The sequence below is a fragment of the Hathewaya histolytica genome (assembly GCF_901482605.1).
Lineage (GTDB): Bacteria > Bacillota > Clostridia > Clostridiales > Clostridiaceae > Hathewaya > Hathewaya histolytica.
This window is the reverse complement of the sequence record NZ_LR590481.1, coordinates 1,439,992-1,495,855: the sequence shown is the minus strand read 5'-3', so window position 1 is coordinate 1,495,855 and position 55,864 is coordinate 1,439,992. Positions and strand designations below refer to the sequence as shown.

Sequence of the window (55,864 nt, the reverse complement as noted above, 5' to 3'; positions counted from 1 at the left end):
AAAATCATGCAAAAAAAAAGTGCAATTAATGAACTTGAAAAAATAATTGCCATAGACTTTCACAATAAATCATTATTAAGAACGGCTTTAACACATAGTTCCTACGCAAACCAGAGAAAGAATATATCTTATAATGAACGATTGGAATATCTAGGAGATGCAGTTTTAGAATTAATTATATCTGAGTATTTATATATAAACTGTAAAGATAAATTAGAGGGAGAGCTTACAAAGATAAGGGCTACTATTGTCTGCGAAAGTTCTTTACATGAAATAGCTCAAAAGTGGGATTTAGGAAAATTTATTATTATGAGTAAAGGTGAGGAACAAACTGGTGGAAGGACGAGAAACTCTATTTTAGCGGATTGTGTAGAAGCTATTATTGCAGCCGTATATTTAGATAAAGGTTTAAAGTTCACAAGAAAGTTTATACTAGATAATTTTATGGCTACAATAGAAAGAGCTATAAAAAACCAAATTATACTAGATTATAAAACAAAGCTTCAAGAATTACTTCAAAAAAATGGAGAGGTCAGTATTTCGTATAATTTAACATCCTGTGAGGGACCACCTCATAGACCAATATTTCATGTGGAAGTAGTCATAAATGGTAAGTCTTCTGGAAAAGGCAGTGGATATAGTAAAAAAGAAGCAGAACAAAATGCAGCAAAGGAAGTTATTTTAGAGATGGAGAAACTATATGAGTAGAAACCATTATATTATACCTATATTTGTTCCGCATATAGGATGTCCTCATAACTGTGTGTTTTGTAATCAAAACACAATCACAGGTAAGAAGCATTTAAAAGAAACAAGTGAAGAGATTTTAAATTCTTCTAAAGCAGAAAATATTATAAAAGAATTTCTAAAAACTATAAATAATAAAAGAAGTGAAGATGCTATAATAGAAATTTCATTCTTTGGTGGTACCTTTACGGCTATACCTGTGGATTTGCAAGAAGAATTATTGAAAGTAGCATATAAATATAAAAATTCAGGTCTAATAAAATATATTAGATTGTCTACAAGACCAGATTACATAGATATAGAAAAGTTAAGTTTATTAAAAAAATATTCCGTAGATATAATCGAACTTGGAGTACAGTCTTTAGATGAGGATGTATTAAGACTTTCAGGAAGAGGGCACTCTGAAGATCAAGTATATCTAGCTAGTAGATTAATAAAAAGTTTTAATTTCACATTAGGTATTCAGATAATGTTAGGATTACCTGGAGATAATATGAAAAAAGATATATTAACTGCATTAAAAGTTGTAGAGATTAAACCTACTATAGCTAGAATATATCCATCTTTAGTAATAAAAGATACTCCTATGGAAACTATGCTTGAAAGAGGGGATTATAAACCCTATAGCCTTTATGAATCCATAAATATATGTAAAGCTATTTATAGTGTATTTGTAAGTAATAATATAAATGTAGTTAGGGTTGGACTACAGCCCACAGAAGATATAAATGAGGATGCTGAACTAGTATCTGGTCCTTTTCATCCAGCCTATAGGGAACTTATGGAGAGTAGTCTTTTAAATGAAGCTATATTTTCTAAAGTATTAGAAAGGTCTGTTAAGGATAAAATGATTTTAACAATAAACCCCAAGAATATATCTAAACTATATTCTAATAAAAAGTATTACTTTAATAAATATAAAGATAAATATGATTTAAAGGAATTAAAAGTAATACAAGATACTAATATGTCTTTAGATGAGGTTAAGATTAATATAGATAGCTATACTTACATGATATCATACAGGACGTTTCTAAAAGAGAAAGCTCTAGAAATTGAAAATTCCTATCTATAAAGTATGAATTATATAATTTATAATTAATAAATTAAAAAACCGTGATATCACGGTTTTTTAATTTTAGATATATTCAATTGATATTTTTACATAAATATAATAAACTTATATAATGGAAATAATTAAATTTTAAGAGGTGTTTCTATGAATAAAAAAGAAAGAGAAAAAAAGACACAAATATTCGCAATTGTGATTTTAATTGTTTTTGTAACAGTAACTTTTTTATCAGTTTTGATTAGATAATATTAGGAGAGATGAGTGTATGTTCCTTAAATCGATAGAGGTAAGAGGTTTTAAATCTTTTGCTGATAAAACTGAATTACATTTTAAGAAAGGTATTACTTCAGTTGTAGGACCTAATGGTAGCGGAAAAAGTAATATTTCCGATGCTGTAAGATGGGTTTTAGGAGAGCAGAGTATAAAAAATCTTAGAGGGACTAAGATGGAAGATGTTATTTTCATAGGTACTGAGTTTAGAAAACCTGTGGGTCTTGCACAAGTATCTCTTACTTTAAACAATGAGGATGAAGAACTTAAAATAAACTATTCTGAGGTTAAGGTCACAAGAAGGCTTTATCGTTCTGGGGAAAGTGAATACTTAATTAATAACACTAAATGTAGACTTAAAGATATACAAGAATTATTTATGGATACAGGAATAGGAAAAGAAGGATATTCTATTATTGGACAAGGTAAAATAGATGCTATATTAAGTGGAAAGCCAGAGGAAAGAAGAACCCTACTTGAAGAAGCAGCTGGTATCGTTAAATTTAAAAACAGAAAAGAAGAGGCTGAGAAAAAACTAGAATCAACTAATTCTAATTTGGTCAGAATAAAGGATATATTAAATACCTATGAAGAAAGATTAGAACCATTAAAAATTGAAATGGAAAAGGCTAAACAGTTTTTAAATTTATCACAAGAACTTAAAGAAAAAGATCTAGCCCTAATAATACATACTATAGAAGGCATAGAAGTTAAAATAAATAACTTCAAGGATGAAAACAAACAAAGAGAAAATGAAATGGGAAAGCTTCTTGATAAAAAAAATATATTAAAAATAGAGCTAGAAAAACAAAATTTTCTTTTAGAAGAACAGGAAGAAAAAAATAAAGCTAATAGAGAAGAATACTATCAATGTAAGGCTAGTATAAGTGAGTTTGAAACAAAAATAAAAGTAATTGAGGAAAAGATAAAAAATTCGGATTTTGTTATATCCAAATACTATGAGGATATAAAGAGGTTAGAGGAAGAACTTAAAGATATATTAGATAAAAAATTAGATTTAGAAATAGAAATCAAAGATTTTAAATTAAAAAAAGAGATACTAGAAGAAGAGTTGAACCATTATGAACAAGAGCTCTCTAAAATAGAAGGGTCTTTAAAAGAAAATAACAATAATATTTTTTCTTTCAAAGAACAGTTAAACTCTATAATAGAAAAGAACGCAAAAGAAGAAAGAGATAAAGACAATTTAGATAGAGAAGTTAAACTCTTATTAGACAAGATAAATGAAATAAAAGAAAGTATTGAAAACACTGCTAATTTAATTAAGATTAATAATAATACAAGAATAAGATTAGAGGAAGAGTATAATAAGGTAAATGATAAAATTATTTTATGCGAAGAAAATATAAAGCAAAGTACTAAAGAAATAAGTGTATTTAGAAATAAACTTACTCATGAAGAAAACAAATATAAATCCAAAAGTAATGATTTAAACAAATTAGATGCTAATTTTAATATTTTATCTAATTTAGAAAAACAATACGAGGGGTATAATAAAGCAGTAAGGAATCTTATGGATCATGTAGATAAAAATTATATTAAGGATGTGAAAAAAGCATACGTTCTAGGAGAAATATTAAAAGTTCCTAAAGAATATGAATCTGCTATAGAGGTAGCACTTGGAGCTGCGATTTCTAATATAATTACAGAAACAGAATATGATGCTAAACTACTAATTAATTATTTAAAAGATAAAAAATTGGGTAGAGCAACATTCTTACCCTTAAATATAGTTAAAAGTAAGAATATTAGTTCTAAAATAGAACATTTGTATCTAAAGGGTTATGTTGGTAGAGCGAGTAACCTTATAAGTTATAATATAAAATTTAAAAATGCTATAGAATTCGTGCTAGGAAATATAATTATAGCAGAAAATATGGATTGTGCTTTAGCAATTGCCAAAGAAATCTCATATAGCAACAGGATAGTAACTCTTTCAGGTGAAGTTATAAATGTAGGGGGTTCTCTTACTGGTGGAAGTATTTATAACAAAGGTACAAATGTAATTAGTAGAAAAAGAGAAATAGAGGAATTAGAAAATAAAATTCAAAATATCCATATAGAACTTAAAGATATTAATCTTAATATAGAGGAGTATAATAAAAGTATATATGAGTTAGATGAGCATAATTTGAATTTAAGGGATGCTCTTCATGGTGAAAATATAGAATTAATAAAGTTAAAGGAACGAATAAATTCTCTTAAAGAAGATGAAGGAAGATGCAAAAATTCTCTTTTACAATTAGAATCTGATATACAAGTATATACTTCTAAAATAAACGTATATAAAAATAATTTAAATTTTCTTGAAGTAAGTCTTAAAGATTCAAAGTTAGAAAAAGAAAAGATAATAGGGTGTATTAAGCTTCTGGAAGATGGATTATTGAACTATAATGGTGACATAGAGAGTATAAAAGAAGAAGTAGTTCAAAGGAGAATTGATTTAGCGACACTTAAGGAAAATCTTATAAATAAAGAAAATAAGTTTAAAGAACTAGATGAAAGTATAAAATTTAAACATAAGGATTTGGAAGAAATCTCTTTAAATGTTAGAGACAGTAGTAATAATTTAATTAAATATAAGGATGAAATAAATATTAATAAAGAAGCTATCAGGAACTTAGAAAAAAGCATTGAAAAGTACGAAGAAAACTCTAAAGAAGAAGAAGTTTTTAGAATTAAGTTGAAAAAGAATATTAAAGAAACAACTTCTAATTTAGAGAATTTATCCTTAGAAGAAGAGAAGATTAATAGAGAATTAAACAAGATTCTAATGAATCTCACAAGGTTTGAAACAGAGTATGAAACTATGTTGCAAAGACTTAATGAAGAGTATGATTTAACCTATGCACAAGCTATAGATTATAAAATAGAGGATATAGATGTAAATAGTACAAAAAATAATATTGATAAATTAAAGCATAATATTAATAAGTTAGGTATTGTTAATGTTGGTTCTATTGAAGAATATAGAGAAGTTAAAGAAAAGTATTCTTTTATGAATGAACAAAAAGAGGATATGGAAGCTTCTAAGGAAAAAATAATTAACGTTATAGAAGAGATGACTCTAAGAATGAGAGAAATATTTAAAGAAAACTTTGAAAAACTAAATCAAACTTTTCACGAAACTTTTAGGGTCCTATTCAAAGGTGGAAGCGCATCTCTAATCCTATCTGATGGTGATGAATTAAATGGTAAGATAGATATAAATGTTCAACCTCCAGGAAAAAAGCTCCAAAATATAAATTTGATGTCTGGAGGAGAAAAAGTATTATCTGCCATTGCTCTTCTGTTTTCAATATTAAAGATGAAACCCACTCCATTTTGTATATTAGATGAAATAGAAGCAGCTTTAGATGATGCTAATGTCAGCCGTTATGCAGAATTTTTAAAAAGGTTTTCTGATAGAATACAATTTATAGTAATAACCCATAGAAAAGGTACTATGGAAGTTAGTGATGCTCTTTATGGTATCACAATGGAAGAAAAGGGAGTTTCTAAAATAGTTTCCGTGGATTTAAATAAAAACAAAAAAGCTTAAGGTGGTGCTGTAATATGTTTGGAAAATTTTTTGATAAACTGAAGGAAGGATTAACAAAAACTAGGGACAATTTCACTGATAAGGTTACAGAGGTTTTAAATTTAGCAGTAAAAATTGATGATGATATGTATGAGGAACTAGAAGAGGCGTTAATAACATCAGACTTAGGTGTTGAAACAACCTTAGATGTTATTGAAAAATTAAAAGTAAAAATAAAAGAAGAAAAAGTCAAGGATCCAGCAGAAGTAAAACCATGTTTAAAACAAGTACTAAAAGAAATTTTACAAGAAAGAGAAGTTGGGGAAGAAAAATTCCCTAAAATTATACTTGTTATAGGTGTCAATGGAGTAGGTAAAACTACATCTATAGGCAAGATAGCTCATAGATATAAAGAAAATGGAAAAAAAGTTTTACTTGCAGCTGCAGATACTTTTAGGGCGGCAGCAATAGACCAACTTGAAGTTTGGAGTAACAGAGTGGGCGTGGATATTATCAAACATCAAGAAGGTGCAGATCCAGGGGCTGTAGTTTTTGACTCTATTCAAGCTAGTAGGGCACGTAATGTGGATGTATTAATTTGTGATACAGCTGGAAGATTACATAATAAAAAGAATCTTATGGATGAACTTGGGAAAATAAATAGAATAATAGAAAGAGAATTTGGAACAGAAAATGTAGAGACTTTGTTAGTGCTAGATGGTACCACAGGACAAAACGCAGTTCAACAGGCCAAACAGTTTAAAGAAGTGTGCAATCTAAATGGGATAATTTTAACCAAATTAGATGGTACGGCTAAAGGAGGAATAGTTATTTCCATAAAAAATTCTCTCAATATACCAGTTAAATATATTGGAGTGGGAGAAGGTATGGAAGATTTGCAAAAGTTCAAGGCTGATGAATTTGTAGAGGCTCTATTATAAAAATATATGTTAAGCAAAAATGCTTGACACCATGTTATTAATCTGTTAATATTAAATTCGTATTTAAGGTGATTTTATGGATAAGCGTACAAAGATACTCATTTTATTTGACATTTATGGTATCTTACTTACAGAAAAACAAAAAAATATAATGGATTTATATTACAATAATGATTTTTCCTTATCAGAAATTGGTGAGAACTCTAATACTAGTAGGCAAGCAATTCATGATACTGTTAAAAGATGTGAGAAATTATTATATGAATATGAAGAGAAACTTCAACTTATGAAAAAAAATTTTAAATTACAAAATACAAAATTAAGTATAGAGGGAAATTTAAAAAAACTCTATGATTTAAAAGAAGATAAAGTAAGTGAAATAGTAAGAAATATAGAGATAGAGTTGAAGGAAATAAATTAGGAGGTTCTTCTATGGTATTTGAAGGTTTATCCTCAAAGTTACAAGACGCTATTAAAAAGCTAAAAGGAAAAGGAAAACTTACAGAAAAAGATATAAAAGAGGCAATGAGAGAAGTAAAACTTGCACTTTTAGAAGCAGATGTTAACTATAAAGTTGTAAAAAAATTCATAAAGACTGTAAGTGAAAAATGCATGGGAGAAGAAGTTTTAGAGAGCTTAACTCCGGGTCAACAAGTAGTTAAAATAGTTAATGAAGAGTTAACTGGGTTAATGGGAAGCAAAGAAAGTAAATTGGAATTCTCCACAAAGGGAATTACAGTGATTATGCTTGTTGGTTTACAAGGTGCAGGTAAAACCACTATGTGTGGTAAACTAGCTTTAAATCTAAGAAAATCCAATAAGAAACCTTTATTAGTGGCAGGAGATGTATATAGACCAGCAGCAGTTAAGCAACTTCAGGTGGTTGGAAAACAAATAGATATTCCTGTATTTACCATGGGAGATAAAGTTTCTCCAGTGAATATAGCTAAGGCATCTATAGAACATGCTAAAAGCAATGGAAATAACGTTGTAATAATAGATACAGCTGGAAGACTTCATATAGATGATACACTAATGGAAGAACTTAAGAATATAAAAGATGTGACAGAACCATCAGAAATATTACTTGTAGTAGACGCTATGACAGGTCAGGATGCTGTTAATGTAGCAGAAAGTTTTAATGAAAAGTTAGATATAACAGGAGTAATATTAACCAAATTAGATGGAGATACAAGAGGTGGAGCTGCACTATCTATAGGTTCAATTACTGGAAAGCAAATTAAGTTTATCGGTGTTGGAGAGAAAATGTCTGATCTTGAGGTATTCTATCCTGATAGAATGGCATCTAGGATACTTGGCATGGGAGATGTTCTTAGTTTAATAGAAAAAGCACAACAATCCATAGATGAAGATGCAGCTAAGGAACTTAGCGATAGAATGTTAAACAATGAGGTTAATTTCGAAGATTATTTGTCTATGATGAAGCAAATGAAGAAATTGGGACCTTTAAATAAACTTATAGAAATGATTCCTGGTGCTGGAGCAAAACAACTTCAAGGAATAGATTTAAGTCAAAGTGAAAAAGAATTAGTAAAAGTAGAATCTATTATTAAATCTATGACTTTAGAGGAGAGAAGGAATCCATCAATATTAAGTTCTCCTTCAAGAAAAAGAAGAATAGCAAATGGTTCAGGAATGACTATACAACAAGTAAATAAACTTGTTAAAGACTTTGAAATGATTAAGAAGATGATGAAGAAAACAAAAGGGTTCCAAAAGAATGCTAAAAAAGGTCTTTTTGGTAATTTACCTTTTTGATAAATATTAATTACACTTTTAAGGAGGTGAAAAAACATGGCAGTTAAAATAAGATTAAGAAGAATGGGTGCTAAAAAAGCTCCTTTCTATAGAGTAGTTGTAGCTGATTCAAGATGTCCAAGAGACGGAAGATTCATAGAAGAAATAGGTTACTATAACCCGACAACTGAACCTATAACCTTTAAGGTTGATGAAGAAAAAGCAGCTAAATGGGTGAAAAATGGAGCTCAACCTACTGAAACAGTTAAAAAATTGTTTGGTAAAGCAGGTATCTGTAAATAATGAATGGAGGCGTATCTCACGTGAAAGAGCTATTAGAAGTAATTGCCAAGTCACTAGTAGATAATCCAGAGTTAGTTCAAGTTAATGAGGTGGCAGGTGAACAATCAATAATATTAGAATTAAAAGTTTGCCCAGAAGATATGGGTAAGGTTATTGGTAAGCAAGGTCGTATAGCTAAGGCTATAAGAACTGTGGTTAAGGCTGCTGCAATTAAAGAGAATAAAAGAGTAGTTGTTGAAATAATTTAAATACATAAGAGTTAGGGTATCCTAACTCTTATTTTATAATTTTTTTTAAAGGAGGAGTACTCTTGAAAGAATATTTAGTTATAGGTCAAATTTCCAAACCACATGGTGTAAGAGGAGAAATGAAAATTTATCCTTTAACTAATGATCATAAAAGATTTAAAGAGTTATCATATATATTAATAGATGGTAAAGAATATAAAATAGAAAGTTGTAAATTTCAAACTGATAGGGTAATTCTTAAATTAGAAGGAATAGAAACTATTGAAGATGTTATGAAGTACAAAAATAAGCAAGTTTCTATTAAAAGAGAAGATGGCATAGAACTTTCCGAAGGAGAATACTATATAGCTGATTTAATTGGATGCAGAGTATTTGATACAGAAAAGACCTTTTTAGGTGAAGTTTATGATGTGATTGAAACAGGTAGTAATGACGTATACTGGGTAAAGTCTGAAAAAGAAGAAGTTTTGATTCCGGCTATTGCATCTGTTGTAAATGAAATTATAATTGAAGAAAGTAAAATTATTATAAAGCCAGTGAAAGAGTGGATGTAATGAAAATAGATATCTTGACTTTATTTCCAGAATACTTTTCAGTGTTTGACTACAGCATAATAAATAGAGCGAGAGAAAAGAACATTATAGACATAAAAACACATAATATTAGACATTTTTCAAAAAACAAGCACAAAAAAGTAGATGATTATCCTTATGGTGGTGGTGCTGGTATGGTTATGACTCCACAGCCTATAGTAGATGCTATAAAATATGTAAAGCAATTTAATAAGGGAAAGATTATATATCTTGGTCCACGAGGAAAGACTTTTAATCAAGGGTTAGCTAAAGAACTTTCAAACGAAGAGGAAATAATCTTTTTATGTGGGCATTATGAAGGTATTGATGAAAGAACAAGAAAATATATAGACGAAGAAATTTCTCTTGGAGATTTTGTATTAACAGGTGGGGAATCTGCATGTATACCTATAGTTGATAGTATTGCAAGATTAATACCAGGTGTCCTTTCTACACCTGAGAGTTATGAGGATGAATCATTTTATAATGGATTACTAGAATATCCACAGTATACTAGACCGGAAGTTTTCGAGGGTCATACTGTACCATCAGTTCTTTTATCAGGGCACCACGAAAACATAAGGAAATGGAGAAAAGCTCAATCTATTGAAATAACAAAAAAATGCAGAAAAGACCTTTACAATAATTATAAGTTTACTAAGGAAGATAAGAAAATTCTTAGGGATTTAAATATAAATGCTTGATTAAAAATGATAATTATGATAAAATCATTTTTGTGCATTCCGGATGGTCCTCTGTCACATAGTATGATTATGAACATCTAATATTTTACGGGAGGTTGTACATATGTTAGAAATAATAAAATCAATCGAAGCTGAACAATTAAGAACTGACTTACCAGAGTTCAACGCTGGAGACACTGTTAAAGTTCATATCAAAATCAAAGAAGGAAACAAAGAAAGAATCCAAATATTTGAAGGAACAGTTATTAAGAGACAAAATGGTGGAATAAGAGAAACTTTCACTGTAAGAAGAGTAGCTTATAACTGTGGAGTTGAAAAAACTTTTCCAGTAAACTCACCTGTAATACACAAAGTTGAAGTTGTAAGAAAAGGTAGAGTAAGAAGAGCTAAATTATTCTACTTAAGAGATAGAGTTGGTAAAGCTGCTAAAGTTAGAGAAAGATTATAATTAAAAGGGACTTGTAAAGTCCCTTTTTTTATAGTTTTTAATATGAAAGGTAGTGATTTAATGGAGATAAATTGGTATCCTGGTCATATGGCGAAAGCTAAAAGAGGATTAATAGAAAATTTAAAGTTGGTAGATGTTGTTATAGAAATTAGAGATGCTAGAATAGTAAAATCCAGTGCGAATCCGGACATAGACAGCATATGTAAAGATAAGCCAAGGTTGATTTTACTTAATAAATATGATCTTGCTGAAGATAAAATAACGGATCAATGGATAAGCAATTTAAATAAAGGAAATATAAAAGTACTAAAAAGTAATAGTGTTACTGGAGACAATTTAAGAGCTATAAAACCAGCTTTGAATGAATTATTGAAAGAAAAACATGATAGATTAAAATCGAAAGGTTTACAAAACATTGTAACTCGAGCTATGGTAGTTGGTATACCTAATGTAGGTAAGTCATCTTTTATAAATAAAATGGCTAAAAATAAGATTGCTAAAACCGGCGATAGGCCAGGAGTTACAAAAAGTAATCAATGGATAAAAACTAAATATGGTATAGAACTTTTAGATACGCCTGGAGTTTTATGGCCTAAATTTCAGGATAAAGAAGTAGCGTTACATCTTGCTTTTACAGGTGCTATAAAAGATGAGATTATGGATATTGAGGATTTAGCATTAAAATTAGTAGAAAAACTTCAAGTGGATTATACAGAAAACTTGATAAAAAGATATAAACTAGAATGTGTGTATCCTAATGCTCTAGAAACTATGGAAAGTATAGCTAAAAAACGTGGATGTGTTATGGCAGGTGGAGTAATAGATTATAATAGAGTATCAATTATGTTGTTAGATGAATTTAGAGGTGGAAAACTAGGTGGTATATCTTTAGATAGAATTTAAAATATAAGGTGAATATTAATGATAGATTTTAAAAACATTAGCAAATTACCCGTGAATGAAGTTAAAAATTTTTCTACCAAATACGAATATAATATAGAAACCTATATCAATAATAATGAATTAAATGAATTTTTATTAATATTAAAAAGAGACCAAAGAAAAGGAATTCAAAATATATATAAAAAGCTGACAAATATCGAGAGAAATTTCAGATTAGAGCTGCAAAGAGTAGAGAAACTTTATGATTATGATAGGAGTTTTAAGAATGTTAGATATATAGCCGGCGTAGATGAAGTAGGACGTGGTCCACTTGCAGGTCCAATTGTAGGGGCAGCTGTAATTTTAGATTTGCATAAAATTATACCATATATAAATGACTCTAAAAAAATAAAAGAAAAGAAAAGAGAAGAGTTAAGTTCCATAATAAAAAAATCTGCTATAGATTATAATATAGTTGAAGTTTCCAATACAGAAATAGATAGCAATGGTATTGCAGTAAGCAATAATGAAATATTTATACAAGCCTTAGGTGGACTTAAAGTTAAACCAGATCTTATTTTAACTGATGGATATAAAATTAAAGGTTGGAATGGTGCTTTAAATAAACATATTATAAAAGGTGATTCTACAAGTGCTAGTATAGCTTGTGCATCTATAATTGCAAAAGTGTATAGGGATACTTTGATGAAGGAATATCATGAAATATATCCTATGTATAAATTTAATAAAAATGTAGGATATGGAACAAAGGATCATATAGAGGCCATAAAGGAGTATGGCCTCTGCAAAATTCATAGAACGAGCTTTTTATCTAGTTTGGGATATTAGAGTGAAATAATAGAAAGCATCTTGAAGTTAATCAAGATGCTTTCTATTATTTATAATCTAAAAGCATCTTCTATAAAATTTATTAATACATCATCCCTAGATATAGTTACTCCTAATACATCAAATTTAAAAAAATAATCTTTTAAATTATATTTTTGAATATATACTAAAGCTACATTGATTATTTTCTTTTTTTTAAAATAATCAACTGCTTCTAGTGGTTTGCCAAACTTATCAAAATTTCTAGTTTTAACTTCTACAAAGGAAATAATATTATTTTTTTTAGTAATAATATCAACTTCTCCTTTCATACATATAAAGTTTTCTTCTAATATAATATATCCTTTTTTAATAAGATAATCTTTAGCTATAGATTCTCCAAAAAAACCGATTTTTTTATTTAAATTTTTCATTCAAATTATCTCCAATCATAGTTTTTCTATAAATATGCCCAATGATAAAGTTTTTAAACTATTTAGATGTATTTAATAAAAAGACTTAGTCAATAATTCTAATATATATGTATATAAAGGAGAGATGGAAATGATCACTACTATAAATAGTGCTACCTTCAAGGGAATTATAGGTGAGACTGTAAAGGTAGAGGTTGATATATCAAAAGGATTACCTACATTTAATATAGTAGGGCTAGGAGATACTTCTATTAAAGAGTCTAAAGAGAGAGTTAGGGCAGCTATAATAAACTCAGGCTACGAATTTCCATTAGGAAGAATAACGGTAAATCTAGCTCCAGCTGACTTAAAAAAAGAAGGTAGTATTTTTGATGCTAGTATAGCTATTGGAATATTAATGAGTTCTAATCAAATAAAAGGTGTTGATTTAAAAGATGATACTTTAATATTAGGTGAATTATCTTTAGATGGAGGACTAAGTAGTATAAAAGGTGTCTTACCTATAATATATAATGCTAAAGAAAAAGGATTAAAAAATTTCATAGTACCTTTTGGAAATGAAAAAGAAGCTGGACTTGTAAAGAATATTTCTATATATCCCATGAAAAGTTTAAAAGAAGTTATTGGTTTTTTAGAGCATGGGGATATACTCCCTTATACACCCTCTAAACTGGAGGAAGTTCAGAATAATGTTGAGGTAGATTTCAAGGATGTCTTTGGACAAGAAAGTGCAAAGAGAGCATTAGAAATATCTGCAGCAGGAGGGCATAATATACTTCTGTACGGACCATGTGGCTCAGGAAAATCTATGTTAGCTAAGGCGTTTAAAAGTATCTTGCCCTATATGAATTATGAAGAAGCTCTAGAAGTTGCTAAGATTTATAGTATAATAGGGGAAATAAAAACTGAAGGTATTAGTCTAGAACCACCTTTTAGAAGTCCACATCACTCTATTACTGATACAGCCCTTATTGGTGGAGGACATAAACTTCTTCCAGGAGAAATATCCCTTGCTCATAGGGGGGTATTATTTTTAGATGAAATTCTAGAGTTTAAGAAGAATACCTTAGAGCTTCTCCGTGAACCTTTAGAAGAAAAGTATATAAATATAACTAGGATGCGAGGAACATATAGATACCCTTGTGATTTCACTCTTATATCTTCTATGAATCCTTGACCGTGTGCTTTTCTACTTGTACAAATGAGTACGTTATATTTAATACAGCTTTTTTGGAGTTATTTTCTTCTACTGTATCTACTAATATTTTGTCTACCAGCACTTTTATTATTTTTCTTTTATCTTCAAAAGATATATTAGGATTACTTATCTTAATTTTCATTTCTACTAACATTTCTTCAACTTTAGTATAATCCTCAATGTCATTTAATGCTTCTAATTCAATTATAAGAGTGTCTAAATTATTTTTAATGTTATTGTACTCTGCATTGATTTTATTCATCTGTAGCTCTAAATCATCATGATTTATGATACCTTTCCTAAATAAATCTAATATGGATTGTTTTTCATTTTGTTTATCACGCATATGATTATCTAAAAGTTCTTTTTGTTTAAGTAAATCAACTCTACCATCATGCTTACTTTTTAAATTTCTTTTTAAAATTTCTATCGTTTCTCCTGGATTATTGATAAAGCTAGTTATGTCATTCCAAACAATAGATTCTATATATTTAGTACTTACATTTTTAGCTTTACATTTTCCTCTATAACTTATCTTGCCATTACATACGTAATATCCTCTTTCACCATGAGTAGTTCCAACGTAAGTTCTAGCGCATAAGGCACATTTTATAAGTCCTTTTAATAAATAATCTCTCTTATGATTCCTATTAGCTTCTATTTTATTATCTTCAATTACTTGTTGTGCTTTTTCCCATGTTTCTATATCTACTATAGATGGAACTTCTCTAGTTATTAGATCTCTTTTTTTAGTAGACCTTTTTCCATAACTATGAATACCTTTATAAGTAGTGTTACGTAGCATTCTTAAAACATTTCCTGGTCTCCATACACCAGCAGTATTTACTTTTCTTTTACCTTTAGATATTTTTCTATTATCCTTTTCATAACTAGTAGGTATATTCATAGCATTAAGATAATCACATACCTTAATGGTACTATAATGTTTTTCAACTGTAAGATTAAATATTAACTTTATTATATCAGCTTCACTTAAATTTAAACCAGGTATAATGTCATTGTTTATCTGTAAGTATTTATCATCATCTACATAGTAACCATAAGGAACTATTCCACCAAGCCATTTACCTTCTTTAGCTGCTCTATTTGTACCAAGTTGCATACGTTCTAAAATAGTAGAACGTTCTAAATCAGCGACTCCAGCTAGCATAGTTATCATAAAACGACCAGAAGGTGAAGAAGTGTCAAAGGGTTCAGTCATAGACTTAATTTGCACATTTAATTCTTCTAACGTATGTATGGAATTTAGTGTTATACGAGCAGATCTACCTAAGCGATCTAATTTATATAATAACAACGTATCAAATTTTTTATTTTTAGCATCTTTTAATAACTGTTTACCTACAGGCCTATCTTCTAAAGCTATAGTTCCAGAAACTCCATCCTCTTTATATATCTTAAAAATAGATAATTCATGTAAATCACAATATTTTTGTGAAAACTCTATCTGATTTTCTATAGTTCCACGCTCTTGCTGGTCGTCTGTAGATACTCTACAATATATAGCTATCATTTAATTACTCCTTTCACGAACTTATGTTCGATTTAAGATTAAAAAAATTTATCGAATTTGTACTTTACAAGTTCCTTAGGAACAGAAAAATAACAAGCCAGTTGGTCTATACTCATATTTTCTATAGAGTATTCATCCAAATCATTGTCATCTATTAATAATTCTGCAGCAAACTTGTTAGCTTCATTTTCATAGCAACCAGTTGGAAATAATGTAAATTCTCTTATAAATCGTATATCTTTATTATGGTGCAGTATGGCATGTCCTAATTCATGAGCTAAAACTATTTCTTTTTCATGTTCAGAAAGATTATCATTAATAATTATAAATTTATTTCTTAGGATTTTTAAAAAATATCCTTTTGTAGAATCAGAGTACTTTTTATACTCTATATTTATACCTAAATATTTTGCTAATTTATAGGGGTTCCGGGTATCATATTTTTGAACTAAATGTTTTACTCTAACACGTATATTCATCATATCCCCAGCCCCTTATTTTTTCTTAGTATACTTTTTCTTGTTAATTTCTTTTGATTTCCAAAACAATTCTGTTATATCTTTGAATATTTTTTCCTTATCTTCTTCGGCTACTCCATCATTCATAAAAAATTCTCCTGCGCTTTTTATGAACTCATTATATTGAGCATTTTCATTCTTATTAATTTTATGTTCTTCGGAGCAATTTCTGTTTACATCATCAAAAAAATAACTTATATCAACTGATAGAGCGTTACAAATTTTTTGAAGGTTTTCAATACTGGGATTTCTTCTACCATTTTCTATGTCGGAGATAAAAGACACTGATATTCCAGATAAGTCTGATAATTTTTTTAAAGTATATCCTTTAGAATTTCTAAGACCCTTTAACTTTTTTCCTATACTTAAGTTCATTCTCTCAACATCCTTTCTATATATTACAGTATAATACATTACGCTAATAGTGTAAATATACGCTTAAAACGAAAAACATAGAAAAATACAGAAATACGCTGATTGAGTAAGAATATCTTTAGTATTCTTCTAATTTAGGCTTAAAGCGTAAATTTTGAAATAAAACCAATGTTGATTATACTCATATAGCGTAATATAATTTACTCATCAAGCGTAATTAGGGAGGCGGATAATATGAATATAGAAGAGAAACTTAGAAAAGCAATTAAAGAAACACGAATGGAAAGTGGTATAACTCAAACTGAATTAGCTAGTAATATTGGCATGAGTACTTCTTTTATATGCGATATAGAAGCGGGTAGGAAGAATCCTAGTATAGGTACGTTAGCCTTGATTGTTAAGGAACTTAATATGTCATTAGATAAAATTTTTTTAAATTAAATTACGCATAGTGCGTAAGAAAGGTGAGAAAATGGGATATAAAACTGATTGTTATTTAGTTAAAAAAGAATATGTTTTAAATAAGAAGAAGATAGAAGAAGCTTTTAATTTAATTTTAAGTATGCAAGATAAAACCACAGCAGATAATAAAAATCTAATAAGTGAAAAGGCTAAAAAAGATAGGGGGTAAAGTTATGAATTACAGAGTTTTTAAAGTTTATTTAGTGGTTTGTAAGAAATTAAACATTAACCCAACTTGGGAAGGTGTTAAAAGATTTAACAAAATAGTTAAAGGATAAGGGTAAGCTGTGGAATGAAACAATAGAGAAATAAATACAAGGAGGCATTAAATGAATAACTTAAAAGTTTTTAAAAACGAACAGTTTGGAGCAGTAAGAACTTTAACAATTGAAAACGAATCTTGGTTTGTAGGGAAAGATGTGGCTGAGTGCCTAGGTTATAAAGATACAGACCAATCATTAAGAAATCATGTAGATGGTGAAGATAAGCTAACCCGTAAAATTGACGGGGCAGGTCAAAGTAGAAATATGACAATTATAAATGAAAGTGGATTGTACAGTTTGGTACTAAGTTCTAAATTACCAAGTGCCAAGAAATTTAAAAGATGGGTTACATCAGATGTACTACCATCCATAAGAAAACATGGAATGTATGCAAAAGATGAATTGTTAGATAATCCAGACCTATTAATACAAGTTGCTACAAAATTAAAAGAAGAAAAGGCTAAAAATAAAATGCTTGAATTACAGAATAAGCAGAAAGAGCAGTTAATAGGAGAGTTAAAACCAAAAGCAGATTATACAGACAGAATACTTAAAAATAAAGGTTTGGTTTCAACAACTCAAATAGCTAAAGATTATGGCATGAGTGCTCAAGGAATGAATAAGTTGCTTCATGATTTAAAGATTCAATATAAGCAAAGTGGACAATGGCTCTTATATAGTAGGTATCACAGTAAAGGATATACACATTCTGAAACAATAGACATTGTTAGAAGTGATGGAACACCAGATATAACTATGAATACCAAGTGGACTCAAAAGGGGAGATTGTTTTTATATAACTTACTTAAAGAACGTGAAATATTACCAATCATAGAGCAGGAAGTTGAAAGAGAAATTTATTGTAATTAGAAAATAAATAAGAATACAAAGATTTTATTTGCTTCCCTTTTAAAAGGGATGGGAAATAAGGAGTGATAAAAATACCTAAAAGGCAAGATTTAAATAAAAGAATAAAAAAAGAGATGGCAAAAAGCCACCAATAAATTAATTTAAAAAACCAATTATAGTTTATAAGAAATCGGAGGATTTGTAAAGATGGATAATGCATTATTACAAGAAGAATTAAGAGAAGAAATTAAGGAAGGCTTTAAGGTTAATGACTTAGATAGTGCTAATTGGTGTTTTAGAAAAATGAATGCAATTAAAGGTAAGATAGATGAAAATAATAGGCTTGCAGATGAAGAAGTTTTAAGAATAGAGACGTGGAGAAAAAAAGAAAATGAGGATTTAAAAAATTCTATGGAGTTCTTTGAAAGCTTATTAACTGAATATTACATGAAGCAAAGAGAAGTTGATAAGAAATTTAAACTTAGTACACCATACGGTAAGGTTACCTCAAGAAAATCAAAGAAATGGAACTATGTAAATGAAGAAGAACTTATTAATTACTTAAAAGAAAATGATATGGATCTTATAAAAATTAAAGAAGATATAAACAAAACAGAGTTAAAAAAAGTATTTAAAGATGGTGTTAATCAAACTACTGGAGAAGTGCTTCCTGGGGTAGAGATTGAACAAATTGAAAGTATAACTGTAAAAGTTGAATAGGAGGGTAACATGAAGAAATCTGAAAGCATTAAAGAACTTGCAGTAGCATTAAGTAAATTTCAAGCAGAAGTTAAAAATCCTAAAAATGTAGCAAATAATCCTTTCTTTAATTCTAAATATGCACCGTTAGATGAAGTTATAAACACTATAAAAGAACCTCTAAGTAAGTACGGATTAAGCTATATACAAATGCCTAATAGTGAAGATGGTGGAATGGTTTCTATAGTAACTATGGTACTTCATGAAAGTGGAGAATGGATTTTAAGTGAACCATTAAAGTTAAAAAATGATAAACCTACTGCTCAAGGGTCAGGAAGTTCAATAACATATGCGAGAAGGTATCAATTATCAGCCATGTTAGGGATAGCAAGTGAAGATGATGATGATGGGAATATGGCTACACATGGGACAAGCCAACCTAAAATAATTACCAAGGAACAAGCTACAGAAGTTAGGAATCTAGCAAAAGAAAAGAATATTACGGAAGAATATATATGCGGATTCAGAAAGGTTAAGAGGTTTGAAGAACTTCAATATAATGATTGGAAACAAGTCATGGTATGGCTAAAAAAGAAGTAGGTGATTAAATGATAAGAGAATATACAACTAAATCAGCTACGGTTACAGAAATTATAGAAGATGAATGTCATAACAATAGAGTTGAATTTCATGGAGCTGATGGATTGAGAACATCAAGAAAGTGTTTATTTATAGATTATGAAAGAGATAATTCCGAGATAGTAGTTCACAATTTAACAGAAGAAGAATTAAGAGATATTAAGAAGATAATAGGAGAGCTATAGGAGGAAGATATGTCGCAAGTAAAGTGGATAAAAATTGTTACGGATATATTTGATGATGAAAAGGTATTGCTTATAGAGAGTATGCCTGAAGCTGATAGCATAATAGTTATTTGGTTTAAACTATTGTGTCTAGCAGGTAAAAAGAATAATAGTGGGGTATTCCTGTTAAATGACAGGATACCTTATACAGATGAAATGCTAGCAACTATATTTAGGAGACCTGTAAACACTATAAGATTAGCATTAAAAACCTTTGAAGGTTTTGGAATGATAGAAATGGTTAATAACACCATAACAATTCCTAACTGGAGCAAACATCAGACTTTAGACCAAATAGAAGAAAAAAATAAATACATGAAAAATTATATGAGAAAGTACAGGGAAAAGCAAAAACTTCTAGCTAGTGGAGATTGTAAAGTTAACGGTAAAACTAACAGTAAAGTTAATGTTAGCGAGACAGAATTAGAAAGAGAATTAGAATTAGAAGAAGATATAGATAAAGATAATAATACTATATCTAAAGATATAGTTAGTAGTACTAAAGTACAACCCATAGTAGATAAATGGAATAGTTTAGAATTGCAGAAAGTCATATCTATTAAACCAGGAACCAATCGATATAAACTTTTAAATGCAAGAGTTAAGGAATATGGGATAGATAAGGTTATAGATGCAATAGGGAATATAAATAAATCTTCATTTTTAAAAGGACAAAATAACAAAGGGTGGACCATAACATTTGATTGGCTGATTAAACCTAATAACTTTCTAAAAGTTTTAGAAGGAAATTATGAAGATAAAGATTCTAAGAATAATAAGCCTAAAAATAATTATGGCGATAAGAAAAATAAATTTTGTGATTATGAACAGAGGGATTATGATTTCGGAGAATTAGAGAAAAAAATATTAGGATGGGAGTAGGGAATGGCATTTTTAATAACGTTCGGAGCAATAGCAGCTATAAGATTAGTTATATTGTATTTTAATAAAAGAAAAAAGTAGGAGAGATAATGCAATATATAGCAAGTTTTAGCGGTGGTAAAGATAGCACGGCAATGATATTAAAGATATTTGAATTAGGATTACCTTTAGATAGAATAGTTTTCTGTGATACAGGACTTGAATTTGGAGAACAAATAAACATTATCAAAATAGCTGAAAGAAAATTTAAAGAGCTTAAACCAGGTATTAAATTTGATTGGGTTAGAACTGAAAAGAGTTTCGAAGATTATTTCTATACAGTTAATACTACTGGAAAAAGAAAAGGACAAATATGGGGTTGGCCTTTTATGTTAGGAGCTTGGTGTAATAGTAGATTAAAGATAAAACCTTTAAATAAATACTTTAGGGAAGTTGGGGAACATAAAAGATATGTTGGAATTGCATTTGATGAACCTGAAAGATATAAAAGACTTCCTAAAAATTGTATAGCTCCACTATATGATTTAAAAATGACAGAAAAAGATTGTTTAAATTATATAAAAGAAAAGGGGTTTAGAAATCCTATGTACTGGAAGTTTGAAAGGCTTGGCTGTTATTTATGTCCTAAACAAAGTTTAAATAGTCTTAGAAGTTTAAGAAGGCATTATCCAATGTTATGGGAAAAGATGCTTAGAATGGACAAGGATAGCCCAATATCATTTAAGGCAGATGGTACAACATTAAGAGAACTAGAGAAAAAATTTAGATATGAAGAAATGAGTAGTATTGAAAAACCTATGATTTTAGTAGAAAAACATTTGTTTTTCAAAAAAGAACAATTAAATTTTATAGAGGAGAGTTAATAAAAATGGATAAGAACAAAGAAATCTATACAAAAGCAATAGAAAGATATGGATTAAACGCTCAAATAGATATGGTATTTGAAGAAATGTCAGAACTGCAAAAGGAGCTATGTAAATTTAAACGTGGTAAGAAGACAGTAGATAACATAGCTGAAGAAATAGCAGATGTAACAATAATGCTTGAGCAAATGCAATTAGCTTTTGACATAAAGGATAAAGTTCAATTTCAAAAAGATTTAAAAGTTAAGAGATTAGAAAATAGATTGAAAGGTGATAAATAATGAATAAAGTAACTTTAGTTGGAAGATTATGTGCAGACCCTGAATTGAAGTTTACACCAGGAGCAGGAACAGCCGTTACAACCTTTACACTGGCAGTAAATAGAAGGTTTAAAAAAGAAGGTCAACCGGAAGCTGATTTTATTCCTGTAGTTGTTTGGGGTAGAATGGCCGAAGTAACGGCTAATTACATGAGTAAAGGTAGAATGATTGGTATTAGCGGAAGAATAGAAACAAGAAGTTATGAAGCAAAGGACGGAACTAGAAGATATGTTACAGAGGTAATTGCTGAAGAAGTTCAGTTTATTGGAAGTAAGAAAGATGGACAAGCTACAGAGCAACAACAAAACACATGGGAGAACTCTTATACGGAAGTAGATGATGATGATATACCATTTTAGAGTGTAGTCTTTAGAGAAAGCGACTTAAAGAAGGTTAATAAATAAAAATGGAGTAATTCTAGATAAAGAGTGTGTGCACACTTCCTGACGAGGAGGAATGGGAATAATGGGAAGTAATAAAAAAATAAAAATGCAATTGTTTAATGATAATTTTCAAAATTATAAAAGGTACGGTATACCAAAAGCGCAGTTAGTAATAGCAGATATACCTTACAATCTAGGAGTTAATGCCTATGCCTCAAATCCTGAATGGTATATAGGTGGTAACAATAAGAATGGAGAAAGTAAGAAGGCAGGAAAAGCGTTTTTTAATACAGATCATAATTTTAATATCGCTGAATATTTCCACTTTTGTAATAGATTATTAATCAAAGAACCTAAGGAGAAAGGTAAAGCTCCAGCTATGATCGTATTTTGTTCCTTTGAACAAATTCCTACTGTTATTCAATATGGAAAAAAGTATGGCTTTAAAAACAGTTATCCACTATTTTTTATTAAAAATTATTCAGCACAGGTATTAAAGGCTAACATGAAAATAGTTGGAGCTACTGAACACGCAGTTGTATTATATAGAGATAAATTGCCTAAGTTTAATAATGGTAAAAAGGAAACAGGAAAGGGAAGAATGATTTTTAACTGGTTTGAATGGAAAAGAGATAACCCCAAAATTTATCCAAAGATCCACCCAACTCAAAAGCCAGTAGGTTTGTTGAAACAATTAATTGGAATATTCACTGATGAAGGTGATGTTGTAATAGATCCAGTAGCAGGTAGTGGGACAACCCTAAGAGCTTGCAATGAATTGAACAGAAACAGCTATGGTTTTGAAATATCCAAAGAGTTTTTTAAGAAAGCAAAAGAACAAATGCTAATAGAAAATAAAAATGAATGCGAACAGCTATCTATGTTTAAATTGTAATAAGTTCAATTCAAATATATTGTAACTCTAGGCATAGGCTAGAGTTAGCAAAGTTTATACCTAAATGCTGGACCAGCAAATAACGTAGCAACTGAAAATTATGAGAGTGCTTATACAGAAGTAAATGATGATGACCTTCCTTTTTAAAGAGGTGATATAGATGTGCGAAAGTAATGAAGAAATAATCAATAAGGTTGTAGAAATGCATTTTAATAATGAAGATTGGAAGACATTTTTAAAATCAGAAATTAGGAGAAGGAACAAATTAAATGAATTGCTTAAAGCTTTTGGGGAGGATATTAGCAATGGACAAGAATTATGCAGAGTTAATATTTGCGATTCTAGAAAGAGCTGTGATGGATGCAAGGGGATTAAGACTAGCAACTGAATATAATGTCGATAAAAAACAAGTCAAAAATCAAGCTAGAGAGTTTTAGGATAGTATAAACAAGGAGGGAATATAGATATGGCAAAAAGAGATAATGTTTATATGGTTTTAATGACACATTGCAAAGTTAACTTACAATGTGATACTGAAAAACTGCAGCTAAGGTATGGCGCTGTAAAAGGTAAAGAGTATGGTGAATGGTTCATAAATGGAGAAAATACTGGTTTGCAAGTAACAAGATTGTATGAAATGTTAAAAGAAAAATATAAGAATATAAGGGTCATTTGGAAAAGACAATTTTAGATCAGAGAATAGTGTAAATAGGGAGGAATAAGAGTGTTAAAACCAATAATTGATGTATGTTGTGGAAGCAGAATGTTTTGGTTTGATAAACAAAATAAAAATGTGATTTTTATGGATAATAGAGAACTTGAAGATACCTTATGCGACGGAAGAAAACTTGTTATTAAACCAGATATTATAGGAGATTTTAGGCAGATTCCATATAAAGATAATACGTTTAAACTTGTTGTATTTGACCCACCTCATTTGATTAAAGTCGGTGAAAAATCATGGCTGGCTAAGAAATATGGAAGGTTATCAGATACATGGGAAGAAGATATTAAAAAAGGTTTCGACGAATGTATGAGAGTTTTAGATGAATATGGAGTATTGATTTTTAAATGGAATGAAGAACAAATAAAACTAAAGCAAATTTTAGACTTAATAGATCATAAACCATTGCTAGGTAATAAAAGAGCAAAGACACATTGGCTTGTATTTATGAAATAATTGCGAGCTAATTTTAAGGAGGTATTTATGAAAGGCTTAAAGTTTCCTGAAATGAATAAGGAAGAAAGAGAAAAGTCATGGAACGATTTAAAGGCGAATGATATTATAGTTGAAATTGAACACGACCTTTGGAGTGGTTTAAGGATAATTAAACAACGAAAAGTAATTAAAAGAACTCCAAAAGGTTATATCAGATTGGATAACGGAGTATTGTTAAAGAGCTTTGGAGCATACCACATAATCACAGAAGATTTTAAAAAATGGTATGCGAAAGTGAAACTTGAAGAAAATTTGATTTCTTTAATTCACCAAATAATTAGAGATAAAAAAGTATTTAAAAATAACTTAGAATATGAAGATGCTTTAAAACTTAAAGAAATCTTAGAAAGAACACTTAACAACATAAAGTAAGAACTAAACAAATTCTAGGTATAGGCTAGATTTAGCAAAGTTTATACCTAGAGTGTACTAGAGTAATAAAACTATGATACAAGGAGAGATATAAGTTTATGGAAAAGATGATTAACTTAGAGAGTTTTGCCAATGGAGCTTTAGCTGAAAGAATGAATCAAGCATTAAAAGAGGTATTAGAGAATATTGCAGACCCTAATACAGAGTGGAAAGCAAAAAGAAAGCTAACTTTAGAAATGAAATTTACCACAGGAGAAGATAGGGAACTTACAGAGGTTGAAATTAGTGCAAAAACTAAACTAGCTCCACGTTCTGCAGTAAGCACAAAGATTATTATAGACAGAGATTTAGATGGAGAAGTTTTAGGAACAGAATTTAAGAAACAACTACCAGGACAAACAGCAATGAAAGTAAATTCCGAAACTGGTGAAGTTACAACAACAATAAAAGAAGAAACTTCAACAGAAGGATTACAAATAATAAAATAATAAAATTTAGGAGGAATATATTATGTTTAATCAAGAGGCTTTAGAGTATTTAGTAGGTTTAGGAAGAAATGAAATGATTGAGATTAATGGCCACAATTATTCAACTAAAAGATTACAAATGGTGAAAGAACCAATTCCAGCAGAATTGGAAGTAACAACATTAACGGGATTAGTAGATTATTTAAAGAACAAATTGGATAGAAGAAGTGAAATGTTTATAGTTCATGTTAAAAATCCTAATAAAGTAGCTTTATATAGCACATTAAGAAAGGATGCAGAAAGGGAAACTTATATGATATGTAAGGCACTTACACCTAATAATATTTGTTTTGATAGTTTTATGGACACAGAACAATTTAATATAATGCTTCAATCATCATTTGTAGAAAATAAAGATAGATCTTTACTTTTAAAAGTTACTGGATGTGTAAAAGACGAAGCAGTCAAGCAAATAGGAGATGATGGAGTTAGTCAAGCAGCAACAATTAAAACAGGAGTGGCGAGTGTTAATGATGTAAAAGTGCCTAATCCAGTAGTTTTAGCACCATTTAGAACATTCCCAGAAATAGAACAACCTGAAAGTAAATTTATATTTCGTATGCAAAGTGGACCAAGGGCAGCCTTATTTGAAGCAGATGGAGGGGCATGGAGAAATAAGGCTATAGCTAGTATTAAGGAGTATTTAGAAGAACAGCTTAAAGGAATTAAAAATGTTCAAATAATAGCTTAATATAAAAGTAATGTTATATGGGAGTACAGTTTTATAACTGTATTCTCATATAACAATCATTTTAGAGGTGAGAATCAGTGATAATAGTCGAAGGTAAAATAAAGGGTAAAGCAAGGCCTAGAATTTTTAATGGACATGGTGTTACTCCTAAAGATACGGTTGAATATGAAAATTGGGTTAAAATGAACTATAAACAACAGGGTGGAAAGTATCTAGAAGGTAATTTAAAGGCAATAATAACTGCTTATTATAAAATACCTAAGTCTTATAGTAAAAAGAGAATACAGAGCATAAAAAATGGGTTAGAACACCCAACAAAAAAGCCTGATGTAGATAACATAGCAAAAATTATTTTAGATGCATTAAATAAGCTAGCCTATGATGATGATAAGCAAGTAATAGATCTAACTGTAATTAAGAGATATACAGAAGAAAAAGAGAGAGTTGAAATAAGTTTAAGTGAGATATGAAAGCATTATAAATAAAAGTGTTCTTTGAAAATTGAATAATGCGGTGTTGAAAAATATGTTATATTATAAGTTATAATTGTATTATTATACGAGCTAGTACTTTTCAACAAAAGGATAAATTACAATTGGGGGAGGTTATAAAGATGTCTAAAAGCAGAAAAATTTTGCGTGGTATTATATTGGCTGTATTGTTAATTTGTACAGCGTTTTTGGTATATTCCATTGTAACAAATCCGCTTGGCGCACATGACATAATGTTTGCACTTGCTGTTACAGCAGGTTTTATTGCACTCGGAGATGATAAAGTTGGAAAAAGATAAATCCCATTTTATTGATTAGCCCTTTGAAGAGATAAGGATAACAAACTAAAAATATTATTTAAATACCGTATTATTCAAAAGAATATGCGGTATTTTTTATTTAATAATTAAGAGTAGGTGATTAAATGAAAGACTATGTAAAAGTACAAATGATGTTAGATTCATATATATTATGGATCAATGATGTGAAAAATTTAGAGTTGGAGATTGAATTATTAAAAAATGATTATGATGTTAAAGCTGTTAAGTTCCAAGAAAGGACAGGGAAAACCAATAAGATTAGTATAGAAGTTGAGGACAGGTTAATTAATAAGGAATCTAAAATAGAAGAATATCAAAATCAGAGAAAAATTAATGAAATAAACATAGCGAAAATAGATAATGCAGTACAGATTCTTAGTGAGTTTGAGAAAGAAGTTATAAAATTAAAGTATTTAATATCACCAACACTTTCATGGAAAGGAATAGCATATAAATTAAGAGCAGGTACTTCAACTTGCAGACAAGCTAAAATTAGAGCTATAAATAAAATGATACCATTATTATGTCGCTAAAGTGTCGGTTTATAGTCGCTTTTACGACAACATATTATCAATTAGATATGTTAAGATAGTATCATAGAAAATTTAGGAAGGCACTTGGAAGAATCCAGGTGCTTTTATTATTTTAGAAAGAAGGTGAGGATATGCTAAGCATTTATACAAGTTATATATGTTGTAGTTGTAGAAAAGAATTTGTATTACTATCAGAAGATATAGAGATTATGAAAGGATACTTAGTGTGTCCTTATTGTAGCTCTAGGAAGATTAAGAAGGAAAATATAGCTGATAATTTAAGAGAGTGTATGAGTGAGAGAAGCTATAGGAGAATTAAAGGAGCTATTAGGCAAAAGTAAGTTTAATAGTTTTGGCATAAATATTTCCTTTATGTGTAAGGAATGGGGTAAAGGATCGAATTATTGTTAGAGGATTGATTCCTTATGTGTAGAAGTATATACACATAAGGAGGGGGGAATAATGCAAATAGTAAACTGGAATGATAGTGATGATTGCATTATGGGTTCTAAAGCATGGGTTAAGATGGAAGATGGTGAACCTATTATTCAAAATGGTTATAAAAAAGGGAGTTTTCCTATAGTGTGGTGCGATCATGATGATTGTCCTTGTACTGCAGTATACGGCGTGGACTTCTGTGCTATTTATACTGATCATGTAAATGATTAATATTTAGTGTTAAAGAGCTCATAACAGGGCTCTTTTTTAATGCATAAAAGGAGGTGGCATTGTGAAGCTAACATCAAAACAGAAGATATTTTGTGATGAATACCTAGTGGATCTCAATGCCACTAGAGCATATAAGTCAGCATATAAAAATATTAAAAAAGATGAAACGGCAGCAGTCAACGGAAATAGATTGCTAAGAAATGCTAAGGTTAAATATTATATAGACAAAAGGATTAAGGATAGAGAAAAGCGAACCGAGATAACACAAGATAAGGTTTTAAATGAATTAGCAGCTATTGCATTCAGCAATGGTTCCAAGTATGCAAAGGTAGTTGAAAAGACGGCATACAATGAAGATGGACAACCTATATTGGACCCCGAAACTGGAGAACCAATGAAATATAAAACAGTAGATTTAGTATTAACTGATGAATTAACAAATGAAGAAAAGAAAGCTATTTCTAGTATTAAACGTGGGAAGAATGGTATTGAAGTAAGTACATGTGATAAGGTTAAGGCATTAGAGTTATTAGGTAAGCATCTAGGAATGTTTAAAGATAAGTTAGAGATAGACGCAAATATTAACTCTACAGCTAAGCTAGATTCAATATTAGAGCAATTAGGTGATGAAGACAATGAGTAATGAATATAAGTTATCACCTAAGTACAGAGACTTCATAAAGCATAATGCACCAGTTGAGTTTTTAGAAGGTACAACAGCAGCAGGTAAGACAACAGTGGGAATTACAAAGTTCATGCTAAAGGTTGCTAAGTCTAAAAAGAAAATGCACGTTATAGCAGCTAAGACAACAGGGGTAGCAGAAAAGAATATAATTCAAAAGGAATATGGAATAATTGATGTATTTGGAGATTTAGTTAAGTATAACGGTAATGGGGATAAGGATAATAAGATACCTCATATTAAATATCAAACATCTAATGGTGAAAAGATAATATACATTTTAGGTTATGATAATGTTGATAAGTGGAAGATGGCCCTAGGTTCTCAATTTGGTTGTGTATTGATTGATGAAATTAATACAGCAAGTATTGATTTTGTAAGAGAGATATGTACTAGAAATGATTATCTTATGGCTACACTTAATCCTGATGATCCTAACTTACCTATTTATTCGGAGTTTATAAATTGTTCTAGACCACTAGAAAAATATAAAAAAGATGTACCAGTAGAAATATTAGAGCAACTCAATTCAGAAGAGAAGCCTAATTGGACCTACTGGTTTTTTAGTTTCTATGACAATGCAAGTCTTAGTGAAGAAGATATAGAAAAAAAGAAAATGAGTGCTCCTAAAGGAACTAAGCTATATAAGAATAAAATATTAGGATTAAGAGGTAGAGCAACAGGACTTATCTTTAGTAATTTTGAAAGAAAGAATAATGTAATATCTAAGCCTAAGGCTAAAGAGATGAAGTTTATTCAGTTTACGGCTGCTTTAGATACATCATATTCACAGAGTAGTCCTGATACTATAGCTATGACGTTTCTAGGTATTACAGATAAAAAACAAGTAGTAGTATTAGATGAAGAAGTATATAACAATAAGGATTTAGACGTACCATTAGCACCATCTGATATAGCTCCTAAGTTTTTTAAGTTTCTAGAAAAGAATAGGGGAGAATGGGGCTTTGCTAGAGATGTGTTCATAGATTCTGCAGACCAGGCTACAATAATGGAGCTTAAGAAGTTTAAAAGGACTAACCCTTGTTTATATAACTTTATTAATTCATATAAGAAAGTAACTATAATAGATAGAATACACTTAATGCTAGGGTGGATTAATACAAGTAATAAGATATTTTACTATGTATTAGAGCATTGTAAGGAACATATTAGAGAGTTAGAGAGTTATTCATGGAAGGAAGATAAGTACGAGCCTGAGGATAGTAATGACCATACAATAAACAGTTCTCAATATGCATGGATACCTTTTAGAAAGCTAATAGGAGATTATAAGGAGGAATAGAAATGGGCATAAAAATTAAAAATAACCCCAATACAAATGTAGGTGGTTTTGCATGGGGGCTTATAGTAGGAATACTGGTAGGAGTAACAATTATAAAAAGTTTCTTATAACCCAAATTTAAATTTTAAATATGCACCTAATATTGTAACTAGAATACCTACAATAAAGCCACTTATGAAATTACTAAAAAATGCACGCCAAAATATTTTATCTTGTTGTACTTTATTTAAAAGATATTCTAATCCTATATCAGTAATAACATATGGTTGTAGTGGCTCACCATTTTCAGATAAATTTGAATAAGTAATCCAATGTTTTTTTAACATTAAAGATGGAGTAATATATGAGTTTTTGCATAGAGATAGTAATTCATTTTCATTTAAAGGATTTTCTTTAATAATTTTTAGTATTTTATAACTTTTATCTAGCATTTATATCATTCCTTTCATTAGGATTATTTTAACATAAATAAAAGGAGGAAGAGAAGTGGGGTGGTTTAAAGAGATGGCAACTAAAGCAGCTATGAAGCTTTTAAATATTCAACCAGCAGCACAGAATCCAATAATTATACAAGAGCCTTTGAGTTATGAAGGTAATGTAATGAAAAATAGAATGTGGTATAGAGGTGATCCGTCAGAACTGGACCAATTTTTTAAGAGTATGGCTTTAGACCAAGTAAGTAAATCTAGGTTTTGGGCTGCGGTTCCAAGTGAAAAACTAAATATAAGAAAAATGCATTCAGGATTACCAGCTATTATAGTTGAGACATTAGCAGATATAGTTACAAGTGATATAAACAGTATAGATATGGAAGAAATACAAGCAGAAACGTGGGAAGAAATATGTAAGGATAATAAATTTAATAAAATAATAAAAAAGTCTATTGTTGAAACTCTTATAGCTGGTGATGGGGCTTTTAAAATAACCATAGATACTGATTTAACTCCATATCCTATATTGGAGTATTACAGCGGTGAAAGAGTAGATTATACAGTAAAAAGAGGAAGGCTCCAAGAAGTACAGTTCTTTACTGATTACACTGTTAGAAATAAAAACTATAGACTTATAGAGAGTTTTGGCAAAGGATATATAAAGAATAAGTTAGTTGATGAAAAGGGAGAAGAAGCACCTTTATCTTTAGTTCCAGAACTTGAACAACTACAAGATGTAACTTTTGATAATAGCTTTATGATGGCCGTACCTATGAAATTCTTTGAATCTCAAAAGTGGAGTGGAAGAGGTAAATCTATATTTGATAATAAAACTGATTCCTTTGACGCACTAGACGAGGTAATAAGCCAATGGATAGATGCAATAAGAGCTGGTAGAGTGCAAAAGTATATACCAGAAGATTTAATACCTCATAACCCTAATACAGGAGAACCATTGCAACCTAATCCCTTTGATAATCAGTTTATTCAACTTAATTCTTCACTTGCAGAAGGAGAAAATTCTAAAATTGATATGATTCAACCTGAAATTAGATACCAGGCATTTATTGAAAGTTATGCTAAAGCTTTAGATATGTGCTTACAAGGAATAGTATCTCCAGCAACACTAGGAATAGACCTTAAGAAACTAGATAATGCAGAAGCCCAAAGAGAAAAGGAAAAGACAACATTATACACTAGAAAGAAGATAATAGATGAGCTTCAAGAGGTATTACCAGAGCTAATCAATACTATTCTCAAGGTATATGAAACCATGCAAAAGAAAACTCCTGGAGAAGATATAGAAGTAACTATTAACTTTGGTGAATATGCTTCACCTTCATTCAATGATAAAGTTGAAACCGTGGGAAAGGCTAAGACTTTTGGTGTTATGAGCATAGAGCAATGTATTGAAGAATTATATGGTGATACCTGGACAGATGAAGAAAAGGCAGAGGAAATAAAAAGGCTTAAGGAAGAACAGGGGCATATCACAACAGATGAACCTCCTATTGTTGGTGATGATGAAAAGTATAAAGATGATGATCTAGAGGTAGAAGAAGATGGCCAAGAATAATAAACCATCTAAACTAGGTGATATATTAAAGAGGGTTACTAAGAAATCTATAGAAAAAGAAATTAAAAAAGAAAAAGCAAAGTCTTATGACATTAGAAAGATATTTGAACAAATGGAACTTCATTTAATATCTTCTATGCATAGGGCTTTTTATTTTCATGAAAGAGAACAAAGTAAAGAAGGTTTTCAGTGGGAGCAATGGCAACTTACTAAACTTAGAGAGATTGAGAAATATAGAAAGAGAAATAAGAAGTTAGTTGAGGGCTATAATAAGCCCATACAACAAGCTATAAATAGAGAATTACAAGGCAATTTTAATAAAGGTCAGAATAGAGTAAGTAAGTTAATAGATAAGGTTAAGCAATTTTTTAATAAACAGCCATCTATTGGACTACCAAATGATATAGAAGAAAAGCAAGGTGTAAGAGATTATATATCTAAGTTGTTAAATAGACCTATAAAACCACCACAAGAAACAAATTTCTTTGGGGTAAATGATAAGAAGTTAAATGCATTACAAGAAACCGTAACTAACGATTTAAATAAAGCTAGTCATGCAGTACTTAGAAAGATGGATGATGTATACAGGCAAACAATATTTAAATCCCATATGTATTTTCAAAATGGAACTAAGACATTAAATCAAGCAATAGACATGGCTACTAAGGACTTCTTAGACAAGGGTATTAATTGTATTCAATATAAAGATGGTAAGAGGGTTAATATAGCTTCATATGCAGAGATGTGCTTAAGAACTGCAAGTCATAGAGCAACTCTTTTAGGAGAAGGTAAGAAAAGAGATGAATATGGATTACATTTAGTTGTAGTAAGTGCTCATGCTAATACTTGTAAGCATTGTGAACCATGGCAAGGGAAAGTATTAATAGATGATGTATTTAGTCATCCCAGTAAAGAGTTTATAGAAGAATACAAGGGGAAATATAAGCTATTAAGTGAAGCTATAGAATCTGGATTATTGCACCCTAATTGTAGGCACACATTAACTACTTATTTTCCAAGCATAACTCAATTACCAGTAGTACCGGATGGAAAAGAAGCTATAAAGTTATATGAAGCAGAACAAAGGCAAAGAGCACTTGAAAGAGAGTTGAGGAAGTGGAGAAGGTTTGAGTTAGGTACTTGTGATACTGAGGGGCAACGAAAGGCTCATGATAAAGTAAGGGAGATAGAGCAAACATTAAGAGGACACTTGAAAAATAATCCGGAACTTAGAAGAGATTATAATAGAGAAAAGGCAGATATAAGATCTACAAAAGAAATAAATTACACAGCAGATTTAAGAGAATTTAATAAGTATAAAGAATCTTTAGTAGAAGGATTACCTAATACACCTGAAGAGTTCCAAAAATTGAAGTATAATAAAATTAAGAAATATGAGGAATTGAAGCAAGCATATAAGTTAAATATAAGCAGTCAAGCAAGAGCAGATTTATATATCAATAATATTGTAGAAGAGAGTGATAACATAGATGTTATAAGACCTAGAAATATATATAAAGAATTAAATAAATCTGAAGTAGGAAAAGATACAATAAAATATATTGAGGATAATAATTTAAATATAGAATTACATTATCAAAATGTCCCGAATGAGATTAGAGGAATCTGTTGGGGAAAGAAGCAGATTGAGATATATGTTCCTAATACTAAGACAAAATTAGTAACAACTCAAACTTTAATACATGAGGTTACCCATTTAAAATATGATATTAGAGATACTCAATGGGCAGAAACTGTATGTTTTTTAAAAGAAAAGGAACATATAAAAGGTGAATTGACTATTAAAGATAAAAGAGATACAATTAAGTTAGTAAAAAGATTATATCCAGATTTACCTTGGAGGTGATTAATTTGAGTAAAATAATTCCCAAAGGAAAATTAGTAGAAGATTATAGAAATGGTAACTGTATAAAATGCCCTGAATGTGGTCAGGATTTAAAACATACTGGAGAAAGAAAAAATACAAGTTTTATTTATTGTGATAGATGTAAATTTGAAATAATAATTAATTAAAAAGCACTTACTAAGTAAAAATAGTAGGTGCTTTTATTATGTCTAAAATTAAGGAGGTATTGGTGAGAGTTTGATACTTTTAACACATTCTCTCACTAAAGATAATTATCATGAAAAAACAAAATATTGAAAATAAGATATCAGTAACACTAGCCTTGTTAGGGATAATGTTAAGTATAATATCATTAATCTTTTAAAGGATGTATGGGTTTGAAGTCACCAGTAAGTGGATTTATTATAATTGATTTTTTAAATGACTTACTTGGAGTATGAATTATTATTGTATATGATTTAGATTCTTCTAGTGGTTCAATATTGTTAAAGACAGCAAATCCATTTAAAGTTCCATATGAAGGTACTCTTGGATTATTCAATATGTTTTGAGAAGTTATATTAAGTGGCTTATATGATGTAATAGGGCTGTTAACTAATGATATACCATTTTCATTGTATTTATCAGATATTTCAATTGTAGAAGCTATATAAGTATTATTTTCATCAATTAGTTTGATTTTACTAATATCTACAGAACTAGTTGAGTTATTTTCAATTGTTAAATCTACTATTAATAATTTATATTCTTGATACCAAAGGAATCCTAAAGAATAGCTATTTTCTAAATCGTAGGAAATCTTAAATTTCACAATTGATTTAATATAATTTTTAAAAGATAGAAAAAAGCTAGCGATAGATACAAATAGGGCTAAAAGAGCAGTTAAATTATTTTTAATGTAGTTAGGCATAAAAACACTTCCTTTCAACAAAATGTTACCATATTTGATAGAGGTGTACAAACTAAAAGTCTTATAAGTAAGGCTTTTTTATTTTGCTCTTTTTTAAGTGTTGCAGAGCATAAAGAACAACGGTACCCCTAACTGGGAGCAACCAGTATAAATATGCTATTGGAGGTAATAGAAATGGAATGGTTAAGAAAATTATTAGAAGGTGCAACAATTAAAGATGGGAAATTAGATGTTAGTGAATTAATGAAATCAATTAATACTGAATTTCCTAAAAATGCAGTACCAAAAGATAAGTATAATGAGGTTTCAGAAGCTAAAAAGCAATTAGAAACTGATATTAAGGAAAGAGATACACAGTTAGAAACTCTTAAGAAATCAACTGGAGATAATGCAGAGCTACAAAAACAAATTGAAACTTTGCAAGCTGAAATACAGAAACGAGATAAAACTTATGCATTAAAAGAAAATTTAAAGGAATTAGGGGTAACAGATGTAGAGTATCTTATTTACAAGCATGGTGGAATAGATAACTTTAATTTTGATAAGGAAGGTAAGTTGATAGGCTTAGAGGATACAATTAATCCCTATAAGGAGTCAATGCCTCATATATTTAAGCAAGAAGAAAAACAAACTACCCAACCAGGATTCAAAATTGGTGGTGATGGTACATCCCAAAACCCACCTAGTCAACAAATAAGCATGAAAGATGCAATCACAGCACGTATTCAAGCTCAAATGCAAAAATAATAAAGAAAGAAGGATGATAATATGGCTATTACATTAGCAGAAGCAAGTAAAAATGTACAAGATGCATTACAAATGGGAGTTATTGATGAGTTTAGAAAATCAAACTGGATTTTAGATAACTTAACTTTTGATGATGCAGTTTCACCTACTGGTGGAGGAGCAACACTTACTTATGCATACACTAGATTAAAGACACAACCAACAGCTCAATTCAGAGAGATTAATAAAGAATATACTCCACATGAGGTTACTAAAGAAAGACATTCAGTAGACTTAAAGGTGTTTGGTGGTAGTTATCAAATTGATAGAGTTATTGCTAATATGGGTGGTATCGTTTCCGAGGTCCAATTGCAACAAGCTCAAAAAATAAAGGCTGCTCAAGCATTATTTAATGATACATTCATTAATGGTGATAGTGCTACAGAAAGTAAGGCATTTGATGGATTAGAGAAAGCTTTAAAAGGTTCATCTACTGAATATAACGCAGGAGAAAGCGACATTATTGACTTATCCAATAGTGCAAAAGTTACTGAAAACTATATGACTTTTATAGATATGCTAGATGAGTTTTTAACTGGCTTAGATGGTACACCTTCATTTATTGCAGGTAACAGTAAGCTTATAGCTAAATTAAGGGCATGTGCAAGACGTGCATCAATGTATCAAGTAACTAAGAATGATTGGGGACAACAAGTAGAATCGTATGGAACTATACCTTTCGTGGACTTAGGAGCTAAGGCTGGCTCTAACGAAGATGTAGTAGCTACAGATGGCAGCAAAGGAACAACTTCATTATATGTAGCTAGGTTAGGTTTAGATGGACTTCACGGTGTATCTATGGCAGGAGTAGCTCCAGTTCAAACATGGTTACCAGACTTCACTACTTCTGGAGCTGTAAAAACCGGTGAAGTTGAAATGAATGCAGCTATAGCATTAAAAGCTAGTAAGGCTGCAGGAGCATTTAGAAATATAAAAGTTAAATAGGAGGTAATTTAATATGGCTAAAATTATAGCACCTAATAAAGAATACACTGGAGTTTCCGCCAGTGTATCTTTCTGTAATGGCATAGGAGAAACAGAAAAATCTGATCTAATAGAATGGTTTAGGGAACATGGTTATACAGTAATAGAAGAAGATGTTCCAAAGAAAGATAAGTCTATAGAAGAAATGTCAGTAGAAGAATTAGTTACTTATGCAAAGGAACATGAGATTGACATTGGAAAAGCAACTAGTCAGAGTGGAATAATTGATAAAATTAAAGAAGCTTCTAAGCTAGAATAGGATGTGTATCTAATGTCTTATGTAGATAGTGAATACTATAAAAATGAGTATGGCGGGAACATCATATCAGATAAAGATTTAAAACAAAAATTAAGTAAGGCCAGTGATCAAATAGATACTTTAACATATAACAGAATTGTAGGTATAGGATTTGATAATTTAACTTCATTTCAACAAGAAAGAGTAAAGAAATCAGTATGTTATCATGCTGATTTCATAGCTCAATATGGTGATTATATTAATATGCCTTTAAGTGGTTATTCAGCAGGAGATATAAGCCTTTCATTTAAGGCTAAAGAGGGTGGAGGAAACATAAAAACCTCTGATGAAGTTATTAATTTGCTTAGATCTACTGGACTTACTTCAAGGAGGTTATAGCTATGTTAGGTAAACTTCCATTTCCAAAGTGGATATTAGTAACACCAGTGAAGATATATCAAACATTCATTAATGAAGATGGTGAGCCTGTAGAGACACTTTTATATGATGGATTATGTAACTATTCGGAGAAGTCAAAGCAAACACTTGACGCAGAAAGAAGACTTATAACTTTAAGTGGTAAAGTGATAGTTGAAGGTGATATTAACACAGGTAAATTAATTGAGGGATTTATTAAAATTGGAGAAATAAAAAAAGATATATACAAATCTGCAAGGCCACGTAATCCAGATGGTTCGGTTTTTAGTACTGAATTGGAGTTGATTTAGTGAGTGTAAAGGTAACTGTGAAATTAGATAAATCTAAAATAAATACTTTAGTTAATTCACAAAAGAAAGCATTAGAATTAACTACTGAAGCTTTAAAAACAGATATAGTTACTTCTGCAGTAGTACCCAAACAAACAGGTGAACTAGAAATAAGTCATTTTGTAGATACATCAGAAATTGATGAAATGAAAACTTCAATTAATGTAAGTGGACCACCATATGCAAGAAGATTATATTGGCATCCAGAATATAATTTTAGAACAGATAAAAATATAAATGCACAAGGTAAATGGATGCAAGCTTACATTGATGGAGAAAAGAAAGATTTTGCTAAAGATGCTTATAAAGTATTTTTAAAACAACTCTCAAAGGGGTTGATTAAGTAATGTTATTAAGTGAGGTAAGAGAATATTTAAAAACTAAAATAGATTGCCCACAATGGTACAGTGGGAAAATAGATGCAAGCAAGGAACAATGTATAGGACTATACAATATACAAAGTCCTGCACCTAATATAGCCTTGGGAGGATTAACTAATACAAGTTATTCAACTAAGGCTATTTCCATACTTGTACATTGGACTAAGAATTGTAATATAGCAGAAAAGAAAGCACAAGAGGTATACAATGTTTTATTTGGACAAGGTGCAACTATAGGTGGCAATAAGGTAATTAAATTTGATATGAGAACATCAGAACCTATAGGAGTAGGAACGGATACAAATGGTATATATGAATATGTAATAGAAACAGTAATTTATTATGAAAGGTAGGTAATAGTATGACACAATTCAGTGGAGTATTTCCAGTATATAATCTTGTATTTAAGGTTGGAACGAAAGGAAAAGAAAGTACAGAGCAGGACTTTAAACCAATAGCTGATTTAGAGAACTTTGGGATAAGCATAGATGGTAAGGTGGAAGATTGGACATCAATGACTACTGCGGGTTGGTCAAGAGCATTAATGACAGGAAAAGCATTTTCTATATCCCTTAAGGGTAAAAGAAATGTAGGTGATCCAGGTAATGATTATGTAGCTAACATTGCGTGGAAAGATGGATTAGATTGTAGTACTAAAGCACAAATAGGATTCCCAGATGGAGCTAAATTAGATTTTGACTGTGTAATAGATGTTAAGAACGTAGGTGGTGGAGATTCCACTAACGTGGCACCATTAGAGTTCGATTTAAAAGGTGATGGTAGACCAAACTATACACCAGCAAAAGTCACAGAAGAATAATAGGAGGCGATAAAAATGGCACAAGTATATGATATAGTAAATAGACTTACAAATGATAAACCAGTAATAAAATTAGGAGAAAGTAAAGAATTTAAAGTTAATAACAGTAAAAATTCAGTAATATTAATAAAGTCATTAAGTGAGGATAAAACACTTGATGATTTTGAAATGATGGATAAAGTAATAGAAGCTGGCATAGGAAAAGAAGGCTTAGATTATGTAAATAGTCTAGATTTAACATTTAAGAGCTATGAAACAATTATGAATGCTATTATGGCAGCTATAACTGAACAGAGTTTAGAGGAAATTGAAAAAATGGCAGAAGAGGAAACTAAAAAGATTAAAAAAAAGTAACTGAAAAATGGTATGACTTATTTGAAGATTGGGGGCTTATAGAAGCCTCCTTTACTACTCAATATGGTATTAGGCTTAGAAGTGAACCAGATATGACTTGGAGTGAATTCTGTACTTTATTAGCTGGGATAATGCCTAAAACTCCTTTAGGTGAAGTTGTTAGTATTAGGAGTGAAGAAGATAAGGATATACTCAAAAGTTTTACTCCTGAACAGCATAGAATTAGAAATGAATGGAGAAATAGACAAGTTGAGAGTATGACAGATGAAGAGAAAAAGGATAAAATACAAGAATTACAAGAAATATTTGCAAAAGCCTTTAATTAATGTATATTATAATTAATATATGTTAATTAGGGGGAGAATTTAATGGGCTTTTCTAATGGTATAAAAAAACTACTTAAAGCAGCATATGATGATAGTAAAGAGATATACGAAACAAAAGAAGAAGAGAAAAGGGAGAGGAAACAACGAATATCTGATATGAAAAAGGAAGGGATAGTATTTTGCCCTAAATGTAAAAGTACTTGTGTAACTTATACTGAGAAACATAAAAAATTAAGTGTAGGTAGAGCAATTACAGGGGGAATTTTAGCAGGAGGAACAGGCGCTGTTCTTGGAGGTTTAACTAGTAAAAAGGTAAAAGGGAAAGTTAAATGCTTGAACTGTGGTCATGAATGGAAACCTGGGAAAAGGTAATATAAGTTTAAATAAAACACTTGCTTGATTAGTAGGTGTTTTTTATTATGCTTAAAAGTGAGGTGAGATTATGTCAGATAGTATAGGGCAAATAAGCTTAGATCTAGGTCTAAATGATGTTACAGAAAGTCAGATTAGTGATATTGGAACTAAGATAAAAGCAAATGTAACTAAAGCTTTAAGCGGATTAAACAACATAGGCAGTATAGATAAAACATTAGGAAACATTCAAGCGACAGTAGAGAAGATGATAGATTCTATACATTCGCAGATTCAAAATAACTTAGAAATCCTTAGGGGACAAATTGAAGATATATTTTCAAATTTAAAAGTTAAGAATCCTATGGAGGATTTGTTGAATAAAGATGATTCTATAAGTAATCAAAATGATATTAGTCCTAAAAGTGCAAGAGGGCCTCCTAGTGGGAAAACTTTAGATGTAAGAGTTCCTAAAGTGGATTTATCAAATAATACTGATTATATAAAATCACAAATAACTAATTTAACAGCTCAATTAGATCAAATTGGTTCTAAGGCTGATGAACAAAGAGCTAAGATAAAAGAACTAAGAAAAGAAATTGAAGAGTTAAGTAAACCTACTGGTAGTAAACCAATGAATTTTATTAATCAGGAACAAATAAAAAAGCTACAAAATGAACTTTCTAAGGCTGAACAGAATTTAACTAAGTTTGCAGCAACATCTGATAAGACGGTTTTTACTATAGATGCACTTGAAAAGAAATTAGATGAACTTGGGAATACCGCCAATGATTCAGCTAATAAGACATCAAGATCCTTTTCTAAGTTTAAAGTTTTCCCTAGTATATTAAATAAGCTTTCTAATTCAATTAAATCTACAAAAAGTACCGTTAATAATGCGTTAAAAACAAAGTCTAATATTAATGGAAAATTAAAAAGGTTAGGTCATACAAGCACAAATACGGGTAGAAGTTTTCTTGGTATGGGTAATATGATATCAAGAAGTTTTAATAGGGTATTAAGGCAAGTATTTGTTATGGGGGTTATATACAAAGGCTTAAGGGGACTGATTAGTTATATAGGATCCGCACTTATGGCAAATGCTCAATTTTCTAATTCTCTAAAACAAGTACAGGCCAATTTAATGGTGGCATTTATGCCTATTTATCAAGCTATATTGCCAGCTTTAAATGCTTTAATGAGTGCATTAGCTACTGTTACATCATATATAGCTACATTTATAAGTGGTTTATTTGGTAAGACATATAGTCAAAGCCTAAATGCAGCTAAAGGATTGAATACCGCAAAGGCTGCTATGGGTGCATATGGTAAAAGTGCAAAGAAAGCTGGAGGACATACTAAAAAATTAGCTAAAGATGCTAAGGAAGCTCAAAAAGTTTTAGCAGGGTTTGATGAAGTTAATACCTTAGATTTTGTCAAAGACAAAAATAAAACACCTAATGATGGAGCAAGTGCTGGTGATGGTGTACAAATGCCTGACATGAGCAAAGCATTTTCAGCAGGTAAAGGAATAGAGGGGTTAGGTAAAAAGGTAAGGGATGTACTTGCTTCTATATTTCAACCATTTAAAAATGCTTGGGCAAAAGAAGGACAGGCAACAATAGCAAGTATGAAATATGCATTTAACAGTATATTAGATTTACTAGGCAACATAGGAAAGAGTATGCTTACAGTATGGACTAATGGTACTGGAGAAAAGATATTAACTGTTATATTACAAATACTACAAAACATATTTAATATTATAGGAGATATAGCAAGTACTTTTGCTACTGCATGGAATAGTTGTGATATTGGAACTAAAATAATACAAGGTATTGCTAATACTTTTTTAAATTTATTAACTCTTGTCAAAAAGATAGGAGATGCATTTAGAGAGGTATGGAAAGATATAGGTACTCCACTAGCTAATATGTTTATGAAGGTTTTAAAATCCACTATAGATGTATTAGAAAATCTATCACAAAAACTTATATATGTTTGGGATAATGGAGGAAGTCACTTATTTAAGGGGCTTATTAAGCTAGGTGCCAAAGTACTTGAATTAGCTGGATATATTTACACTGAATTTGTAGTTCCTTTTGTTAATTGGTTTGTAAATAAAATATCTCCAGCTATAGCACCAGTGTTAAAATTCTTAGGGTGGTTATGCGATAAGATTTCAGATTTAATTGATTTCCTGACGAGTGGTAATCCTTATGTAGATGCATTTATACAAGCGCTTGTTATCCTGGGAGGAACGATAGGAAGTGTTATAGCTGTTATTAAGATATGCAGTACTGTAGGCAAGGTATTAAGTGGTGTGTTTGCATTTATCACTTCTCCAATAACATTGGTAGTTATAGGAATAGCTGCTTTAATAGCCATAGGTATTTTATTATATAAGCATTGGGATGTAATAAAAGCTAAGGCTAAAGAAGTGTGGAATAGTATTAAACAGACATTTAATAATTTTAAAAATTGGCTAGGTGGTGTCTTTTCTACTGATTGGACAAAACATTTTGGACTATTAGGTCATGTGATGAATGGATTATGTTCTCTAATAAGAAAAGTATGGAGTAATATAAAACTAATGTTTAAAGGTATAATTGATTTTATAGCTGGTGTTTTTACAGGCAATTGGAGAAGGGCTTGGCAAGGTGTAGTAAACATATTTAAAGGTATATTTGGAGGACTTGCAAGCATAGCTAAGGCTCCTTTAAATGCGGTAATAGGTTTAGTCAATGGGGCAATAGGTGGACTTAATAAACTTAAAATTCCTGATTGGGTTCCTGGGATAGGTGGTAATGGAGTTAATATACCTAAGATTCCTAAGCTAGCACGAGGTGGAATACTGGACCAACCAACTTTAAATATAGCAGGTGAAGCTGGTAAGGAGGCTGTAGTACCTTTAGAAAATAATACTCAAGGACTTGATTTACTTGCTGAAAAGCTTATGGAAAGGTTAGGAGGAACAGGAGGACAAGGAAATAATTCTAATTCTGATAGTCCTTTAGAAATTGTATTAGAACTTGGTGGCAGTGAATTTGCAAGGTTTATTATAGATTCTATAAACAAACTACAAAGACAAGAAGGAAGGACATTATTAAAAATATAGGAGGCTAATATGCTTAAAATAAATGGATTGACAATTGTTGCTCCTAAAAGTTTTAAAGTAAGCATTAATGATTTAGATGGAGAAACTACTAGAAATGCTAGGGGGGATTTAATTAGAGATAGGATAGCCGTTAAAAGAAAACTGGAATGTGAATGGGGTCCCTTAAAAGATAATGAAATTTCTAATTTATTAAAAGTGGTAACTAGTGTTTATTTTTCAGTTGAATATCCTGATCCAGTAGAAGGTAAAAGACTTAGTAAAACTTTTTATGTAGGCGATAGAAGTGCACCTATGTATTTTGTTAAAGATGGAGTACCACTTTGGCAAGGCCTAAGCATGAATTTTATAGAGAAGTAGGACCATAGAGCTTAAAGGCTCTTTTATATACAAAAATAAGAGAGGTTGATTTTATTATGGAAAACAATATAACAATGCTAATAAATGAAAATACAAATTTGAGTGCGAATGTAATGGTTAAAGCAGGAGATGGGATATCAAAACAAGTTATGTACCTAAGTGCTAATTTAAACGCTGATACTTTTGCAGTAAATATTTCTGTAAATGTAATGGATAAGGAAGCATATAAGGAAAATGCAACGGAGATGAAAGCTAAATATGCAGAGTTTAAAAAACAAATAGAGAATAGAGCTACAACTCTAGGCTATGTAATATTTTAAAGATTGGAGGGATTAGTAATGTCAAAGAATAATAGAAATAAAAAAGTAAGACCAGTACAAGAGACACAGGAGAATAAACCAACGTTAGATATAGGAAATTACATTATAGAGGTGATAAGTGAAGGTCAAGTACTTAAAAAAATTGCAGTTGCAAATAGCGAAATAAATATAACAAAATTATCAGGAGGGGGTCTAGCGGTAGATCTTAAGTAAGGGGGCTAGACTATGTACAATGTAACAAATAAGTTTAAGGAATATATAAAGAAGCCTAGTAGAGGATTTAAGAGCAAAGTCATTATTAGAGATAAGGAATATTTAGATGATGTAATAATTGAAATGAGCCAAGAGGAAACAGTTAATCCAGGAGATGACTTTACTCTTGGTTCTGTTGCTTCCGCTAGTTTTGAAATAAGTTTACATGATGTAGATGACATATTTCAAAATGCTATTGTAAAACCGTATTTAGGATTAGAAATAGGGGGAGAAGTTGAATACATTCCTTTAGGTGTTTTTACAGTTGATGACGTTAAGAAACAAAATAAAACTGTTAAATTATCTTGCTTTGATAATATGATTAAAATGGAGAAAGCTTATTTTTCTGATTTAAAATACCCTGCGAAAGTACAAGATATAGCAAATGAAATATGTAATAAAGCGGGAGTTAAACTTAGATCAACATTACCCAATTATTCTATAGGAAAGATAGAAGGGTATAGTCTTAGAGAATCTATAGGATTTATAGCAAGTCTTTGTGGTGGATTCGCTAGGTTTAATAGGGAAGGGCAGTTAGAGATAACTTCTTATACAAATACAGATACAATAATTACTCCAGATAACTATATTACCTTTGAAACTGGAGATAAGGAATATAAAATTTCTAAGGTAACTGTAACTAAAGGAGAACAACACTTATCTAAAGGTAATGAAACTGAATTTGGAAGAGAGATTATATTTGACAATCCAGTAATTACAGATAGCATTTTAAATGATATTTACAATAAATATAAAGGTTTTTCCTATATGCCTTATGAACTTAAGTGGCAAGGTAACTGTTCACTTATGACTGGAGATAGGGTTAAAATAATAGATTTAAAAGGTAAAGAATATAACACTTTAATAATGCAACAAAAATTAAATTATAAAGGTGGATTATCATCAGAAATAAAAGCTGTAGGGAAAAGTGAGCAGAGCAATAAATTTGACTCTAAAGGTTCTATAACTCAAAAACTTGAAAGGTATTCTATAGAACAGGCCAGTATAAGAAAGGCATTAATAGAAAAAGCAAACATTATAGATTTAGAAGCTATAAATGGTAAAATAGAAAATCTATATGCGGAGGATTTAACTGCGATAAATGGAGAAATTAAAAATTTAAAATCTGAAAAGGCTGATATAACACAATTAAATGCACAAGGTGCGAAGATAGAAGATTTATATGCAACTAAAGCAACTATTATAGATTTAGAAGCTAATAAAGGGAAAATAACAATTTTAGAAAGTAGAGCAGCAAGTATAGATAATCTTTTAGCAGGTAATATTGGTGCAGAAAATATTAAGGCTGGAACCATAACTGCAGGAAGTGGAATAATAGCAGATGGAGCTATAGGAGATGCTCAAATAAGTTCTCTTAGTGCTACCAAATTAACTGCAGGTGTTATAGATGCCGCAGTAATTACTGTAAAAAATTTAACTGCAGATAATATAAAAGCTAAAAGTATAAATGGAAAGGTCCTAGAAGATGGGGCTATAGATAATTCTAAAGTAGCGGATAATGCAAATATTGCAGGTAGTAAGCTAAATATAGATGATGTTGTAGTTAATATAAATGAATCTAATACCAACATAAGTTCTACAAAAATTAATGTAGGAAATAAAACTTTAGATATAGAGTTGAAAGACCAAAATATTAATATAGAAAAGAATAATACAGATATAAATTCACAAAAGCTTAAAATAAATGCTTTAGAAGAATCCTTGAAAGTTAAGATAGATAAGCAAGAATACATTAAGCATAAACAAGAAATAGAAAACAATGTATTACAAGTTAATACACAGATGAATAAACAAACTACAGAACTACAGTTGCTACAATATACAGTTAAGAGTAAAATAGGTCAAACAGAGATAGATAAGGCAATAATAGAAACTGATGATAAAGTTAAAACAATAAATCAAAAAATAGAAAGTGCTAATAGTGAAATAAATCAAGTTAAAAATAAACTTAATCTTAAAGTAGAAACATCAGAATTTCAAAGTTTTAAGGCCAATATAAATAATGAAATCACAAACTCTAAAAGTAAGTTAAGCACTACAGAGCAATCTATAAACATGCTAAAAGGTGAGATAAGTTCTAAAGTATCTAAAACAGATATAGAAAAAAAGATAGTAGAAGTAAGTGAGAAAAGTAAGAATTTAATATTTAATAGTGGTAATTTTAAAGATTTAACTGGGTGGGCAACTAATTCTACTGGTGCCACTATGGAAATTGTTAAAAAGCATGGTTATAGTGTTATTCATGCTAAAAAATCAATTAGACAGCCTAGGCTAATCCCTATTGAACAAAACACAGATTATATTTATAGTGCTACTATTATGTGTAGTACTGGTATGGAATTAACGAATATTACCCCTTTGCATTTCCATGTATTACGTGAAGACCTTACTTTTCATCCTAGCCGTAATGCTGTTTTACTAAATGAGAATACTTTTGTACCTGCTAATACATGGGTTAAGATATTAGTAAAGTTTAATTCTGGTGAAGATGGATCTTATTTTAGAACCTTTATATTTGGAATTCAAATAAACGAAGGTATAAACGAGTATTGGATAAAAAATATAAAACTTGAGAAAGGGAATAAAGAAACAGACTGGTCACCAGCACCAGAAGATGTGACAATAGAAAATACAACTAAAATAAATAGTGCAGAATCTGAAATAAAACAGCTAAGTAACCAAATAAAATCTAAAGTTGATGTTAATGGAGTTAAATCTTTTGTAGAACAAAATCCATCAAGTGTAAAAGTTGGATTTAATGCAATAACACCTAATGTGAATTTAAGTAATTCCGGGACTTTTGAAGTAATTAATGGAGCCTTGCAGGTTAAAAATAATGATAACACTGTAGTAATTGATGGTAAATACAACATGCATAAGATACTAAGCTCTGGAGTTATAAACACATCAATGCCAGTATCTAACACTATAAAAGAGAGAACAGTATCCATAAAACATAATTTAGGATATAAGCCTGCTTTCACTGCCTTTTCAATTGTTGATGGTAGTGGTAGTATGGTTCCTTTGCCTGCACTAGCTTTTACAGATAATTTCAGTGGTACAAGTATCGTAGGGTTTAACTTTATTATTAGAGCTAGAGCAGACAATACACATCTATATATTGATATGAAAAGGGCAGCCGATTTGGTTCAAACAGAGTATAGAGTTAAAATTAAGTACTTTATTTATAAAGAAGTTGCATTTTAGGAGGTGCGAAATGGTTATATACTACGATTTAGAAACTAAAGAAATAAAAAGAACAGAGGATAATACAATAGAACCAGTATTGCCGTTGAATATGGATTTAGAAAAGAAAATTAAACATTATAAAAATGAAGGGGAAGGCGTTATTTGCTTACCGTATGAAATGGGTATACACATATTTGACTATGAATTGTGTTTTAATGAAAGTGGACAATTTACAGGACTACAACCAAAACAGATAAGTAATGAATAGGACTAGAGATAGTCTTTTTTTAGTGCTCGAAATTAAGAGAGGTGTGACATGGAAAATAAGGTACTGCAAGACCATGAGAAAAGAATAAGGAAGTTAGAAGAATCTGATTTACAACAAAGAATACAATTATCTAACATTGAAAAAAGTCAATCAGAAATTAAAGCTATGATTTCTGAAACATCTAAAGAACAACAGAAGACACTTAATGAATTTACTTTAAAAATTTTAAGTACATTTACAGATAAAAATAAGAAAGATGGAGATTTAAAATTCTATAATACAAAGCAATTTTGGGCTATTGCTGCAAGTATAGTTACTGCAGTGATAGCTTTTTTTAATAAATAAATTTAGGAGGAATGAATTATGAAAATAGGAATTGATACAGGACATACACTTACAGGTGCTGATACTGGAGCACAGGGCAATGGATTAAGAGAAGAAGTTTTAACTAGAGAAGTTGGAAAATATGTTATATCTAAATTAAAAGCATTAGGGCATACAGTAATGGAATGTGCATTAGATAATGCTGATACCTTAGGACAAAGTTTGGCCCATAGATATAATACTGCTAATGATAATAACGTGGATTTATTCGTATCTATACATTTTAATTGTTTTAATTCATGTGCATATGGAACAGAAGTATTCACATGGAAAGGTAATAAAACATCTAGGGCAGATGCAGTTTTAAAGAATTTAGTTTCTTTAGGATTTGTAAATAGAGGTATAAAAGATGGTTCTAAATTAGCAGTTATTAAAAATACAAAGGCTGAATCTATGCTTATAGAGGTGTGTTTTATAGATAATGTTACAGATATAGCAAGATATAAAAATTATGGTCCAGAGAAAATAGCAGATGCCATAGTAAAAGGTTTAGTAGGAGAAAGCATAGGTACTTCAACACAAAAACCAGTAGTACCTACACCACAAAAACCAATATCACAAATAGAATCTAAAAAGACATGGGAAATTAACATACAAGGAGATATTATTAGAAGACTACAAGCAGAACTAAATAATCAATTTGGTGCAGGAATTAAAGTAGATGGCTACGCTGGAGATAATACAGTAAATAAATTAATAACTGTTAGGAGTGGAGCTAGAGGCAACATAACTAGAATCGTTCAAGAACTTTTAATAAGAAAAGGTTACAGTGTAGGAAGTTATGGAGCAGATGGAGTTTTTGGACAAGGAACATACAAGGCAATTCTGCAACTACAAAGTAAAAATGGATTAAGTGCTGATGGAATTGTAGGAAAAAATACATGGAAGGTACTTTTAAAGAAGTAGTAAAAATAAGGAACGTATAACAAAGGATTAGAGAGCATAAAAAAGTTTTCTAATCCTTTTGTATTAAGAAATAAAAATAAATCAATACAAGCTAAAATATAAAGTTTTAGAAGTCTAAACAAGAAAAAGGAGTGTTATTATGAAAAATATATCAAATTTACTTTGGGAATATAGATTTATTATAGTTTTATTAGTATCAATAGTTTTATATATAGTTTTAGAGTGGGAAAAATTCAAAAGAGTTTCATATGGAGTTATGCTCCAAGCTAAAAGCTTAGCAAAAGATAAAATTCTTAAAAGTGGAAAGCAACAAGAAGAATGGGTAGTTAAAAAGATGTATCAATTTTTACCGAAAGCATTAACTGTTTTTATTTCAGATGAGGTTATGAAAAAAATAGTACATTTTCTATATGTTAAAGGTAAGGACTATTTAGATGATGGGAAACTAAATAATAGTATAGAATAGTTAAGGGGTAGTTGTGGCTTATGCTGCAGCTACCTTTTTTCATTTTTTTGAAACTATAAAATTGTAATAATAATGAAATATTACATAAATTGTCGAAGTTATTGATAAATTTTACCTTTACATATATACTTAAATAAAAGAAATCACTACTGATTGCCATCGAAGTGATTTCTGCGTTTAAATTCTATTTCAAAGAATTATATCTTCATTATAGCATATATTTTTTGAAATAGAAATATGATAATGGGGGGACAATATGAATAGTGAAACATATAAAGTTTTAATGAAAAATACAACTGAGTATTATATGACTGACTATAGTTTACAACATATAATAAAAGATTTAACAGATGGGGAAATAGCAACTTACAAAGAAAACAATAAAAATGGTAGTATTTTAATTGCAACTTCAGAATCTAAGAATGAAAGAGTTAATAAATGTATGGATAATAACTTAGATACATTTTATATAATAGAGAAAATGTTTATAAATAAATCATACAGATATGCTATTTATTATAACTGTAATAATTTTAATATTAATAATGTAGATTCATATATTAGTTTAGAAGATTTCAAAAGTGGAAAAATTAATAATATCAAAGATTTTACTCAGCCAATATTTGTTGAAAATGATGAATATATCGCCATAAAATTTTTAAAGACTATAAATCCTTTTATTAATAAACTAGATGAAACTAAAGATGTTATATATAATACCTTATGGATTTATCATAAAAAATTAAAAATACTAGAGCATAGGTTTGACATGTTGGGGTTTAAATCAGATGATAACTTCTACGAAACTACTTTTAAACCACAATTAAGTAGAATATGTAAGGATTTTAATTGCGATATTAGTGAGTTTAGAACAAGTTCAACAATAACTCATATTGTAGAGAATAAGAAAGATGAGGTACAAGAAATAGCGCAATATATGGGTTTAAAACAGAATAGTTTGGCAAAACTAAAGGTAGGGGAAACTTTAATTATGCCGTTTATAGGGGATTTAGAAATATTAATGGAACAAAATAGAGGTCTATTTGATAAAAGTGATGATACTAAACAAATATATAAGTTATTAAGAAAATACGTTGTAGATATAAAAAAGAATGCCCGATATAAATCTAGGTTATTACAATGGATTAAAGAAAAAAAGTTTTCTCCTTGTGTTAATATTTTATTTAGCTATAGAGATAAAAATTATGATTTATTTAATTTTCAAGAGCCTAAAAAAAATAATATGGAGATGATGAACTATGTTATTAGATATATATGGAAGGTTAAAGGAAATCTTGAAAACTCAACAGATTAAAGATTTAGATAAATTTTTAGAGTATCAATACAATTCTTATATTTCATGTAGTGATATAGCCAATCATCTTAATATTACATATAATGAAGCTAAAAAAATAATTAATATTTTGTTAGAAAATGATATTTTAAAGATGAATTTTAAGGTTTTTTGTAAATGTGAAATAGATATTAATACTCAAAATATTTATGAGAGCATAGAAGATATACCTGAGGAGATATGCAGTAATTGTGAAAAGGGGTGTTCTGTTTTAAAAAATGTTATTATTGTATATAAAGTTATAGGTAGTGATGTATATGGAACAAACAGAATCTGATTTATTGAGAGAAAAAGAGGCCGAAGGTTTATTTGATAAGCTTGAAGAATTAAATGAAGACGCTCCTCATACACTTAAAAAAGTTTTACAACAAAGAAGTGGTATAAAAATTGAAGAGTTCAATAAACTGTATGACTTATTTATAAAAATGCATTTAAATGAAAATGAATATAAGGGGGTTAAGGCAAAAACTAAGGGAGATATTTTAGAAAATATAATAAAAACTATAACTATAGAAACAAAAATTTTTGATTTATTTGATAATATTACTAATGACACAAATGAATATGATATTATAATTAAACCAAGTGAAATAGCTAATATTTCGTATAATGCGTTACCCAAAATTATATATCAACTAATAGTATGTGAATGCAAAAATTATAATAAGCCAGTTGATGTAACTTGGGTTGGTAAATTCTATATGCTTTTATCAATGTCAAATATAAAATTAGGAATTATTTTTTCATATGAAGGGATCACAGGTAATAATGATGCTGGATGGAATGATGCTAAGGGATTAGTAAAAAAAATTTTTCTTAAAGATGGAATCGCTATTATAGATATATCTAAAAAAGAATTAGAAGAAATTAAGGATGGAAAAAGGTTATATGATGTTATAGAAGAGAAATATAATAATCTAGTTTTTATGACTGATATAAGCAAATTTAAAAAAGAACATATTGCTAGTAAAAAAATTGATGAAATTATTGATAAAGTTAATGAAGAGGTAAACCACTATAAATTAAAAAAAGTTTAATTTATAGTGGTTAGAGAGTTGATTTATTGCTTAGTAAACAGAAATAAAAAGATAAGCGAATAAACTAAAGCCACCATTTGGTGGTTTTTTATATCATAAAAAACGTACTACAAACGTACTTATATTTTTTATAAAGCATTAAAATACAGTATAATATGTATAAGGTATATAAGAAAAGTAAGGAATATCAACACTTGATAAACCTTACTTTAATATTTTGATTGAGTGGGAATGGTATTGGGTGCCAACTAGATTTACTGCATACAAGTATTAAATCTAGTTGTGTAAATTAAAAATAAAAAATATTATAAAGGTTTATAAAATAGGTTTAAAGTAACATTAATCAAAAGGAGGATTGAAATGGAGAAAAAAATTTTTTTTAAAATAATATCTTATATTTTATCTATATTTTTACTTACTGTAACTATAGTAAATCATATCTATAGGATCAGCGGAAAAGAGTTTTCATTAAAACCTTCTTTTGTTGCTATCCTTTGTATAACATTTTATTTATTTATGGATCATATAACAAAGGATACTCCTAAATTTGATAAAGTGAAAAAAGTAACTTTAATCTCATTTTTGTTATATTCCTTATTTGAACTTGGCGTATTGATATTAGGATAAAGATTAGTAACTAAAAATGGAGAACTTTTAAACTTTATAGATAATAATAGAAATTAAAGACCAGTTTATAATATAGTAATTATAAATTGGTCTTATTCTTCTCATAATAAATATTTTTACTTTATTTAAATAATAATAATTATTATTAGACTAATAACTAAACATAAATCTATCCTAACAAAACTTTTCTTCATATTATCACCTCTAATTTAATTATTGACTAATTTAAGATTCCTAAACATTACCATAACCTTTACTAATATTTAAAATTATTGTAAAATAGTTATGAATATTAGTAAATATTAGGGGGTTGTATTAATGGATTTTTTAAAGAATAAGAAGATAGCTATACCTGGATGTGCTATCCTGTATTTTGTTATGCTACTTGCAATTCCGCCCAAAATCATAGGTATTTTAACTATGCTGGGTGTTGGAGGGATAGCGTTTTATCTATTTGCAAAAAATGAAAAATTTAAAGCTAAAGGTAAGATATTTAAAACTTTAGTGTCTTTAGGGTTGGCAATAGTATTTTTTCTATTTGGTATGGGTGGAGTTATTTATGACTCTGAATTATCAGAACAACAAAAATTAGAATCAGCGAAAAAAGCACAAATTGAAACTAAGAAGAAAACAGATGAAGAAAAGGCAATAAATGCAGCAAAGCTAAAAGAAGAAGAGCAGAAAAAATTAGAAGAAGATAAAAAGCTAGAAGAACAGAAAAAGTTAGAAGAAGAGAAAAAACTAGAAGAACAGAAAAAAACAGATAAGGCAACAGAACCTAAACAAGATACTACAAATTCATCTAATAAGTCTAGTAATAATACTAAAGCAGTAACACCAACTAAACCTAAAGAATCTACCACTAAAAATAAACTACAAGAAACAAAACCTGAACCTAAAGGAATGGTTTGGCTATCCAAAAGCGGTAAAAAGTATCATTCTAAACCCAACTGTGGGAATATGGATGCTAAAAATGCTAGGCAAATAAAGCTTTCAGATGCTCAAAAGAAAAACATTCAGAGTTGTAGTAAGTGTTTTTAATAAGGTAGTTTTATGAAGAAAAGAAATAAGATTAAAACTATAAAAGATATAATATTAATAATTTTGATATTAATATTTATACTATCACCTGATATAAGAACCAACATATGTAATTTTGTCTTTGATAAAATGGCTAATGCATCTGAAAAAGTGGGTAAAAATGTAGGGAATATAATAGTTATTAATAATCTTGATGGCCAGGCTAAATATAAGATCAGTGAAATTCAGGATATAATTGATACTGCATATAAAAATAATATAACTGTTAGATTGAAAACATTAAAGGATAAAGAGTTTAAAGAGTTTTCAAGTAAAAATAAATTAGATATAAAAGCTCTAAATAAAAATTCTAAATTTATTGCTAAGTCAAGGAAGAATTCAGAAAATAAATTAATTAGTGTAGACCTAACAGAGAATAAATAGTTTTTATTAAATAAATATATGATTAAAGCCACCAATTGGTGGCTTTTTTTATACTTAAAATAAAACTTATAATTTTTTTCTACATATTATATGTAATTTATTTATATACTTTTTTAAGATATCCATATTCTTTTTACTAGGAGTTATGAGATCTTTTTCCCACTTTTCTAATGATCTATATCCAACACCTAATATTTGAGCAAACTCCTTTCTACCATAGCCTAAAAAAAGCCTACATTTATATATGCGTTTTCCTAATGTATTTTCTTCAAGAGAATCATAGTTTCCTAGGTACCAAATATCCTTATCTAATACACTTTCTAATTTTTTTAATGTAGAAATAGATGGGATACTTTTATCGGTTTCAATGTTATGAAGTTGTGTTTCTGTTAAATTAGTTTGAATAGAAACTTGCTTTATGGTTAAACTTTTAGATAATCTCGCTTGACGTATTCTATTAGAAGATGTCGAAGTATTGTTATTTTGAATAGTATAAGACTTTTGTATATCAAATTTATTGTACATGTTATCTAAGTAGTTAACTTCATGGGTGTCCATGCGGGAATTACCTTTCATCTAAGGAGTGTGTCTGTACAAAAGAAGAAAGACGTAGATACTTGAAAAAACTATCATCTCCATTTTTAGATAGAATAGATATGTATGTAAGCGTACCGAATCTTCCATTTGAAGAATTTAGAAATGCTGAAAATGAAAGTTCTAAAGAGATAAGAGAGAGAGTTATAAAAGCTAGAGAAATTCAAAAAAGACGATATAAAAATATGGGTATTTATACTAATTCGTGCATAAATACTACATTATTAAAGACGTATTGTAAATTAGACATAGAAGAAGAATATTTTTTAGAAAGTATGTTCAAAAAATATTCTTTAAGTGGAAGAGCATATTCAAGAATTCTTAAATTGTCTAGAACTATAGCGGATTTATCTGGTAAAGATAAAATAGAAAAAATGCATCTTATAGAGGCTTTTAGCTATAGAAATTTTTTAAAAGAGGAATAATATTATTAATAGTTGGAGAGGTGTTAATCTTGAATAAATATGATATTTGGTTTTCTTTAGTTAAACTTTCCCCTATAATAAAATATAATTTATTAAAACATTTTAATAGTTTTGAAGATATTTTACAAGTAATAACTTCTAATAATATTGAAGGAGTATCTGGTTTAAAAGAGAAAGTAATTTATGAACTAAAAAATGCATATGATGAAGAAAAAATATATAATATACAAGATATAATGGTAAAAGAAGATATAAAAATAACTTCCTATTTCAATAAAGACTATCCTGAAAAACTTAGGAATATAGTTGATCCTCCAGCAGTACTTTTCTATAAAGGGAATTTAAATAAAATTAATAATAGAAGTGTTTCCATTGTAGGAGCAAGGGAGTGCACTTTATATGGTGAAAATGTTACTGAGGAGATATGTAGAATACTAAGTGGTAATAATATAAACATAATATCTGGCTTAGCAAGAGGAATAGATACAACATCACATAAGACTTCTTTAAAAGAAAATAATTATACTTGTGGCGTTTTAGGATGTGGTGTAAATAATATATATCCTAAAGAAAATAAGAAAATATATGATGAGATGGAGCAAAAAGGATTAATAATTTCTGAATATATACCAAATGCAAAACCGAATTCCTGGCATTTTCCTATAAGAAATAGGATAATAAGTGGACTTTGCGAGCTTTTAATCATAATAGAAGCTTCAGAAAAGAGTGGATCACTTATAACGGCAAACCTTGCTTTAGAACAAGGTAAAGATGTTATGTCTGTACCTGGTTCTGTGTTTTCAAAGTTTAGCAGAGGAACGAATAAGCTTATAAAGGATGGGGCACATGTTTTTACTTGTGAAAAAGACTTATATGAAATATTAAAAATACAAAAACAAAATGTTAAAAATATTAAAAATAATGTTAACTTAAAAGGTGAAGAAGTTAAAATACTCAGCATTTTAAGCGATAAACCTATGCATATTAATGAAATTGTTAAATTAACTAATATTGACATAGAACGTTTACTTGGGGTATTATTTGAAATGCAGACATTTTCAAAAATAAGATGTATTTGTGGAAATTTTTATGTTAAAAATCAAAAACTAGCTTAAGTTAAAATTTGCAAAATAATAATGGAGGGGAAATAATGGGACAAAAGCTGATAATAGTTGAGTCACCAACAAAAGTAAAAACTATAAAAAAGTATTTAGGTAGTACTTATGTTGTTGAAGCGACTATGGGACATGTAAGGGATTTACCTAAAAGTCAATTAGGTGTTGATATAGATAATAACTATGATCCAAAATATATAACAATTAGAGGCAAAGGTGAGGTTTTAGAAAAGTTAAGAAAACAAGCTAAGAAGTCAGATAAAATATATCTAGCAACTGACCCTGATAGAGAAGGGGAAGCAATTTCATGGCATCTTGCAAAGGCTTTAAAGTTAGACGAAACTCAAAGTTGTAGAATAGAATTTAATGAGATAACTAAAGCAGCGGTAAAAAGTGCAATTAAGAATCCTAGAAAAATAGATGAGAGCTTAGTAGATGCCCAACAAGCAAGAAGAGTTTTAGATAGATTAGTGGGATATGAAATAAGCCCAATCTTGTGGAGAAAAGTAAAATGGGGA

76 protein-coding genes and 1 pseudogene (1 of these 77 cut by a window edge) are annotated in these 55,864 nt (G+C 29.5%); 70 read left to right on the top strand and 7 right to left on the bottom strand.

What is annotated here, in order from left to right:
• Positions 1–6: 6 nt before the first annotated feature.
• The 13 genes from rnc to rnhB all read left to right on the top strand — a co-directional run bounded on the left by rnc (position 7) and on the right by rnhB (position 12,335).
• Positions 7–708 (top strand): ribonuclease III, encoded by a 702-nt coding sequence (gene rnc, locus FGL08_RS07335; protein ID WP_138210169.1) that lies wholly within the window; start codon positions 7–9, stop codon positions 706–708.
• Positions 701–1,822: an elongator complex protein 3 gene (locus FGL08_RS07330; RefSeq protein ID WP_138210168.1), complete on the top strand. Its 1,122-nt coding sequence runs from the start codon at positions 701–703 to the stop codon at positions 1,820–1,822. Before rnc ends, FGL08_RS07330 begins: the two co-directional genes overlap by 8 nt.
• A 262-nt stretch (positions 1,823–2,084) precedes the next feature.
• Positions 2,085–5,651, top strand: coding sequence for a chromosome segregation protein SMC (gene smc, locus FGL08_RS07325; protein WP_138210167.1), 3,567 nt, complete (start codon positions 2,085–2,087; stop codon positions 5,649–5,651).
• A gap of 14 nt (positions 5,652–5,665) precedes the next feature.
• Positions 5,666–6,571, top strand: coding sequence for a signal recognition particle-docking protein FtsY (gene ftsY / locus FGL08_RS07320; protein WP_138210166.1), 906 nt, complete (start codon positions 5,666–5,668; stop codon positions 6,569–6,571).
• Positions 6,572–6,647: 76 nt separating this feature from the next.
• Positions 6,648–6,992: a putative DNA-binding protein gene (locus FGL08_RS07315; protein ID WP_138210165.1), complete on the top strand. Its 345-nt coding sequence runs from the start codon at positions 6,648–6,650 to the stop codon at positions 6,990–6,992.
• A gap of 11 nt (positions 6,993–7,003) precedes the next feature.
• Positions 7,004–8,350, top strand: coding sequence for a signal recognition particle protein (gene ffh / locus FGL08_RS07310; protein WP_138210164.1), 1,347 nt, complete (start codon positions 7,004–7,006; stop codon positions 8,348–8,350).
• 36 nt (positions 8,351–8,386) lie between these two features.
• Complete coding sequence (gene rpsP, locus FGL08_RS07305; RefSeq protein ID WP_138210163.1) at positions 8,387–8,632, top strand: 30S ribosomal protein S16; 246 nt, start codon at positions 8,387–8,389, stop codon at positions 8,630–8,632.
• 20 nt (positions 8,633–8,652) lie between these two features.
• On the top strand, positions 8,653–8,880 hold the full coding sequence (locus FGL08_RS07300) for a KH domain-containing protein (protein WP_138210162.1): 228 nt from the start codon (positions 8,653–8,655) through the stop codon (positions 8,878–8,880).
• Between the two features lie 62 nt (positions 8,881–8,942).
• Positions 8,943–9,434 (top strand): ribosome maturation factor RimM, encoded by a 492-nt coding sequence (rimM, locus tag FGL08_RS07295; protein ID WP_138210161.1) that lies wholly within the window; start codon positions 8,943–8,945, stop codon positions 9,432–9,434.
• Positions 9,434–10,156, top strand: a complete 723-nt coding sequence (trmD, locus tag FGL08_RS07290) for a tRNA (guanosine(37)-N1)-methyltransferase TrmD (protein WP_138210160.1) — start codon at positions 9,434–9,436, stop codon at positions 10,154–10,156. Before rimM ends, trmD begins: the two co-directional genes overlap by 1 nt.
• A 103-nt stretch (positions 10,157–10,259) precedes the next feature.
• Positions 10,260–10,604, top strand: a complete 345-nt coding sequence (gene rplS / locus FGL08_RS07285) for a 50S ribosomal protein L19 (protein WP_138210159.1) — start codon at positions 10,260–10,262, stop codon at positions 10,602–10,604.
• 60 nt (positions 10,605–10,664) lie between these two features.
• Positions 10,665–11,507: a ribosome biogenesis GTPase YlqF gene (gene ylqF, locus FGL08_RS07280; RefSeq protein ID WP_138211293.1), complete on the top strand. Its 843-nt coding sequence runs from the start codon at positions 10,665–10,667 to the stop codon at positions 11,505–11,507.
• An 18-nt stretch (positions 11,508–11,525) separates the two neighbouring features.
• Positions 11,526–12,335 (top strand): ribonuclease HII, encoded by an 810-nt coding sequence (gene rnhB / locus FGL08_RS07275; RefSeq protein ID WP_138210158.1) that lies wholly within the window; start codon positions 11,526–11,528, stop codon positions 12,333–12,335.
• Positions 12,336–12,385: 50 nt separating this feature from the next.
• Here rnhB and FGL08_RS07270 read toward each other — a convergent pair whose 3' ends face one another.
• Positions 12,386–12,748 (bottom strand): YraN family protein, encoded by a 363-nt coding sequence (locus tag FGL08_RS07270; RefSeq protein ID WP_138210157.1) that lies wholly within the window; start codon positions 12,746–12,748, stop codon positions 12,386–12,388.
• 130 nt (positions 12,749–12,878) lie between these two features.
• Between FGL08_RS07270 and FGL08_RS07265 the strand changes: the two genes are divergently transcribed.
• Complete coding sequence (locus tag FGL08_RS07265) at positions 12,879–13,925, top strand: YifB family Mg chelatase-like AAA ATPase (protein ID WP_138210156.1); 1,047 nt, start codon at positions 12,879–12,881, stop codon at positions 13,923–13,925.
• On the opposite strand, the gene FGL08_RS07260 is transcribed toward FGL08_RS07265, so the two are convergent.
• Genes FGL08_RS07260 through FGL08_RS07250 form a run of 3 tightly spaced genes read right to left on the bottom strand, consistent with a single transcriptional unit; the run spans position 13,912 to position 16,373 of the window.
• The gene (locus FGL08_RS07260) at positions 13,912–15,480 is read right to left on the bottom strand and encodes a recombinase family protein (protein WP_138210155.1); all 1,569 of its coding nucleotides are present in this window, start codon (positions 15,478–15,480) and stop codon (positions 13,912–13,914) included. The genes FGL08_RS07265 and FGL08_RS07260 overlap by 14 nt on opposite strands.
• A 38-nt stretch (positions 15,481–15,518) precedes the next feature.
• Positions 15,519–15,962, bottom strand: a complete 444-nt coding sequence (locus tag FGL08_RS07255; protein ID WP_138210154.1) for an ImmA/IrrE family metallo-endopeptidase — start codon at positions 15,960–15,962, stop codon at positions 15,519–15,521.
• 12 nt (positions 15,963–15,974) lie between these two features.
• Positions 15,975–16,373: a helix-turn-helix domain-containing protein gene (locus FGL08_RS07250; protein ID WP_171012012.1), complete on the bottom strand. Its 399-nt coding sequence runs from the start codon at positions 16,371–16,373 to the stop codon at positions 15,975–15,977.
• 234 nt (positions 16,374–16,607) lie between these two features.
• Between FGL08_RS07250 and FGL08_RS07245 the strand changes: the two genes are divergently transcribed.
• The 24 genes from FGL08_RS07245 to FGL08_RS07140 all read left to right on the top strand — a co-directional run bounded on the left by FGL08_RS07245 (position 16,608) and on the right by FGL08_RS07140 (position 29,659).
• Positions 16,608–16,814 carry a helix-turn-helix transcriptional regulator gene (locus FGL08_RS07245; protein WP_138210152.1) on the top strand — a complete coding sequence of 69 codons (207 nt, stop codon included), beginning with the start codon at positions 16,608–16,610 and terminating at the stop codon, positions 16,812–16,814.
• Positions 16,815–16,845: 31 nt separating this feature from the next.
• Positions 16,846–17,004, top strand: coding sequence for a hypothetical protein (locus FGL08_RS13400; RefSeq protein ID WP_171012011.1), 159 nt, complete (start codon positions 16,846–16,848; stop codon positions 17,002–17,004).
• 160 nt (positions 17,005–17,164) lie between these two features.
• Positions 17,165–17,968: a phage antirepressor gene (locus tag FGL08_RS07240; protein ID WP_138210151.1), complete on the top strand. Its 804-nt coding sequence runs from the start codon at positions 17,165–17,167 to the stop codon at positions 17,966–17,968.
• A gap of 186 nt (positions 17,969–18,154) precedes the next feature.
• Positions 18,155–18,667 (top strand): host-nuclease inhibitor Gam family protein, encoded by a 513-nt coding sequence (locus FGL08_RS07235; protein ID WP_138210150.1) that lies wholly within the window; start codon positions 18,155–18,157, stop codon positions 18,665–18,667.
• Positions 18,668–18,676: 9 nt separating this feature from the next.
• The gene (locus FGL08_RS07230) at positions 18,677–19,246 is read left to right on the top strand and encodes an ERF family protein (RefSeq protein ID WP_138210149.1); all 570 of its coding nucleotides are present in this window, start codon (positions 18,677–18,679) and stop codon (positions 19,244–19,246) included.
• Positions 19,247–19,254: 8 nt separating this feature from the next.
• Positions 19,255–19,470 (top strand): hypothetical protein, encoded by a 216-nt coding sequence (locus FGL08_RS07225; protein WP_138210148.1) that lies wholly within the window; start codon positions 19,255–19,257, stop codon positions 19,468–19,470.
• 9 nt (positions 19,471–19,479) lie between these two features.
• Entirely contained in the window at positions 19,480–20,391 is a 912-nt protein-coding gene (locus FGL08_RS07220; protein WP_138210147.1) for a putative phage replisome organizer, read from the top strand.
• Between the two features lie 89 nt (positions 20,392–20,480).
• Positions 20,481–21,254: a phosphoadenosine phosphosulfate reductase domain-containing protein gene (locus tag FGL08_RS07215; RefSeq protein WP_138210146.1), complete on the top strand. Its 774-nt coding sequence runs from the start codon at positions 20,481–20,483 to the stop codon at positions 21,252–21,254.
• A gap of 5 nt (positions 21,255–21,259) precedes the next feature.
• Complete coding sequence (locus tag FGL08_RS07210) at positions 21,260–21,535, top strand: nucleoside triphosphate pyrophosphohydrolase family protein (RefSeq protein ID WP_138210145.1); 276 nt, start codon at positions 21,260–21,262, stop codon at positions 21,533–21,535.
• Positions 21,535–21,933 (top strand): single-stranded DNA-binding protein, encoded by a 399-nt coding sequence (locus FGL08_RS07205; protein ID WP_138210144.1) that lies wholly within the window; start codon positions 21,535–21,537, stop codon positions 21,931–21,933. The genes FGL08_RS07210 and FGL08_RS07205 overlap by 1 nt, the downstream gene beginning before the upstream one ends.
• Positions 21,934–22,039: 106 nt before the next feature.
• Positions 22,040–22,852 carry a DNA-methyltransferase gene (locus FGL08_RS07200; RefSeq protein WP_138210143.1) on the top strand — a complete coding sequence of 271 codons (813 nt, stop codon included), beginning with the start codon at positions 22,040–22,042 and terminating at the stop codon, positions 22,850–22,852.
• Positions 22,853–23,012: 160 nt separating this feature from the next.
• Complete coding sequence (locus tag FGL08_RS07195; protein WP_138210142.1) at positions 23,013–23,240, top strand: hypothetical protein; 228 nt, start codon at positions 23,013–23,015, stop codon at positions 23,238–23,240.
• Between the two features lie 78 nt (positions 23,241–23,318).
• Complete coding sequence (locus FGL08_RS07190) at positions 23,319–23,543, top strand: hypothetical protein (RefSeq protein WP_138210141.1); 225 nt, start codon at positions 23,319–23,321, stop codon at positions 23,541–23,543.
• 33 nt (positions 23,544–23,576) lie between these two features.
• Positions 23,577–24,032, top strand: a complete 456-nt coding sequence (locus FGL08_RS07185; protein ID WP_138210140.1) for a class I SAM-dependent methyltransferase — start codon at positions 23,577–23,579, stop codon at positions 24,030–24,032.
• Positions 24,033–24,059: 27 nt separating this feature from the next.
• The gene (locus tag FGL08_RS07180; RefSeq protein ID WP_138210139.1) at positions 24,060–24,443 is read left to right on the top strand and encodes a hypothetical protein; all 384 of its coding nucleotides are present in this window, start codon (positions 24,060–24,062) and stop codon (positions 24,441–24,443) included.
• A gap of 98 nt (positions 24,444–24,541) precedes the next feature.
• On the top strand, positions 24,542–24,931 hold the full coding sequence (locus FGL08_RS07175) for a replication terminator protein (RefSeq protein WP_138210138.1): 390 nt from the start codon (positions 24,542–24,544) through the stop codon (positions 24,929–24,931).
• Between the two features lie 22 nt (positions 24,932–24,953).
• Positions 24,954–25,661, top strand: coding sequence for a hypothetical protein (locus FGL08_RS07170; RefSeq protein WP_138210137.1), 708 nt, complete (start codon positions 24,954–24,956; stop codon positions 25,659–25,661).
• Between the two features lie 77 nt (positions 25,662–25,738).
• Complete coding sequence (locus tag FGL08_RS07165) at positions 25,739–26,131, top strand: RusA family crossover junction endodeoxyribonuclease (protein ID WP_138210136.1); 393 nt, start codon at positions 25,739–25,741, stop codon at positions 26,129–26,131.
• Positions 26,132–26,274: 143 nt separating this feature from the next.
• The gene (locus tag FGL08_RS13395; protein ID WP_171012010.1) at positions 26,275–26,451 is read left to right on the top strand and encodes a hypothetical protein; all 177 of its coding nucleotides are present in this window, start codon (positions 26,275–26,277) and stop codon (positions 26,449–26,451) included.
• Positions 26,452–26,576: 125 nt separating this feature from the next.
• Positions 26,577–27,005 carry a DUF722 domain-containing protein gene (locus FGL08_RS07160; RefSeq protein ID WP_138210135.1) on the top strand — a complete coding sequence of 143 codons (429 nt, stop codon included), beginning with the start codon at positions 26,577–26,579 and terminating at the stop codon, positions 27,003–27,005.
• Positions 27,006–27,136: 131 nt separating this feature from the next.
• Positions 27,137–27,346, top strand: coding sequence for a hypothetical protein (locus FGL08_RS07155; protein ID WP_138210134.1), 210 nt, complete (start codon positions 27,137–27,139; stop codon positions 27,344–27,346).
• A gap of 121 nt (positions 27,347–27,467) precedes the next feature.
• Positions 27,468–27,674: a hypothetical protein gene (locus tag FGL08_RS07150; protein ID WP_138210133.1), complete on the top strand. Its 207-nt coding sequence runs from the start codon at positions 27,468–27,470 to the stop codon at positions 27,672–27,674.
• A gap of 61 nt (positions 27,675–27,735) precedes the next feature.
• Positions 27,736–28,317 (top strand): terminase small subunit, encoded by a 582-nt coding sequence (locus FGL08_RS07145; RefSeq protein WP_138210132.1) that lies wholly within the window; start codon positions 27,736–27,738, stop codon positions 28,315–28,317.
• The gene (locus tag FGL08_RS07140) at positions 28,310–29,659 is read left to right on the top strand and encodes a terminase large subunit domain-containing protein (protein WP_138210131.1); all 1,350 of its coding nucleotides are present in this window, start codon (positions 28,310–28,312) and stop codon (positions 29,657–29,659) included. Before FGL08_RS07145 ends, FGL08_RS07140 begins: the two co-directional genes overlap by 8 nt.
• 104 nt (positions 29,660–29,763) lie before the next feature.
• Here FGL08_RS07140 and FGL08_RS07135 read toward each other — a convergent pair whose 3' ends face one another.
• Positions 29,764–30,090 carry a hypothetical protein gene (locus tag FGL08_RS07135; RefSeq protein ID WP_138210130.1) on the bottom strand — a complete coding sequence of 109 codons (327 nt, stop codon included), beginning with the start codon at positions 30,088–30,090 and terminating at the stop codon, positions 29,764–29,766.
• A 55-nt stretch (positions 30,091–30,145) separates the two neighbouring features.
• Between FGL08_RS07135 and FGL08_RS07130 the strand changes: the two genes are divergently transcribed.
• From FGL08_RS07130 to FGL08_RS13390, 3 genes are read left to right on the top strand one after another with little or no spacing between them, the layout of a single operon-like run.
• Positions 30,146–31,666 (top strand): phage portal protein, encoded by a 1,521-nt coding sequence (locus tag FGL08_RS07130; RefSeq protein ID WP_138210129.1) that lies wholly within the window; start codon positions 30,146–30,148, stop codon positions 31,664–31,666.
• On the top strand, positions 31,653–33,533 hold the full coding sequence (locus FGL08_RS07125) for a phage minor capsid protein (RefSeq protein ID WP_138210128.1): 1,881 nt from the start codon (positions 31,653–31,655) through the stop codon (positions 33,531–33,533). Before FGL08_RS07130 ends, FGL08_RS07125 begins: the two co-directional genes overlap by 14 nt.
• A 5-nt stretch (positions 33,534–33,538) precedes the next feature.
• Positions 33,539–33,700: a hypothetical protein gene (locus FGL08_RS13390; RefSeq protein ID WP_171012009.1), complete on the top strand. Its 162-nt coding sequence runs from the start codon at positions 33,539–33,541 to the stop codon at positions 33,698–33,700.
• 185 nt (positions 33,701–33,885) lie between these two features.
• On the opposite strand, the gene FGL08_RS07120 is transcribed toward FGL08_RS13390, so the two are convergent.
• Positions 33,886–34,443, bottom strand: a complete 558-nt coding sequence (locus FGL08_RS07120) for a hypothetical protein (RefSeq protein WP_138210127.1) — start codon at positions 34,441–34,443, stop codon at positions 33,886–33,888.
• A gap of 174 nt (positions 34,444–34,617) precedes the next feature.
• Here FGL08_RS07120 and FGL08_RS07115 point away from each other — a divergent pair, with 174 nt between their 5' ends.
• The 26 genes and pseudogenes from FGL08_RS07115 (at position 34,618) to FGL08_RS06990 (ending at position 53,212) form a co-directional block, all read left to right on the top strand.
• Complete coding sequence (locus FGL08_RS07115; protein WP_138210126.1) at positions 34,618–35,190, top strand: phage scaffolding protein; 573 nt, start codon at positions 34,618–34,620, stop codon at positions 35,188–35,190.
• Positions 35,191–35,211: 21 nt separating this feature from the next.
• Positions 35,212–36,174 carry a major capsid protein gene (locus FGL08_RS07110; RefSeq protein WP_138210125.1) on the top strand — a complete coding sequence of 321 codons (963 nt, stop codon included), beginning with the start codon at positions 35,212–35,214 and terminating at the stop codon, positions 36,172–36,174.
• 13 nt (positions 36,175–36,187) lie between these two features.
• Positions 36,188–36,472, top strand: coding sequence for a hypothetical protein (locus FGL08_RS07105; protein ID WP_138210124.1), 285 nt, complete (start codon positions 36,188–36,190; stop codon positions 36,470–36,472).
• Positions 36,473–36,484: 12 nt separating this feature from the next.
• On the top strand, positions 36,485–36,850 hold the full coding sequence (locus FGL08_RS07100; protein WP_138210123.1) for a head-tail connector protein: 366 nt from the start codon (positions 36,485–36,487) through the stop codon (positions 36,848–36,850).
• 2 nt (positions 36,851–36,852) lie between these two features.
• Positions 36,853–37,179, top strand: a complete 327-nt coding sequence (locus tag FGL08_RS07095) for a hypothetical protein (protein WP_138210122.1) — start codon at positions 36,853–36,855, stop codon at positions 37,177–37,179.
• Positions 37,179–37,565, top strand: a complete 387-nt coding sequence (locus FGL08_RS07090; protein ID WP_138210121.1) for a hypothetical protein — start codon at positions 37,179–37,181, stop codon at positions 37,563–37,565. Before FGL08_RS07095 ends, FGL08_RS07090 begins: the two co-directional genes overlap by 1 nt.
• On the top strand, positions 37,565–37,951 hold the full coding sequence (locus FGL08_RS07085; protein WP_138210120.1) for a phage tail terminator protein: 387 nt from the start codon (positions 37,565–37,567) through the stop codon (positions 37,949–37,951). The genes FGL08_RS07090 and FGL08_RS07085 overlap by 1 nt, the downstream gene beginning before the upstream one ends.
• A gap of 8 nt (positions 37,952–37,959) precedes the next feature.
• Positions 37,960–38,418, top strand: coding sequence for a phage tail tube protein (locus FGL08_RS07080; RefSeq protein WP_138210119.1), 459 nt, complete (start codon positions 37,960–37,962; stop codon positions 38,416–38,418).
• 15 nt (positions 38,419–38,433) lie between these two features.
• A complete protein-coding gene (locus FGL08_RS07075) occupies positions 38,434–38,772 on the top strand; it encodes a hypothetical protein (RefSeq protein ID WP_138210118.1) in 339 nt (112 codons plus the stop codon).
• Between the two features lie 17 nt (positions 38,773–38,789).
• A pseudogene (locus FGL08_RS07070) lies at positions 38,790–39,098 on the top strand (Gp15 family bacteriophage protein); the annotation flags it as partial.
• A gap of 42 nt (positions 39,099–39,140) precedes the next feature.
• Entirely contained in the window at positions 39,141–39,470 is a 330-nt protein-coding gene (locus FGL08_RS07065; RefSeq protein WP_138210116.1) for a hypothetical protein, read from the top strand.
• Between the two features lie 70 nt (positions 39,471–39,540).
• On the top strand, positions 39,541–42,567 hold the full coding sequence (locus FGL08_RS07060; RefSeq protein ID WP_138210115.1) for a hypothetical protein: 3,027 nt from the start codon (positions 39,541–39,543) through the stop codon (positions 42,565–42,567).
• A 9-nt stretch (positions 42,568–42,576) separates the two neighbouring features.
• A complete protein-coding gene (locus FGL08_RS07055) occupies positions 42,577–42,924 on the top strand; it encodes a DUF6711 family protein (protein WP_138210114.1) in 348 nt (115 codons plus the stop codon).
• Between the two features lie 56 nt (positions 42,925–42,980).
• A complete protein-coding gene (locus tag FGL08_RS07050) occupies positions 42,981–43,244 on the top strand; it encodes a hypothetical protein (RefSeq protein ID WP_138210113.1) in 264 nt (87 codons plus the stop codon).
• Between the two features lie 18 nt (positions 43,245–43,262).
• Complete coding sequence (locus FGL08_RS07045) at positions 43,263–43,457, top strand: hypothetical protein (protein ID WP_138210112.1); 195 nt, start codon at positions 43,263–43,265, stop codon at positions 43,455–43,457.
• Positions 43,458–43,469: 12 nt separating this feature from the next.
• Positions 43,470–46,724 (top strand): hypothetical protein, encoded by a 3,255-nt coding sequence (locus FGL08_RS07040; protein ID WP_138210111.1) that lies wholly within the window; start codon positions 43,470–43,472, stop codon positions 46,722–46,724.
• A gap of 10 nt (positions 46,725–46,734) precedes the next feature.
• Positions 46,735–46,974, top strand: coding sequence for a hypothetical protein (locus tag FGL08_RS07035; RefSeq protein WP_138210110.1), 240 nt, complete (start codon positions 46,735–46,737; stop codon positions 46,972–46,974).
• 48 nt (positions 46,975–47,022) lie between these two features.
• Complete coding sequence (locus FGL08_RS07030; protein WP_138210109.1) at positions 47,023–47,319, top strand: hypothetical protein; 297 nt, start codon at positions 47,023–47,025, stop codon at positions 47,317–47,319.
• 18 nt (positions 47,320–47,337) lie between these two features.
• Positions 47,338–48,264 carry an N-acetylmuramoyl-L-alanine amidase gene (locus FGL08_RS07025; protein WP_138210108.1) on the top strand — a complete coding sequence of 309 codons (927 nt, stop codon included), beginning with the start codon at positions 47,338–47,340 and terminating at the stop codon, positions 48,262–48,264.
• A gap of 139 nt (positions 48,265–48,403) precedes the next feature.
• Positions 48,404–48,730, top strand: a complete 327-nt coding sequence (locus tag FGL08_RS07020; RefSeq protein ID WP_138210107.1) for a hypothetical protein — start codon at positions 48,404–48,406, stop codon at positions 48,728–48,730.
• A 256-nt stretch (positions 48,731–48,986) separates the two neighbouring features.
• Positions 48,987–50,045, top strand: coding sequence for a hypothetical protein (locus FGL08_RS07015; RefSeq protein WP_138210106.1), 1,059 nt, complete (start codon positions 48,987–48,989; stop codon positions 50,043–50,045).
• A complete protein-coding gene (locus FGL08_RS07010) occupies positions 49,990–50,361 on the top strand; it encodes a hypothetical protein (RefSeq protein ID WP_138210105.1) in 372 nt (123 codons plus the stop codon). The genes FGL08_RS07015 and FGL08_RS07010 overlap by 56 nt, the downstream gene beginning before the upstream one ends.
• The gene (locus tag FGL08_RS07005; RefSeq protein ID WP_138210104.1) at positions 50,342–51,121 is read left to right on the top strand and encodes a hypothetical protein; all 780 of its coding nucleotides are present in this window, start codon (positions 50,342–50,344) and stop codon (positions 51,119–51,121) included. The genes FGL08_RS07010 and FGL08_RS07005 overlap by 20 nt, the downstream gene beginning before the upstream one ends.
• 360 nt (positions 51,122–51,481) lie before the next feature.
• The gene (locus FGL08_RS07000; RefSeq protein ID WP_138210103.1) at positions 51,482–51,748 is read left to right on the top strand and encodes a hypothetical protein; all 267 of its coding nucleotides are present in this window, start codon (positions 51,482–51,484) and stop codon (positions 51,746–51,748) included.
• 318 nt (positions 51,749–52,066) lie between these two features.
• Complete coding sequence (locus tag FGL08_RS06995) at positions 52,067–52,789, top strand: hypothetical protein (protein ID WP_138210102.1); 723 nt, start codon at positions 52,067–52,069, stop codon at positions 52,787–52,789.
• A gap of 12 nt (positions 52,790–52,801) precedes the next feature.
• Positions 52,802–53,212, top strand: coding sequence for a hypothetical protein (locus tag FGL08_RS06990; RefSeq protein ID WP_138210101.1), 411 nt, complete (start codon positions 52,802–52,804; stop codon positions 53,210–53,212).
• A gap of 66 nt (positions 53,213–53,278) precedes the next feature.
• Here the strand turns inward: FGL08_RS06990 and FGL08_RS06985 are convergent, their stop codons facing one another.
• Positions 53,279–53,770 (bottom strand): helix-turn-helix transcriptional regulator, encoded by a 492-nt coding sequence (locus tag FGL08_RS06985; RefSeq protein ID WP_171012008.1) that lies wholly within the window; start codon positions 53,768–53,770, stop codon positions 53,279–53,281.
• A gap of 98 nt (positions 53,771–53,868) precedes the next feature.
• Between FGL08_RS06985 and FGL08_RS06980 the strand changes: the two genes are divergently transcribed.
• The 3 genes in view from FGL08_RS06980 to topA are tightly spaced (at most 35 nt apart) and all read left to right on the top strand, a layout consistent with a single transcriptional unit that may run on beyond the window.
• Positions 53,869–54,231: a magnesium chelatase subunit ChlI family protein gene (locus FGL08_RS06980; protein WP_243118009.1), complete on the top strand. Its 363-nt coding sequence runs from the start codon at positions 53,869–53,871 to the stop codon at positions 54,229–54,231.
• Positions 54,232–54,260: 29 nt separating this feature from the next.
• Positions 54,261–55,346 carry a DNA-processing protein DprA gene (gene dprA / locus FGL08_RS06975; RefSeq protein ID WP_138210098.1) on the top strand — a complete coding sequence of 362 codons (1,086 nt, stop codon included), beginning with the start codon at positions 54,261–54,263 and terminating at the stop codon, positions 55,344–55,346.
• 35 nt (positions 55,347–55,381) lie between these two features.
• On the top strand, positions 55,382–55,864 hold the start of the coding sequence (topA, locus tag FGL08_RS06970) for a type I DNA topoisomerase (protein WP_138210097.1). It continues 1,578 nt past the right edge of the window; 483 of the gene's 2,061 nt are visible here — the first part of the coding sequence; it begins with the start codon at positions 55,382–55,384; the stop codon falls past the right edge of the window.

Bases quoted from the DNA above. Each gene is read 5' to 3' on its own strand.
- rnc (WP_138210169.1), top strand. From the start codon at position 7: ATGCAAAAAAAAAGTGCAATTAATGAACTTGAAAAAATAATTGCCATA.
- FGL08_RS07330 (WP_138210168.1), top strand. From the start codon at position 701: ATGAGTAGAAACCATTATATTATACCTATATTTGTTCCGCATATAGGA.
- smc (WP_138210167.1), top strand. From the start codon at position 2,085: ATGTTCCTTAAATCGATAGAGGTAAGAGGTTTTAAATCTTTTGCTGAT.
- ftsY (WP_138210166.1), top strand. From the start codon at position 5,666: ATGTTTGGAAAATTTTTTGATAAACTGAAGGAAGGATTAACAAAAACT.
- FGL08_RS07315 (WP_138210165.1), top strand. From the start codon at position 6,648: ATGGATAAGCGTACAAAGATACTCATTTTATTTGACATTTATGGTATC.
- ffh (WP_138210164.1), top strand. From the start codon at position 7,004: ATGGTATTTGAAGGTTTATCCTCAAAGTTACAAGACGCTATTAAAAAG.
- rpsP (WP_138210163.1), top strand. From the start codon at position 8,387: ATGGCAGTTAAAATAAGATTAAGAAGAATGGGTGCTAAAAAAGCTCCT.
- trmD (WP_138210160.1), top strand. From the start codon at position 9,434: ATGAAAATAGATATCTTGACTTTATTTCCAGAATACTTTTCAGTGTTT.
- rplS (WP_138210159.1), top strand. From the start codon at position 10,260: ATGTTAGAAATAATAAAATCAATCGAAGCTGAACAATTAAGAACTGAC.
- ylqF (WP_138211293.1), top strand. From the start codon at position 10,665: ATGGAGATAAATTGGTATCCTGGTCATATGGCGAAAGCTAAAAGAGGA.
- rnhB (WP_138210158.1), top strand. From the start codon at position 11,526: ATGATAGATTTTAAAAACATTAGCAAATTACCCGTGAATGAAGTTAAA.
- FGL08_RS07270 (WP_138210157.1), bottom strand. From the start codon at position 12,748: ATGAAAAATTTAAATAAAAAAATCGGTTTTTTTGGAGAATCTATAGCT.
- FGL08_RS07265 (WP_138210156.1), top strand. From the start codon at position 12,879: ATGATCACTACTATAAATAGTGCTACCTTCAAGGGAATTATAGGTGAG.
- FGL08_RS07260 (WP_138210155.1), bottom strand. From the start codon at position 15,480: ATGATAGCTATATATTGTAGAGTATCTACAGACGACCAGCAAGAGCGT.
- FGL08_RS07255 (WP_138210154.1), bottom strand. From the start codon at position 15,962: ATGATGAATATACGTGTTAGAGTAAAACATTTAGTTCAAAAATATGAT.
- FGL08_RS07250 (WP_171012012.1), bottom strand. From the start codon at position 16,373: ATGAACTTAAGTATAGGAAAAAAGTTAAAGGGTCTTAGAAATTCTAAA.
- FGL08_RS07245 (WP_138210152.1), top strand. From the start codon at position 16,608: ATGAATATAGAAGAGAAACTTAGAAAAGCAATTAAAGAAACACGAATG.
- FGL08_RS13400 (WP_171012011.1), top strand. From the start codon at position 16,846: ATGGGATATAAAACTGATTGTTATTTAGTTAAAAAAGAATATGTTTTA.
- FGL08_RS07240 (WP_138210151.1), top strand. From the start codon at position 17,165: ATGAATAACTTAAAAGTTTTTAAAAACGAACAGTTTGGAGCAGTAAGA.
- FGL08_RS07235 (WP_138210150.1), top strand. From the start codon at position 18,155: ATGGATAATGCATTATTACAAGAAGAATTAAGAGAAGAAATTAAGGAA.
- FGL08_RS07230 (WP_138210149.1), top strand. From the start codon at position 18,677: ATGAAGAAATCTGAAAGCATTAAAGAACTTGCAGTAGCATTAAGTAAA.
- FGL08_RS07225 (WP_138210148.1), top strand. From the start codon at position 19,255: ATGATAAGAGAATATACAACTAAATCAGCTACGGTTACAGAAATTATA.
- FGL08_RS07220 (WP_138210147.1), top strand. From the start codon at position 19,480: ATGTCGCAAGTAAAGTGGATAAAAATTGTTACGGATATATTTGATGAT.
- FGL08_RS07215 (WP_138210146.1), top strand. From the start codon at position 20,481: ATGCAATATATAGCAAGTTTTAGCGGTGGTAAAGATAGCACGGCAATG.
- FGL08_RS07210 (WP_138210145.1), top strand. From the start codon at position 21,260: ATGGATAAGAACAAAGAAATCTATACAAAAGCAATAGAAAGATATGGA.
- FGL08_RS07205 (WP_138210144.1), top strand. From the start codon at position 21,535: ATGAATAAAGTAACTTTAGTTGGAAGATTATGTGCAGACCCTGAATTG.
- FGL08_RS07200 (WP_138210143.1), top strand. From the start codon at position 22,040: ATGGGAAGTAATAAAAAAATAAAAATGCAATTGTTTAATGATAATTTT.
- FGL08_RS07195 (WP_138210142.1), top strand. From the start codon at position 23,013: ATGTGCGAAAGTAATGAAGAAATAATCAATAAGGTTGTAGAAATGCAT.
- FGL08_RS07190 (WP_138210141.1), top strand. From the start codon at position 23,319: ATGGCAAAAAGAGATAATGTTTATATGGTTTTAATGACACATTGCAAA.
- FGL08_RS07180 (WP_138210139.1), top strand. From the start codon at position 24,060: ATGAAAGGCTTAAAGTTTCCTGAAATGAATAAGGAAGAAAGAGAAAAG.
- FGL08_RS07175 (WP_138210138.1), top strand. From the start codon at position 24,542: ATGGAAAAGATGATTAACTTAGAGAGTTTTGCCAATGGAGCTTTAGCT.
- FGL08_RS07170 (WP_138210137.1), top strand. From the start codon at position 24,954: ATGTTTAATCAAGAGGCTTTAGAGTATTTAGTAGGTTTAGGAAGAAAT.
- FGL08_RS13395 (WP_171012010.1), top strand. From the start codon at position 26,275: ATGTCTAAAAGCAGAAAAATTTTGCGTGGTATTATATTGGCTGTATTG.
- FGL08_RS07160 (WP_138210135.1), top strand. From the start codon at position 26,577: ATGAAAGACTATGTAAAAGTACAAATGATGTTAGATTCATATATATTA.
- FGL08_RS07155 (WP_138210134.1), top strand. From the start codon at position 27,137: ATGCTAAGCATTTATACAAGTTATATATGTTGTAGTTGTAGAAAAGAA.
- FGL08_RS07150 (WP_138210133.1), top strand. From the start codon at position 27,468: ATGCAAATAGTAAACTGGAATGATAGTGATGATTGCATTATGGGTTCT.
- FGL08_RS07140 (WP_138210131.1), top strand. From the start codon at position 28,310: ATGAGTAATGAATATAAGTTATCACCTAAGTACAGAGACTTCATAAAG.
- FGL08_RS07135 (WP_138210130.1), bottom strand. From the start codon at position 30,090: ATGCTAGATAAAAGTTATAAAATACTAAAAATTATTAAAGAAAATCCT.
- FGL08_RS07125 (WP_138210128.1), top strand. From the start codon at position 31,653: ATGGCCAAGAATAATAAACCATCTAAACTAGGTGATATATTAAAGAGG.
- FGL08_RS07120 (WP_138210127.1), bottom strand. From the start codon at position 34,443: ATGCCTAACTACATTAAAAATAATTTAACTGCTCTTTTAGCCCTATTT.
- FGL08_RS07115 (WP_138210126.1), top strand. From the start codon at position 34,618: ATGGAATGGTTAAGAAAATTATTAGAAGGTGCAACAATTAAAGATGGG.
- FGL08_RS07110 (WP_138210125.1), top strand. From the start codon at position 35,212: ATGGCTATTACATTAGCAGAAGCAAGTAAAAATGTACAAGATGCATTA.
- FGL08_RS07105 (WP_138210124.1), top strand. From the start codon at position 36,188: ATGGCTAAAATTATAGCACCTAATAAAGAATACACTGGAGTTTCCGCC.
- FGL08_RS07100 (WP_138210123.1), top strand. From the start codon at position 36,485: ATGTCTTATGTAGATAGTGAATACTATAAAAATGAGTATGGCGGGAAC.
- FGL08_RS07095 (WP_138210122.1), top strand. From the start codon at position 36,853: ATGTTAGGTAAACTTCCATTTCCAAAGTGGATATTAGTAACACCAGTG.
- FGL08_RS07085 (WP_138210120.1), top strand. From the start codon at position 37,565: ATGTTATTAAGTGAGGTAAGAGAATATTTAAAAACTAAAATAGATTGC.
- FGL08_RS07080 (WP_138210119.1), top strand. From the start codon at position 37,960: ATGACACAATTCAGTGGAGTATTTCCAGTATATAATCTTGTATTTAAG.
- FGL08_RS07075 (WP_138210118.1), top strand. From the start codon at position 38,434: ATGGCACAAGTATATGATATAGTAAATAGACTTACAAATGATAAACCA.
- FGL08_RS07065 (WP_138210116.1), top strand. From the start codon at position 39,141: ATGGGCTTTTCTAATGGTATAAAAAAACTACTTAAAGCAGCATATGAT.
- FGL08_RS07060 (WP_138210115.1), top strand. From the start codon at position 39,541: ATGTCAGATAGTATAGGGCAAATAAGCTTAGATCTAGGTCTAAATGAT.
- FGL08_RS07055 (WP_138210114.1), top strand. From the start codon at position 42,577: ATGCTTAAAATAAATGGATTGACAATTGTTGCTCCTAAAAGTTTTAAA.
- FGL08_RS07050 (WP_138210113.1), top strand. From the start codon at position 42,981: ATGGAAAACAATATAACAATGCTAATAAATGAAAATACAAATTTGAGT.
- FGL08_RS07045 (WP_138210112.1), top strand. From the start codon at position 43,263: ATGTCAAAGAATAATAGAAATAAAAAAGTAAGACCAGTACAAGAGACA.
- FGL08_RS07040 (WP_138210111.1), top strand. From the start codon at position 43,470: ATGTACAATGTAACAAATAAGTTTAAGGAATATATAAAGAAGCCTAGT.
- FGL08_RS07035 (WP_138210110.1), top strand. From the start codon at position 46,735: ATGGTTATATACTACGATTTAGAAACTAAAGAAATAAAAAGAACAGAG.
- FGL08_RS07030 (WP_138210109.1), top strand. From the start codon at position 47,023: ATGGAAAATAAGGTACTGCAAGACCATGAGAAAAGAATAAGGAAGTTA.
- FGL08_RS07025 (WP_138210108.1), top strand. From the start codon at position 47,338: ATGAAAATAGGAATTGATACAGGACATACACTTACAGGTGCTGATACT.
- FGL08_RS07020 (WP_138210107.1), top strand. From the start codon at position 48,404: ATGAAAAATATATCAAATTTACTTTGGGAATATAGATTTATTATAGTT.
- FGL08_RS07015 (WP_138210106.1), top strand. From the start codon at position 48,987: ATGAATAGTGAAACATATAAAGTTTTAATGAAAAATACAACTGAGTAT.
- FGL08_RS07010 (WP_138210105.1), top strand. From the start codon at position 49,990: ATGTTATTAGATATATATGGAAGGTTAAAGGAAATCTTGAAAACTCAA.
- FGL08_RS07005 (WP_138210104.1), top strand. From the start codon at position 50,342: ATGGAACAAACAGAATCTGATTTATTGAGAGAAAAAGAGGCCGAAGGT.
- FGL08_RS07000 (WP_138210103.1), top strand. From the start codon at position 51,482: ATGGAGAAAAAAATTTTTTTTAAAATAATATCTTATATTTTATCTATA.
- FGL08_RS06995 (WP_138210102.1), top strand. From the start codon at position 52,067: ATGGATTTTTTAAAGAATAAGAAGATAGCTATACCTGGATGTGCTATC.
- FGL08_RS06990 (WP_138210101.1), top strand. From the start codon at position 52,802: ATGAAGAAAAGAAATAAGATTAAAACTATAAAAGATATAATATTAATA.
- FGL08_RS06985 (WP_171012008.1), bottom strand. From the start codon at position 53,770: ATGGACACCCATGAAGTTAACTACTTAGATAACATGTACAATAAATTT.
- FGL08_RS06980 (WP_243118009.1), top strand. From the start codon at position 53,869: ATGTATGTAAGCGTACCGAATCTTCCATTTGAAGAATTTAGAAATGCT.